Raw genomic sequence first — 57,053 nt, 5'->3', positions numbered from 1 at the left:
CTTCAGCTTGAAGGTGCCGAAGCCGAGCGCGCGGCCCAGGATCTGGTTGCCGAAGCAGATGCCGAACAGCGGGGTGTCGCGCTCCAGGACGCCCTGCATCACGGAGACGGGGTGGTCGGCGGTGGACGGGTCGCCGGGGCCGTTGGAGAAGAACACGCCGTCCGGGTTGACGGCGTAGACGTCCTCGACGGTGGCCGTGGCGGGCAGGACGTGCACCTCGATGCCGCGCTCGGCCATGCGGTGCGGGGTCATGCCCTTGATGCCGAGGTCGACGGCGGCGACGGTGAACTTCTTCTCGCCGATCGCCGGGACCACGTACGCCTCGGTGGTGGCGACCTCGGCGGAGAGGTCGGCGCCGGTCATCTCGGGGGCCTCCTGGACGCGGGCCAGCAGTGCGGCGTCGTCCTGGATCGCGTCACCGCTGAAGATGCCGACGCGCATGGCGCCGCGCTCGCGCAGGTGGCGGGTGAGGGCGCGGGTGTCGATGCCCGAGACGCCGACGACGCCCTGGGCGGCCAGTTCCTCGTCCAGCGTGCGCGTGGAGCGCCAGTTGGAGGGCACACGCGCGGGGTCGCGCACGACGTAGCCGGAGACCCAGATCTTCTTGGACTCCATGTCCTCGTCGTTGACGCCGGTGTTGCCCACGTGCGGCGCGGTCATGACCACGACCTGGCGGTGGTACGACGGGTCGGTGAGGGTTTCCTGGTAGCCGGTCATGCCGGTGGAGAACACGGCTTCGCCGAACGTGGCCCCCACGGCCCCGTAGGCACGGCCGCGGAAGATCCGGCCGTCCTCCAGGACGAGTACGGCGGGAGCCTTGCCGGCTCCCCTGGTGGAGGTCGTCATCGCGCGCCTTCCGTTTCCGTCTTGTTGATCATGTCGTTCAGGGTTTCGACCCACTCGTTGTGCTCGGCCGCGTGGTCCGAGCGGAAGCCGGAGTCGATCATCTTGTCGCCGTGCTCCCAGGTGACGACCAGCAGGCCGCCCTCGGTGAGCACCTTGCCGGCGATGCCCTTGTCGAGCCGGGCCTCGCGCAGTGCGGCGACGGGGACGAAGAAGTCGTTCGCGCCGGGGCGTACGACGTCCAGTCCCGCGTCCGTCAGTGTCAGCTCGACCCGGCTGCGGGTGCCCAGGCCGTGCGCCACGATGCGGTCCAGCCACTGTCCGGCGGTGGTGGAGCCGTGGTAGCGGCCGCTCATCGTCAGTTTCGCCGGACCGGGCTCGTGCGGCGCGGTGGGCAGCTCCGGCAGGTCGCCCTGGAGGGTGCTGCGCCACTTCCAGCCCTCGCGCATCAGCCAGTAGACGAGCGCGACGAACAGGCCCAGGCCGACGACCCAGCCGACGCGGGCGGCCCAGTCGGTCACTTCCGCCGATTCCTTCTCGGCGGCCAGCAGGATTACAGGTGTCACGTGAGCTTCCCGTCGACGAGCGTGGCCTTGCCCCGCAGCCACGTGTGCGTCACACGGCCCGGCAGCTCGCGACCCTCGTACGGGGTGTTGCGGCTGCGCGAGGCGAAGCCCGCGGGGTCCACCTGGCCACGGTATGCCGTGTCGACGAGGGTGAGGTTGGCGGGCTCACCAGCCGAGACGGGACGGCCGTGCCCGGTGGCCTGTCCGATCTGCGCGGGCTTGAAGGACATGCGGTCGGCGACGCCGGCCCAGTCCAGCAGGCCCGTGTCCACCATGGTCTCCTGGACCACCGACAGCGCGGTCTCCAGGCCCACCATGCCCATGGCGGCGGCGGCCCACTCGCAGTCCTTGTCCTCGTGCGGGTGCGGGGCGTGGTCGGTGGCGACGATGTCGATCGTGCCGTCGGCGAGCGCCTCGCGCAGCGCCATCACGTCGCGCTCGGTGCGCAGCGGCGGGTTGACCTTGTAGACCGGGTTGTACGACCGGACCAGCTCGTCGGTGAGGAGCAGGTGGTGCGGGGTGACCTCGGCGGTGACGTCGATGCCGCGGGACTTGGCCCAGCGGACGATCTCGACGCTGCCGGCCGTCGACAGGTGGCAGATGTGGACGCGGGAGCCGACGTGCTCGGCGAGCAGCACGTCCCGGGCGATGACCGACTCCTCGGCGACGGCGGGCCAGCCGCCGAGGCCCAGCTCGGCGGAGACGACGCCCTCGTTCATCTGGGCGCCCTCGGTGAGCCGGGGCTCCTGGGCGTGCTGGGCGACGACGCCGTTGAAGGCCTTCACGTACTCCAGGGCGCGGCGCATGATCACGGCGTCGTGGACGCACTTGCCGTCGTCGGAGAAGACGGTGACACCGGCCGCGGACTCGTGCATGGCGCCCAGCTCGGCGAGCTTGCTGCCCTCCAGGCCGACCGTGACGGCGCCGATGGGCTGCACGTCGCAGTAGCCGGACTCCTTGCCGAGCCGCCAGACCTGCTCGACGACGCCGGCGGTGTCGGCGACCGGGAAGGTGTTGGCCATGGCGAAGACGTTGGTGTAGCCACCGCTCGCCGCGGCGCGGGTGCCGGTGAGGACGGTCTCGGAGTCCTCGCGGCCGGGCTCGCGCAGGTGGGTGTGGAGGTCGACCAGGCCGGGCAGCAGCACCTTGCCGCCGGCCTCGACGACCTCGGCGCCCTCGGCGCTCAGCCCGACGCCCACCTCCGCGACGGTCCCGCCGTCGATCAGCACGTCCTGCGGCTCGCCGCCGAGCACCTTCGCACCGCGGATCAGGGTCTTGCTCATGCTCTTACTTCTCCTCGGTGGTGCGGGCGTGGGTGACGGCGGGTTCGTTGCCGCCGAGCAGCAGGTACAGGACGGCCATCCGGATGGAGACGCCGTTGGTGACCTGCTCGACGACGGTGCAGCGGTCGGAGTCGGCGACCTCGGCGGTGATCTCCATGCCGCGGACCATCGGGCCGGGGTGCATCACGATGGCGTGGTCGGGCATCCGCGCCATGCGATCGCCGTCGAGACCGTAGCGGCGGGAGTACTCGCGCTCGGTCGGGAAGAACGCGGCGTTCATACGCTCGCGCTGGACGCGCAGCAGCATCACCGCGTCGGACTTGGTCAGCGTCGAGTCGAGGTCGTAGGAGACCTCGCAGGGCCAGGTCTCGACGCCGACCGGCAGCAGGGTGGGCGGGGCGACGAGGGTGACCTCGGCGCCCAGGGTGTGCAGCAGGTCGACGTTGGAGCGGGCGACCCGGCTGTGCAGGATGTCGCCGACGAGCGTGATCCGGCGTCCGTCCAGGTCCTTCCCGAGGCCGGCGTCGCGGCCGACCAGGCGGCGGCGCATGGTGAAGGCGTCCAGCAGGGCCTGGGTGGGGTGCTGGTGGGTGCCGTCGCCGGCGTTGACGACGTGCGCGTCGATCCAGCCGGAGGTGGCCAGGCGGTACGGGGCGCCGGAGGCGCTGTGCCGGATGACGACGGCGTCGACGCCCATGGCCTCCAGCGTCTGGGCGGTGTCCTTGAGGGACTCGCCCTTGGAGACGCTGGAGCCCTTGGCGGTGAAGTTGATGACGTCCGCGGACAGGCGCTTCTCGGCGGCCTCGAAGGAGATCCGGGTCCTCGTCGAGTCCTCGAAGAAGAGGTTGACGACGGTACGGCCGCGCAGGGTCGGCAGTTTCTTGATCGGCCGGTCGGCGACCCGGGCCATCTCCTCGGCGGTGTCGAGGATCAGGATGGCGTCGTCGCGGGTGAGGTCGGCGGCCGAGATGAGATGACGCTGCATCTGTGAGGCTCCGTAAGGCGATTCATGCGGAAGAGCGGGATAATTCGGGCGGCCGGGTACGCGTGCGGGCGCGCCGAGCGGGCGTACGGCACGGCTGGACGCGTACGCGAGGTGCTAAGGGTGGGCGCCCGGGGTGGCCGGCTTGGCACCGAGCAGCACGGTGTCGCGACCGTCCTCCTCGGCGAGCTGGACCTTGACCGTCTCCCGCAGCGACGTGGGGAGGTTCTTGCCGACGTAGTCGGCGCGGATGGGCAGTTCGCGGTGGCCGCGGTCGACGAGGACGGCGAGCTGCACCGCGCGCGGGCGGCCGATGTCGTTCAGCGCGTCGAGGGCGGCGCGAATGGTGCGGCCGGAGAAGAGCACGTCGTCGACGAGGACGACCAGGCGGCCGTCGATGCCGTCGCCGGGGATCGCGGTGCGGGCCAGCGCGCGCGGCGGATGCATGCGCAGGTCGTCGCGGTACATGGTGATGTCGAGCGAGCCGACCGGAATCTTGCGCTCGGTGATCTGCTCGAGCTTGTCGGCGAGCCGCCGGGCGAGGAAGACGCCCCGGGTCGGAATGCCGAGGAGCACCACGTCGTCGGCGCCCTTGGCGCGTTCGACGATCTCGTGGGCGATGCGGGTGAGGACCCGCGCGATGTCGGGCCCTTCGAGAACGGGCCGTGCTTCTTGCTGCTTGTCCATAAGAAACGGACCTCCTTCTCCGCCTCACGGGACGGACCTTAAAGGACGTCGGATATGCGCCACCTACGGTATCAGGCTCACAGAGTCGTCCTGCGGACCCCCCTGACACTTCCCCGTCACCCTTTTGCCGCACGCGCGTCACCCGCTCGGCGTAACGGATCGCGGATACCACGGAAGAGTCGGTGCGGACCATTCGGCTTGACGCAGGAGAGTAACGCTGCGTAACCTCACAGTGAGTTACCAGCCGCGCGGCTCGCAACACAGCAGGCCGCGTCGACACCTTGTCCGGGGAGCCATATGTCCAGCGAATACGCCAAACAGCTCGGGGCCAAGCTCCGGGCCATCCGCACCCAGCAGGGCCTTTCCCTCCACGGTGTCGAGGAGAAGTCCCAGGGCCGCTGGAAGGCCGTCGTGGTCGGTTCGTACGAGCGCGGCGACCGCGCCGTGACCGTGCAGCGCCTCGCCGAGCTGGCGGACTTCTACGGCGTTCCCGTACAGGAGCTGCTCCCGGGCACCACCCCGGGCGGTGCCGCCGAGCCGCCGCCGAAGCTGGTCCTGGACCTGGAGCGGCTGGCCACGGTGCCGGCCGAGAAGGCGGGCCCGCTCCAGCGGTACGCGGCCACGATCCAGTCGCAGCGCGGTGACTACAACGGCAAGGTGCTCTCGATCCGCCAGGACGACCTGCGCACACTCGCCGTCATCTACGACCAGTCGCCCTCGGTCCTCACCGAGCAGCTGATCAGCTGGGGTGTGCTGGACGCGGACGCGCGTCGCGCGGTGGCGTCCCACGAGGACCTCTGAGCCGCAGCCGCCTCAGCAGAAACGTGCCGCCGGGGTGGCCGGAACCAAGCGGTTCCGGCCACCCCGGCGGCTTCTTCTGTGCCTCGGGCGTCAGGCGGTACGGGCGACCACGCCGGAGGGCCCGCAGCGCGCCTGCTGCGGGCCCTCCGGCGTGGTTGGGTCTCTCCCCGGGCCTTGGAGCCCCTGTCAGCTCTCGTCGCGACGCAGCGAGGACTTGAGGTCCTTCAACCGGCCGAGCAGGCCGTTGACGAACGCGGGCGACTCGTCCGTGGAGAATTCCTTCGCCAGCTGCACCATCTCGTCCAGGACGACGGCGTCCGGGGTCGCGTCGACCCAGATCAGCTCGTACGCGCCCAGACGCAGGATGTTGCGGTCGACGACCGGCATGCGGTCGAGCGTCCAGCCGACCGAGTACTGGGCGATGAGCTCGTCGATGCGCTTCGCGCGCTCGGCGTAGCCCTCGACCAGCTCCATCGTGTACTCGCTCACCGGCGGCTGCCGGGTGTCGGACCGGGCGTGCCGGACCCAGTCGGCGAGGACCGTCAGGACGTCGGCGCCGCGCTGATCGCCCTCGAAGAGGATCTGGAAGGCGCGCTTGCGGGCCGTGTTGCGGGCAGCCACGGTTAGCTGTTCACCCGGCCGAGGTAGTCGCTGGAGCGGGTGTCGACCTTGATCTTCTCACCGGTGGTGATGAAGAGCGGGACGTTGATCTGGTGACCGGTCTCCAGGATGGCGGGCTTGGTGCCGCCGGTGGAGCGGTCGCCCTGGACGCCCGGCTCGGTCTCCTGGATGGTGAGCTCGACGGCGGCGGGCAGCTCGACGAAGAGCACCTCGCCCTCGTGCTGCGCGACGGTGGCGGTGAAGCCCTCCACCAGGAAGTTGGCGGCGTCGCCGACGGCCTTGCGGTCGACGTGCAGCTGGTCGTAGGTCTCCATGTCCATGAAGACGAAGTAGTCGCCGTCCATGTACGAGAACTGCATGTCACGCTTGTCGACAGTGGCCGTCTCGACCTTGACGCCGGCGTTGAAGGTCTTGTCGACGACCTTGCCGGAAAGCACGTTCTTGAGCTTGGTGCGCACGAAGGCGGGGCCCTTGCCGGGCTTGACGTGCTGGAACTCGACGACGGACCAGAGCTGGCCGCCTTCGAGCTTGAGCACCATGCCGTTCTTGAGGTCGTTCGTGGAAGCCACGGTTGCGGAATCTCCTGGACTGGACTGACGTGGACGACCCCGGCGCAGGCCCGCGCACAGCGCGAAGGCTAGAGCGCGAGCAGCTCCTTGGTCGTGATGGTGAGTAGCTCGGGTCCGCCGTCCGCCTCGGGGCGCACGACGAGCGTGTCATCGATCCGGACCCCGCCCCGGCCCGGGAGGTGAACCCCCGGTTCGACGGTGACCGGCACACAAGCGTCCAGTTTACCCATGGCCGCAGGGGCCAACTGCGGGTCCTCGTCGATTTCGAGTCCGACACCGTGACCGGTGAGCGTCGGAAGGTTCTCCGCGTACCCCGCCGAGTCCAGTGCCTGGCGGGCGGCGCGGTCCACGTCGCGGCAGGCGGCGCCGGGTGCGAGGGCCTCCCGGCCGGCCCGCTGGGCCGCGAAGACGAGGTCGTACAGCTCGATCTGCCAGTCGGCCGGCGAGGTGCCGATGACGAACGTACGGCCGATCTCGCAGCGGTAGCCGCGGTAGGTCGCGCCCAGGCAGACGGAGAGGAAGTCGCCCTCCTCCACGCGCCGGTCGGTGGGCCGGTGGCCGCGGCGTCCCGAGTTCGGGCCGGTGCCGACGGAGGTGGGGAAGGCGGGCCCGTCGGCGCCGTGGTCGACCAGGCGGCGCTCCAGTTCCAGGGCGAGGTGCCGTTCGGTGCGGCCGACCAGGATGGACTCCAGGAGTTCGCCGAGGGCCTGGTCGGCGATCTCGGCGCCGATGCGCAGACAGGAGATCTCCTCCTCGTCCTTGACCACCCGGAGCTGCTCGACCGCCTGGCCGAGGTCGGTCAGGCGCAGCCGGGGCGCGACCGAGCGCATGGCGCGGTGCCGGACCACGGTGAGGTGGTGGTCCTCCGTGGCGAGGGACTCGGTGCCCTGGGCCGCGGCGAGGCCGGTGGCCGCGACGGCCGGGTCGCCGCCGGGTCCGGGCAGCGCGCGCACCGGCAGGGACTCGTCGGGCCGGCCCTGTGCCGACCGGTCGTCCGGCGGGCCGGAGCAGACCAGGAGATCCTCGGTCTGGCCCAGCAGCAGTACGGCACCGTGCGGGGCGGCGCCCGCGAGGTAGCGCACGTTGGCGGGCCGGGAGACGAGCGCCGCCGCGCTGCCGCCCGCGTTGCAGCGTTCTCGTAGGCGCGTCCGGCGGGCCGCGTACACCTCTGACATGAGCCGAGCGTATGGGCTCCGCTGCGGGGGCGCCGCTTGGGAGAGGCCGAGTGGGGAGGTGTGCGGGTGTGCCCTGGGTGCGCCTACGGGGGTGGTTGTTGTGTCGCGGCTGCCGGCCGGTGGGGGCTCGGCGCGCAGTTCCCCGCGCCCCTTTGGGGCGCTGTGCTGGAGCGCGTCTACCAGCTCGGGGGGCTGGCTATCGAGCGGGACAGGACCTCGTCCAGGAGGCGGGCCGTTTCCGGGACGTCGAGCTGGGAGTTGTCGATGATCGGGAGGCCCGAGCCGTACCAGCCGGCCATCCGGCCGTGGATGCGGGCCACCTCCTCGTCGGTGAGGCGCCGGTTGCCGCTGCGTTCGGCATTGCGCTCCAGGACGATGTCCAGGCCCGGCAGGAGGACGACCGGCAGCAGGCCGGGACCGACGTGCCGCTTCCAGCCGCCGAGGCCGACGACCGGGCGGTCCGGGAAGACCGCGTCGTCGAGGATGCACGAGATGCCGTTGGCGAGGAAGTTGCGCGCGGAGAAGCCGCAGGTGCGGCGGGCGAGGCGGTACTGGGCCTCGGAGTGCTCGTTCCACCCGGTCTGGGGGTCGGCGAAGCCGGAGCGGACCCATTCGCGGACGTCGTCGAGGCTGATGTGGGCGGTGGGGACCCGGCGGTGGTCCGCCCAGTACTTGGCGACGCTGGTCTTGCCGGCACCTGCGGGGCCGATGAGCAGTACCGCGAGGGTCGTCGTGGTGGGGTCGGGCGCGGCGGCCGTGGCAGGGGGCACGGTGGGCACGGCCACGGGGCCGCCGGGCGGCAGCGGTACGTGGCCGGTGCCTTCCGCGGAGGGCGGGACGGGGGCAGGCTGATGCGGACCCGGACCGGGAACTGGCCCCGGAGCCAGTTGCGGTCCCGGGGCATGCGGTCCCGGGGCCTGCTGCGGTCCCGGAGCCGGGACCTGATGGGGAGCCACGGGGTGCGGGGCCTGCACGGGATAACCCGGCGCAGGCGGAGGAACGGGGGCGGAACCCTGGTGCGGGCCCGGGTGGTGTGCGGCCGGGGACCAGCCGACGGCCGATCCGTGCCCCGGCTGATGGGGCGGCGGCAGCGGAGAACCCACTGCGTGCTGCATCCGGTGCCACTCCGTCTCGTACAGGCGATGGGCGCTGACAGCGGGACGGGGCCCGCTTGCTACCGAACGGTACCGCCCCCGGCCGTCGTTTGGTGAACGGCCGGGGGCGGTCCGAAGTGCCCGTCCCGCAAGGCGAATCGGACGGAAGGTACGCCGGGGTACTACTCGCCCACCTCGCCGTAGGCGGCGAGGAGGACGGCCGGGTCGGGGCCCTCCAGGACGGTGGGCTTGGCGAGGCCGTCCAGGACGATGAAGCGCAGCAGGTCGCCGCGGGACTTCTTGTCGACCTTCATGTTCTCGACCAGCTTGGGCCACTGGTCGTGGCGGTAGTGCAGCGGGAGGCCGACCGCTTCGAGGATGGTGCGGTGGCGGTCGGCGGTCGCGTCGTCCAGGCGGCCCGCGAGGCGGCCCAGTTCGGCGGCGAAGTGCATGCCGACCGAGACCGCGGCGCCGTGGCGCCACTTGTAGCGCTCGTTCTTCTCGATGGCGTGGCCGAGCGTGTGACCGTAGTTGAGGATCTCCCGCAGGCCCGCCTCCTTGAGGTCGGAGGAGACGACCTCCGCCTTGACCCTGATCGAACGCACGATCAGCTCGGAGGTGTGCGGTCCGGCCGGGGTGCGCGCGGCCTGGGGGTCGGACTCGATCAGGTCCAGGATCACCGGGTCGGCGATGAAGCCGGCCTTGATGACCTCGGCGAGCCCGGAGACGTAGTCGTTGACCGGGAGGGAGTCCAGCGCGGCCAGGTCGCACAGGACACCGGCCGGCGGGTGGAAGGAGCCGACGAGGTTCTTGCCCTCGGCGGTGTTGATGCCGGTCTTGCCGCCGACGGCCGCGTCCACCATGGCCAGCACGGTGGTGGGGACGGCGATCCAGCGCACGCCGCGCAACCAGGTCGCCGCCACGAACCCGGCCAGGTCGGTGCTGGCCCCGCCGCCGACGCCGACGATCACGTCGGTGCGGGTGAAGCCGGACTGGCCGAGCGCCTTCCAGCAGTAGGCGGCGACCTCGGCGGTCTTCGCCTCCTCGGCGTTGGGCACTTGGATGGCGATCGCCTCGTAGCCCTGCCCGGCGAGGTCGGCGCGCAGCGCGTCGCCGGTCTCCGCGAGGGCCTCCGGGTGGATCACGGCGACCTTCTTGGCCCTCGGGCCGATCAGACCACCGAGCTCGCCCAGGAGCTGACGGCCCACCAGGACCTCGTAGGGGTCGGATCCCGCGGTGCCGCCGACCTGGATCCGGGTGACTGCCTCGCTCATGCTTCTTTCAACTCCAGTGCGTCGAGGGCGGCTCGGGTGACTTCTTCCGGCGTACGCCCGTCGGTGGCCACGACGACCGTGGCGACCTCCTCGTACAGGTGGCGGCGGGCCTCCATCAGCTCACGCCACTGTCTGCGCGGGTTGACCGCCAGCAGCGGCCGCGCGGCGTTCAGGCCGGTGCGCTTGACGGCCTCCTCGACGTCCATCGAGAGGTAGACGACGCGCTGCGCGGCGAGCAGGCCGCGCGTGTCCGGGTCCAGGATCGCGCCGCCGCCGAGGGCGAGGACGCCGTCGTGCTCGGCGAGCGCCCGGTGCACGGTCTGCTTCTCCAGGGCCCGGAAGGCCGCCTCGCCCTCGTCGACGAAGATGTCGGCGACGGTGCGCCCCTGCCCGGTGACGATGTCCTCGTCCGTGTCCCGGTAGCCGACGCCGAGCCGCTCGGCGAGGAGCTGTCCGACGGTGGACTTGCCGACGCCCATCGGGCCGACGAGGACGATCAGCGGGGCCGCGGTCACCGGATGGCCAGGTTGTCGAGGTACGAGGTGACGTTGCGGCGGGTCTCGGTGACGCTGTCGCCGCCGAACTTCTCCGCCACCGCGTCCGCCAGCACCAGGGCGACCATCGCCTCGGCGACGATGCCTGCGGCGGGCACCGCGCACACGTCGGAGCGCTGGTGGTGGGCCTGCGCGGCCTCGCCGGTGGCGACGTCCACCGTCTGCAGGGCCCGCGGCACGGTCGCGATCGGCTTCATGGCCGCCTTCACGCGCAGCAGCTCACCGGTGGTGAGACCGCCCTCGGTGCCGCCGGAGCGGCCGGACGCCCGCTTGATGCCGTCGGGGCCGGTGAGGATCTCGTCGTGCGCCTGGGAGCCGGGCACCCGGGCCAGTCCGAAGCCGTCGCCGACCTCGACGCCCTTGATGGCCTGGATGCCCATGAGGGCGGCGGCCAGCCTGGCGTCCAGCCGGCGGTCCCAGTGCACGTGCGAGCCGAGTCCGACCGGGACGTCGTAGGCCAGCACCTCGACCACGCCGCCGAGGGTGTCGCCGTCCTTGTGCGCCTGGTCGATCTCCGCGACCATCGCCTTCGAGGCGTCCGCGTCCAGGCAGCGCACCGGGTCGGCGTCCAGCTTCTCCACGTCCGCCGGCGTCGGGTACACGCCGTAGGGAGCCTTGGCGGCGGCCAGCTCGACGACGTGGCTGACGACCTCGATGCCGGCCGTCTCCTTCAGGTACGACCGGGCCACCGCGCCCAGCGCCACCCGGGCGGCGGTCTCCCGCGCGGAGGCGCGCTCCAGGATCGGCCGGGCCTCGTCGAAGCCGTACTTCTGCATGCCCGCGAGGTCGGCGTGGCCGGGACGGGGGCGGGTCAGCGGGGCGTTGCGCGCCAGACCGGCCAGCACCTCCGGATCCACCGGGTCGGCCGACATGACCTGCTCCCACTTGGGCCACTCGGTGTTGCCCACCATGACCGCGACCGGGGAACCGAGGGTGAGCCCGTGCCGGACGCCACCGAGGAAGGTGACCTCGTCCCGCTCGAACTTCATCCGCGCACCGCGACCGTAGCCGAGCCGCCGCCTCGCCAGGTGGTCCGCGACCATGTCCGTGGTGATCGGCACGCCGGCGGGCAGTCCCTCCAGCGTCGCGACGAGTGCGGGACCGTGGGACTCCCCCGCGGTCAGCCAGCGCAACCTGCTCAACGGTGCTCCTCAGTGCTCGCGCCCCGGTTATGCCCTGCGTACGCGTCTTCTCCGCGTACGGCGACGGCGTGTCCGGGTGCGCGGGCCCCGGTCCGCCACCTCCGATCCTCCCACGTCCGGTCGCCCGGCCCGGCCGCCGGTCCATCTGGCGGACGGGTACGCGGACGCCGGGCGACGCCGCGGGCACGCCTGCGGGCACCCTTGCGGGCGGAGGGACGCTAACGGTCCGCGAGGGCGCGCTCCCCCGCGCGGCGCATGGCGGCGAGCGGGGCCGGGGCGCGGCCCGTCATCTGCTCCACCTGGAGCACCGCCTGGTGGAGCAGCAGGTCGAGTCCGCTGACGACGGCCCCGCCGTACGCCGACCAGCGGGCCGCGAGTGCGGTCGGCCACGGGTCGTAGAGCACGTCGAAGAGGGTGGCGGGCATCTCGGGGACGGCGGCGGCGAGGGCGTCGGTGGCGCCGGCCGGGGTGGTGGCCACCACCAGCGGGGCACGCAGCGCCTCCTCGGCGTCCGCCCAGTCGGCGATGCGCACGGTGACGTCCAGCCGCTCGGCCCAGCCCCGCATCTCGGCGGCGCGCGCCTGGCTGCGGACGTAGACGGCGACCTCGCCGGTGCAGATCCGGGCCAGCGCGGCCAGTGCGGAGGAGGCGGTGGCGCCGGCGCCGAGGACCGCCGCGGTCTCGACCTTCTCGATGCCGTGTTCGCGCAGGGCGGCGACGATGCCGGGGATGTCGGTGTTGTCGCCGGTCTTGCGGCCGTCCTCGGTGAGGACCACGGTGTTCACCGCGTCCACGGAGGCCGCCGTCTCGCTGATCTCGTCGAGCAGCGGGATGACCGCCCGCTTGAGCGGCATGGTCAGCGACAGCCCCGCCCATTCGGGGCCCAGCTGCTCGAAGAAGCCCGGCAGCGCCTCTTCGCCGACGTCGAAACGGTCGTACGTCCAGCCGTCCAGACCCAGCTCCGCGTAGGCGGCGCGGTGCAGCACCGGGGAGAGGGAGTGGGCGATCGGGGAGCCGAGTACGGCTGCTCGGCGACGGTCAGCTGCCGGAGCTGGCATTGTACTTGTCCTTCAGCTTCAGGAACTCGTCGTGCGTCTTGGCGAACTCGGTCTTGCTCACGCCGTCGGTCGCCACGAAGTACATCCAGCCGTCCTTCGTGGGTTCGAGCGCCGCCTGCAGTGCCTCTGCGCCGGGGTTGCCGATGGGTCCGGGCGGCAGGCCCTTGTTGGTGTAGGTGTTGTACGGGTCCGGGTTGCTGTTGATCTCGGACTCGCTGATGCGGATCTTGCTCTGGCCCTTCAGGTAGTTGAAGGTCGAGTCGAACTGGAGCTCCTGGTTGGTCTCCGTGTTGGTGGGCTTGAGCCGGTTGTAGATGACCTCGGACATCCTGCGGAAGTCGTCGTGGGTCTTGCCCTCCGCCTGCACCAGGCTCGCGACGGTGAGCAGCTGCCAGGGCCCGTCGAGGCCGAGGCCCTCCGCCTTCTCCGCGAGTCCGATCTTCTCGTACTGCTCGGTGGCCCGCGCCACCATCTGCTTCAGTACTTCCTCGGGCTTCTGCCCCTTGGCCGCCGAATAGCTGGACGGGTAGAGGAATCCTTCCAGCGGATCCTTCACGTTCTTGTGGTTCATCGCCCAGTCGGGCAGGCCGAGACTCTTCCACTCGGTTTTGGCGACGCCGGCCGTGGTGCCCTCGTCCACCCCGAGCTGCTTGTCGATCATCTTGTAGACGTCGACGTTGCGCTTGCCCTCGGCGATGATCAGGTTGCTGCGGCTCTTGGGGTTGAGCAGGAGTTCGACAGCGCTCTCGGCCGACATCTCCTTCTCCAGCGTGTACGCGCCGTCCTGGATGCTCTTGCCACGGGGATTGCTCTGGTGGGCGGCGATGAAGGCGTCGACGCTCTTCACCACGCCCTTCCGCTTCAGCTCCTGGCCGATGGTCGAGCCGCCCGCGCCCTTGGGGATGGTGACGGTCACCTGCTCGCCGTTGCCGTCGCCCGCGTAGTCCGGGGCCGCGCCGAAACGATCCTGGTAGAACTGGTAGCCGAAATATCCGACTCCCGCCACGCCGCCGCCCAGGACCAGGCAGACCACGAGGCACGCGACTCCGCTGCGGCCCTTCTTGGGCTTGCCGCCCCGGCCGCCCCTGTCCCTGCGGTCACCGCGCCCGCGGCCGCCGAAGTCGTCGTCTTCTCCGTCCGCGTCCCCGCCCGCGAAGAAGGCGTGCTCGCCCTCGTCGGGACCGGGGTCCCAGTCGGTGCGCTCGGGGTCGGGATCGGTGCGTCGGCGGCCGGGCGGTTCCGGCGGCGGGTACGCCTCCGGGGTGCCGTAGAAGTCGGGCTGCTCCGCGCCGTAGGCGGCGGACTGCTGGCCGTAGGGGTCCGACGGGTCGGCGGGGTACTGCGCGTGGGGATGCGCGCCGGTGCCCCAGCCGCCGTTGTCGTAGCCGTGCTGGGGCTGCCCCTGGGAGGCGTACTGCTGGTCGTACTGCTGCCGGTCGTACTGCTGCTGGTCGTACCGCGGCTGACCGTACTGGTCGTACTGCGGCTCGGGGGGCTGCTGCTGACCGTACTGGTCGTACTGCGGCTGCTGACCGTATGCGGACTGGCCGCCATCGCCCCAGTCGCCGTACTGCTGCTGCGACTGCTGCTGCTCCGGATACTGCTGTGGCTGGCCGCCGTAGGGGGACTGCTGACCCGTATGGGCCTGCGGTCCGCCCCATCCGCCGTCCCCGTACAACGGGTCCTCCGGATGCCACGGTTCGGAGCCTGGGCCCCGGCCATACTCAGTCATCGATCCCCTAGAGCCGCGAGGCGACGGGGTGCGCGCGGCCTGTCATGGAGGGCCGGCTTCCGTTCCGCCTCTTGCTGTGCGGTGGCTGTTCGAATGCCTCCGCATCGCGCGGAACGTTACCGTATCGCGATCAGATGACCACTTCGACGCCCTCGCCGGGTGCTCTGCCTGACACCCGTTCGGATTCCAGCGCCTGCTGAAGGATGATCACAGCGGCGGCCTGGTCGATGACGGACCGGCCCTTCTTGGACTTCACTCCGGAGGCGCGCAGTCCCTGACTGGCGGTCACCGTGGTCATCCGCTCGTCGACGAGCCTGACCGGGACCGGCGTGATGCCGCGGGCCAGCTCCTGCGCGAAGCGCCTGACCTTGGCCGCGGCCGGGCCCTCGCCCCCCTTGAGGGAGCGAGGGAGACCGACGACGACCTCGATCGGTTCGTACTCCTCGACCAGTTGCCGCAGGCGGCGGTGGGCCGCGGGGACGTCGCGGCCGGGGACGGTCTCCACCGGCGTGGCGAGGATTCCGTCGGGGTCGCACGAGGCGACCCCGATACGGGCGTCCCCGACGTCGACGGCCAGGCGGCGACCGCGGCGCATGACCGGGCCCGCCGCCGGGGCGTCAGCCGGCTCGTCCATCCGGCCGCCGCTCGGGCCGTTCGCCGAGCCGCTCACTTGGCGCTGTCCGCCACGAGGCGCTCGACGGCGTCGACGGCGTCGCCGATGGCGGCCGGGTTCTGGCCGCCGCCCTGGGCGACGTCCGGCTTGCCGCCACCGCCGCCGCCGAGGGTCTTGGCGGCGGTGCGCACCAGGTCACCGGCCTTGAGACCGCGCTCGCGGGCGGCCTCGTTGGTGGCGATGACCGTCAGGGGCTTGCCGTTGACGGTCGTGAACAGGGCCACGACCGCGGCCCGGCCGCCCTGGATGCGGCCACGCACGTCGAGGACCAGCTTGCGCAGGTCGTCGGCGGTGGTGCCGTCCGGGACCTGCCCGGTCACCAGGGCGACACCGCGCACGTCCTTGGCGGAGTCGGCGAGCGAGCCGGCGGCCTGGAGGACCTTCTCGGCGCGGAACTTCTCGATCTCCTTCTCGGCGTCCTTGAGCTTGCCGAGCATGACGGAGACCTTCTCCGGGAGCTCCTCCGGGCGGCCCTTGATCAGCTCCTGGAGCTGGGCGACGACCGTGTGCTCACGGGCGAGGAAGTTGTAGGCGTCCACGCCGACCAGGGCCTCGATACGGCGCACGCCGGAGCCGATGGAGGACTCGCCGAGCAGCTTGACCAGGCCGAGCTGGGCGGTGTTGTGCACGTGGGTGCCGCCGCACAGCTCCTTGGAGAAGTCGCCGATGGTCACGACGCGCACGCGCTCGCCGTACTTCTCGCCGAACTCGGCGATGGCGCCCTGCTTCTTGGCCTCGTCGATGCCCATGACGTCGGCACGCACGTCGAGGTCGCGGGCGAGCACCTCGTTGATCTTCTGCTCGACGTCGGTCATCACGGCCGTCGGAACTGCGGCTGGCGAGCCGAAGTCGAAGCGGAAGCGGCCGGGCTGGTTCTCGGAACCGGCCTGGGCGGCCGTCGGGCCGAGGGCGTCGCGCAGCGCCTGGTGGGTGAGGTGGGTGGCCGAGTGGGCACGGGCGATGGCCTTGCGGCGGCGGTCGTCGATGGAGGCCTGGGCCTTGGCACCGACGGTGACCTCGCCGACCTGGACGACACCCTTGTGGACGTACACGCCCGGGACCGGCTTCTGGCAGTCGCGGATCTCGATGACGGCGCCGGTGTCGACCTTGATCCGGCCGGTGTCACCGATCTGGCCGCCGCCCTCGGCGTAGAAGGGGGTGCGGTCGAGGACGATCTCGACCTCGTCGCCCTCGGTGGCGGCCGGGGAGGAGGCGCCGTCGACGAGGATGCCGACGATCGTGGACTCGCTCTCGGTGTCGCTGTAGCCGACGAAGTCGGTGGCGCCGGCCTGGTCGGCGATCTCGCGGTAGGCGCCGGTGCCGGCGTGGCCGGTCTTCTTGGCCTGGGCGTCGGCCTTGGCGCGCTCCCGCTGCTCCTTCATGAGGCGGCGGAATCCGTCCTCGTCCACGGAGAGCCCCTGCTCGGCGGCCATCTCCAGGGTGAGGTCGATCGGGAAGCCCCAGGTGTCGTGGAGCAGGAACGCCTTGTCGCCGGCGAGGACGGTGCCGCCGGTGGCCTTGGTGTCGCTGACGGCGGTGTCGAGGATGTTGGTGCCGGCCTTCAGGGTCTTCAGGAAGGCGTTCTCCTCGGCGAGGGCTACCTTCTCGATCCGCTCGCGGTCGGTGATCAGCTCGGGGTACTGCTGCCCCATCATCCCGATGACGACGTCGATCAGGTCCTTGACGACCGGACCGGTGGCGCCGAGCAGGCGCATGTTGCGGATGGCGCGGCGCATGATGCGGCGCAGCACGTAGCCGCGGCCCTCGTTGCCGGGGGTGACGCCGTCGCCGATGAGCATGACGGAGGTGCGCATGTGGTCGGTGACCACGCGCAGGGAGACGTCCGAGGCGTGGGCGTCGCCGTAGGCCACGCCGGTCAGCTCGGTGGCCTTCTTGATGACGGCCATGGAGGTGTCGATCTCGTACATGTTCTGCACGCCCTGCAGAATCATGGCGAGCCGCTCCAGGCCGAGCCCGGTGTCGATGTTCTGGCTCGGCAGGTCCCCGAGGATCTCGAAGTCCTCCTTGCCGATGCCCTCGCCCCGCTCGTACTGCATGAAGACGAGGTTCCAGATCTCCACGTACCGCTCGTCGTTGACGGCGGGGCCGCCCTCGGCGCCGAACTCGGGGCCGCGGTCGTAGTTGATCTCGGAGCAGGGGCCGCAGGGGCCGGGGACGCCCATGGACCAGTAGTTGTCCTTCTTGCCGAGGCGCTGGATGCGCTCGGAGGGGACGCCGACGACGTCGTGCCAGATGCGCTCGGCCTCGTCGTCGTCCTTGTAGACGGTGATCCACAGGCGCTCGGGGTCGAGGCCGTAACCGCCCTTGTCCTGGGCGCTGGTGAGCAGCTCCCAGGCGTACTTGATGGCGCCTTCCTTGAAGTAGTCGCCGAAGGAGAAGTTGCCGCACATCTGGAAGAAGGTGCCGTGGCGGGTGGTCTTGCCGACCTCTTCGATGTCCGGCGTGCGCACGCACTTCTGCACGCTGGTGGCGCGGTCGAAGGGCGGCTTGACCTCACCCAGGAAGTAGGGCTTGAAGGGCACCATGCCGGCCGGGACCAGCAGCAGAGTCGGGTCGTCCGCGATGAGCGACGCCGAAGGGACGACGGTGTGACCGCGCTCCTCGAAGAAGCTCAACCAGCGGCGACGAATCTCGGCCGACTCCATCAGTGGTCCTCATTCCGGTTGTACGAGTACGTCGCCCTGACGTCGACGACGGACTTCGGGTTGTTGCGGTTCTCGATGGCGTTGTAGCGCCGGGGTTCGGGGAGTTCGCGGTCGACGGGGGCGTTCAGCCCGAGCGCGTCGTCCAGTTCGGCCTCCCGCTGGGCCATGTTCTCGCGGACGTCGAGTGCGAAGCCCACCGCGCGGTCCTTGAGCCGGGTGCCCGCGTCGAGCGCCTTGTTCGCCGCGGTCGCGGCGAGGCTTTCGGGGGTCAGCTGCTTGAGCTTCCGGTTGACCTTGGTGGTGGCCCACACGCCGGCGGCGACGCCGGTGCCGAACCAGAACGTACGGCGGAACATCGCTGGATCAGTCCTTCTTCCGCTTCGTCCGCCGCGCCGCCGGGATCGTACGGCCGACGATCACGGTGCGCCGCGGCTCCTTGGCCGGGCCCGCGGGCACGTCCTCCTTGCGACCGCCGAGTGCCCGGCGCACGCCGTACCCGAACGCGGCGACCTTGACCAGGGGGCCGCCGAACGTGGCGGCCACCGTGGTGGACAGCGCGGAGGCGTTCGACGTGACCTCCTGGACGTCGGAGGCGATCGCGTCGACCCGGTCGATCTGGGTCTGCGCGGAGCGCACCGCCGACGAGGCGTCGGACAGCAGCGGGACGGCCTGGTCGGTCACGTCCGCCACGAGCTTGGTGGTCGCCCTGAGCGTCTGGGCCAGCCTCGCCAGTGCGACGGCGAGGAAGGAGACCAGGATCGCCCAGAAGACGGCCACCAGGATCCCGGCCACCTCGCCACCGGACACTGTGTGCACCCGCTCCCTGAAAGACGTGCCTGAACATCGGGAAAGTCGTTCACCGAGCCTATCGCGCCGGGCACGGGGCTCCGTACCGGATTGCCGTCCGCGCGCGGCGCGGGGCGATGGAATCGCGAGAAGCGATTGTACGGAGTGAATTCGGTTCAGTACGCTCCGTGTTTCATGCGAGACCTTCGGCGCGACGGCATCCCGCACGGCAATCTACCGCTGGAACTCGACGCCTTCGTGGGGAGAGCGGCGGAACTCGCGGAGCTGGCCGGGGCGCTGGGCTCCGGGCGGCTGGTGACCGTGACCGGGACCGGCGGGGTCGGGAAGTCGCGGCTGGCGGCGCGGGCGGCCGCGCGGTGCGCACCCCGGGACGGGGTGTGGCGGGTGGAACTGGCGCCGGTGCGCGACGAGGAGTTCGTCGACTACGCGGTCGTGGAGGCGCTGGGCCTGACCGACCACACGACCCGGCTGCCGCGCGAGGCGCTGCTCGCGCACCTCGCCGAGCGGGAGTTGCTCCTGGTCCTCGACGGGGTCGAGCACCTGGTGGACGCCTGTGCCGCGCTGACGACCGACCTGCTGGGCCGCGCTCCGGGGCTGCGGGTCCTGGCGGTGGGGCGCAGGCCGCTGGGCGTGGCCGGGGAACGGCAGGTTCCGCTGGCGCCGTTGAGTCCGGAGGAGGCGGTGGAGCTGCTGACGGTCCGGGCGGGGCAACGGCACCTGGCGTACGGGTACGACGCCGACCGCGAGGACGGCCACGGGGACGTGCGCGAACTGTGCCGGCGCCTGGACGGGATCCCGCTGGCGATCGAACTGGCGGCGGGGCGGCTGGACGCGCTGTCACCGGGACAGGTGCTGCAACGGCTGGACGACCGCTTCCGCCTGCTGACCGGCGGGGACCGCACCTCACTGCCCCGGCACCGCACGCTGCGCACGGCGATCGGCTGGAGCCATGAGCTGTGCACGCCGGCGGAGCGGCTGCTGTGGGCGCGGCTGTCGGTGTTCGCGGGACCGTTCGACCTGGAGGCCGCCGAGTACGTGTGCAGCGGCGAGGGGCTGCCCGCCGACGATGTGCTCGACGTGCTCTCCGCGCTGCTCGCCCAGTCCCTGCTGACCCGCGAGGAGGCCCCGGCCGGGGTGCGCTACCGGATGCTCGACACGGTGCGGGCGTACGGCGCCGACTGGCTGGCGGCGACGGGCGACGCGACGCGGCTGCGGCGGCGGCACCGGGACTGGTACATGGGCCTGGCGACCTGGTGCGAGCTGGAGTGGTTCTCGCCGCGCCAGCGTGAGGTCGCCGCGCGGGTGGACGCGGAGCTGCCCAATCTGCGCAGCGCCCTGGAGTACTGCCTGACCGAGCCGGACGAGGCTCATCTGGGCCAGTATCTGGCGGGCGCGCTGTGGTTCCACTGGGTCGGCTGCGGACGGCTGTCGGAGGGGCGGCGCTGGCTGGAGCAGGCGGTGCGGCTGGACGTGGAGGGGACGGCGGGCGAGCAGTCCCGGCTGAAGGCGCTGTGGGTGCTCGGCTACGTGGCGATCCTGCAGGGCGACACGGTGCCGGCGCTGGCGGCGCTCCAGGAGTGCCGGGAGGAGGCCGAGCGGTCGGCGAATCCCACGGCGGTGGCCTACGCGGAGCACCGCACCGGGTGTCTGGCCCTGGTCACCGACGACATGCCGCGTGCGGAGACGCTGCTGCGCTCCGCGCTGCGGCGGTACCGGGAGATCGGCGAACTCAACAGCAACGTCCTGATGGGTCAGGTGGAGCTGGCGATGACGCGGGCGTTCCAGGGCGATCTGCCGGAAGCGGTGCGATTGTGCGAGGACGTGCGCCAGGTGTGCGAGGACCACGGCGAGCGCTGGGCCCGGGGCTACGCCCTGTACGTGCTGGCCTACGCGGCGTGGAGCGACGGGGAACCGGGGCGTGCCCGCGAGCTGCTGGCCGACTGCCTGGCCGGTGCGCACCGGTTCCGGGACCAGCTCGGCTCGGTGCTGGCGGTGGAACTGCTGGCCCTGGTCACCGTGGCGGACGGTAACGCGGCGGAGGCGGCGGTGCTGCAGGGCGCGGCGGGGCGGATGTGGCCGTCGGTGGGCCTGCCGTTGTTCGGCTCGGCGCACTACAACGCGCCGCACGAGCTGTGCGAGGCGGCGGCGCGGGAGCAGCTGGGCGACGAGCGGTACGAGGAGTGCGTGCGGCACGGGGCGCGGCTCGGCCGCCGGGAGGCGGTGTCGCGGGCGCTGCGGCGGCCCGGGGCGCCGGCCTCGCTTCCGGCGCCGCGCGGGAGCGCGCGGCGTGCCGCGGCGGGCGCGCGGACGGCGAAGCCCGCCGCCTCGCCCACCCGGAAGGGCGGGGAGACGGCGGGCTGAGGTACCGCTGGTGGTACTGCGGCCTGCTCGTTCAGCGATGTCGCTGGATCAGCGGGCGTAGTACTCGACGACGAGCTGCTCGTCGCAGATCACCGGGATCTCCTTGCGGTTCGGCTCGCGGTCCAGGCGGAACGCCAGGGCCTTGAGGTTCACCTGGAGGTAGCGCGGGGTCTCGCCGTCGGGGGCGAAGCCACCTTCACGGGCGATCGTGAAGAGCGTCTTCTCCTTGGAGCGCTCGCGCACCTGCACGACGTCGTCCGGGCGGACGCGGAAGGACGGCTTGTCGACCTTCTGGCCGTTGACCTGGATGTGGCCGTGCACGACCATCTGGCGGGCCTGGTAGATCGTGCGGGCGATGCCCGAACGCAGGACCAGCGCGTCGAGGCGGCGCTCCAGCTCGATGACCAGGGCCTCGCCGGTCTTCATGTTGGTCTTGGAGGCGCGCTCGTAGGCGCGGACGAGCTGACGCTCGCTGAGGTCGTACTGCGCGCGCAGACGCTGCTTCTCGAGCAGACGGACCTTGTAGTCCGAGTTCTGCTTGCGGCCGCGGCCGTGCTCGCCCGGCGGGTAGGGGCGGGCCTCGAAGTACTTGACGGCCTTCGGGGTCAGCGCGATGCCGAGGGCACGCGACTTCTTGACCTTGGGACGGGGCTGGTTCGCCACTGTCTGTGTCTCTTTCCTGGATTCCGGCTTGTCAGGGTTGAGGGAGGTCGCAATCCGCAGCCGGGGAAACCCGCCTGGTCCGCGTGGGACCTGCCGGGCAGCCGCTCCCCTGGTCTGGGCACATACGTGCAGCACGCGAGTGGCCCACCGACCGCTTCCGGAACTCCGGGTGGTGGTGGGCTGCCCGCGACACCTATCGACGGTGCGCGACGCTCCTGGAACCCGCTGGGGGTTCCGGCCGGGTGTTCCGTTCTGACTGCACGGGACTCGGCACTCCGGGTGATTCTACAGGCTGCTCAGGACCGCTTGCGACCGAGGTGCCCGCGGGTCCACTCCACCGCGTCCGCGTACCGGGCCTCGGCGCCGTGCCGGGTCGGGGTGTAGTACGTGCGGTCCTTCAGCTCGTCCGGCGCGTACTGCTGGGCGGCGATGCCCTCCGGCAGGTCGTGCGGGTACACGTACCCCTGCCCGTGTCCGAGCTTGCCCGCGCCCTTGTAGTGGCTGTCGCGCAGGTGCGAGGGGACCGGTCCGGCATGTCCCTTGCGTACGTCGTCCAGGGCGGCGCCGATGGCGGTGGTCGCGGCGTTGGACTTGGGGGCGAGGGCCAGGGCGATGGTGGCGTGGCTGAGGGTGAGGCCGGCCTCGGGGAAGCCGATCATGGCGACGGCCTGGGCGGCGGCGACGGCGATCGGCAGCGCGTTCGGATCGGCCAGGCCGATGTCCTCGCTGGCGGAGATCATCAGACGCCGCGCGATGAAGCGGGGGTCCTCGCCGGCCTCGATCATCCGGGCCAGGTAGTGCAGGGCGGCGTCCACGTCGGAGCCGCGGATGGACTTGATCAGGGCACTGGCGACGTCGTAGTGCTGGTCGCCGTCGCGGTCGTACTTCACCGCGGCCCGGTCGACCGTCTCCTCCAGCGTGGTCAGGCCGATCTCCGTCTCGCCCTTGTCCAGCGCGGCCCCGGCGGCGGCCTCCAGCGCGGTCAGGGCACGGCGGGCGTCGCCGCCGGCGATGCGCAGCAGGTGCTCCTCGGTGTCCTCGGGGAGACCGACGGCCTCCTTCAGGCCGCGCTCGTCGGTCAGGGCCCGGCGGACCAGGTCCCGGACGTCGTCGTCGGTGAGGGGTTCGAGGGTGAGGAGGAGGGAGCGGGAGAGCAGGGGGGAGATCACCGAGAAGTACGGGTTCTCGGTGGTGGCGGCGATCAGGGTGACCCAGCGGTTCTCGACGGCCGGGAGCAGGGAGTCCTGCTGGGCCTTGCTGAAGCGGTGGATCTCGTCGAGGAAGAGGACGGTCTCCTTGCCGTACCCCCCGACCGCGCGGCGGGCGCCGTCGATGACCGCGCGGACCTCCTTGACGCCCGCGGTGATCGCCGACAGCTCCACGAAGCGCTTGTTGGTGGCCTTGGAGACGACGTACGCCAGGGTGGTCTTGCCGGTGCCCGGCGGGCCCCAGAGGATGACCGAGGACGGCCCCGCGGGGCCGGAGCCGCCCTCGCCGACCAGTCGGCGCAGGGGGGATCCGGGCTTGAGCAGGTGCTGCTGGCCGACGACCTCGTCGAGGGTGCGCGGGCGCATCCGCACGGCGAGGGGGCTGCCGGTCGGGTCATTCTCCTGGCGTTCTTCGGCTGCGGCGGTGAACAGGTCGGGCTCCACGTTCTGAACCCTAGATGACGGCGCTGACAATGCGGCGGGCGCGGTGTGCGGAGGGCGACCGCCGGCCCGTCAGCTGGTCCAGAAGTCCCACCAGCGGGTCAGGATCATCATGCCGATGATGCCGGTGTGCAGTACCGGCAGGACCCAGGTGAACTCGCCGAAGAAGCCCCTGAGCCAGTTCGGCGCGGGCAGGAAGCCCTTGCGGACGTTGAAGGACGTCACGTACCAGAACATCACGATCGTCGCGACCCAGGCCAGGCAGCACCACAGGCACAGCGCGTTGATCCGGTACAGCGACTGGAACTGCAGCCAGGTGCAGAACCCGACGCCGAAGAGCGTGCCCGCGTTGAAGGTGAGCCAGTACCAGCGCGGGAAACGCGCTCGCGCCAGCAGGCTCATGCCGACACAGACGACGATGCCGTAGGTGACCAGGCCGAGCATCGGGTTGGGGAAGCCGAAGACGGCCGCCTGGTCGCTCTCCATGACGCTGCCGCAGGAGACGACGGGGTTGAGGCTGCACCCGGGGGTGAACGTCGTGCCCGCGACCTTGGCCTCGAGGAGCTTGAACTTGTCGAGCGTGATGACCCAGGCGGCGAGCACTCCGGCCGCGCCCGTGATCACCAGCAGCAGGGCGAGGGCACGGCTGCCGCCCTCGGCGCGCGGTGCTCCGGCGGTGGGTTCCGGCGCGGGCTCTGCCACGGTGGAGACGTCCTTCACTGTCGTCTTGCTCATCACGCCGATTCCGTCACTTGAGTCGGACCTGCTTCGGGCAGGGCCATTGTGCCGCACGGACCTGTAAGGCCACGGTTCGATGAACATAAGAACGCACCGGTGATCGCCCTGGAGTGGCGTATTCCGGCCGATGTCCGTTCCCCGGGGGCACACGCGAGCGAACGCGCGCGCCCCTGGGGACGACGGGACGTACGGAGCTGCTAGCCGAGCCTCGACTCCAGCTCGGCGACGATCTCGTTCACGCCGATCGCCGCCTGCTCGCCGGACTCCATGTCCTTGAGCTGGACGACGCCCTCGGCGAGGTCGCGCTCGCCCAGGACGAGGGCGTAGCGCGCACCCGAGCGGTTGGCCGCCTTCATCGCGGCCTTCAGGCCCTTGCCGCCGTAGGAGAAGTCGGCGGCGACGCCGTTCTTGCGCAGCTCGGTGACCTTGGCGAAGAGGATCCGGCGGGCCTCCTCGCCGAGCGGTACCGCGAAGACGGAGGTGACCGACGGGATGTCCAGTTCGATGCCCTCCGCCTCCAGGGCGAGGACGGTGCGGTCGACGCCGAGGGCCCAGCCCACGGACGGCAGGGACGGGCCGCCGATCATCTCGGACAGTCCGTCGTAGCGGCCGCCGCCGCCCACCGCGGACTGGGAACCCAGCCCGTCGTGGACGAACTCGAAGGTCGTGCGGGTGTAGTAGTCGAGCCCGCGCACCAGCTTCGGGTCGTCCTCGAAGACCACGCCCGCCGCGGTGATCAGCTCGCGCACCTCCTCGTGGTACGCCTTGCAGGCGTCGCACAGGTAGTCGCGCAGCAGCGGGGCGTCGGTCAGCTGCTTCTGCACGTCCGGGCGCTTGTCGTCCAGGACGCGCAGCGGGTTGATGTCCGCGCGGCGCAGCGTCTCCTCGTCCAGGTCCAGGCCGCGCAGGAAGTCCTGGAGCGCGGCGCGGTAGACCGGGCGGCACTCCTGGTCGCCGAGGGAGTTGAGCAGGATGCGGAAGCCCTGCAGGCCCAGCGAGCGGTACGACTGGTCGGCGAGGATGATCAGTTCGGCGTCCAGCGCCGGGTCCTCGGCGCCGATCGCCTCGGCGCCGACCTGCGAGAAGTGGCGGTAACGGCCCTTCTGCGGACGCTCGTAGCGGTACTGCGAGCCCGAGTACCAGACCTTCACCGGCAGGTTGCCCGCCTTGTGCAGGTTGGCCTCCAGGACCGCGCGCAGCACGGGGGCCGTCGTCTCCGGGCGCAGGGCGAGCCGGTCGCCGCCCTTGGTCTCGAAGACGTACATCTCCTTGGTCACGATGTCGGTGGACTCGCCGACACCGCGCGCGAAGAGCTCGACGTTCTCGAAACCGGGCGTCTCGATGTAGCCGTAGCCGGAGTTGCGCAGCGGGGCGGCGATCGCCTCGCGGACCGCCAGGTACTTGGCGGAGTCCGGCGGCAGCAGGTCGTACGTGCCCCTGGGGGCCTTGAAGGTGCTCACGGGAGGTCTCTCGTCACATTCCTCGTCGGGGAGCCCGGGGAGCTCCCTGGCCCGCCGCCACCTGCCGCAGATACGGGTTGGTGGCGCGCTCCTGGCCGATGGTCGTCTGGGGGCCGTGTCCGGACAGCACCACGGTCGAGTCGTCGAGCGGCAGGCACACGCGTGCCAGCGATTCGAGCATGTCGTCCATGGAGCCACCGGGGAAGTCGGTGCGTCCGATGGAGCCGGCGAACAGCAGGTCGCCCGAGAACATGACCGGCGGGATGTCCGCCGCCTCGGGCAGGCCGAAGGTCACCGACCCCTTGGTATGGCCCGGCGCGTGCGCGACGGTCAGCTCCAGGCCGACCAGCTCCAGCTTCGCGCCGTCGGTCAGTTCCCTGACGTCGTCCGGTTCCCCGACGGTCAGCTCGCCCATGAGCGGCATGCCGATGGTGCGGCCGATCCCCTTCTCGGGGTCGCTCATCATGAAGCGGTCGTCGGGGTGGATCCAGGCCGGCACGTCGTGCGCGCCGCAGACCGGGACGACCGAGGCCACATGGTCGATGTGACCGTGGGTGAGGACGACGGCGACGGGCTTGAGCCGATGCTTCCTGATCGCTTCCTCGACTCCCGGGGCCGCCTGATGGCCAGGGTCGATGATCACGCACTCCTCACCGGCGGCGGGGGCGACGAGATAGCAGTTCGTCCCCCAGGCCCCGGCGGGGAACCCGGCAATGAGCACGATCGTCCTTCGTTTGTGTCGGTACGGGTGGGCTTGCGAACGGACCGCGCCCATGGTCAGAGCCTACCGGCGGTGCCGATTCCTCAGCGAACCCATATACGGTACGGGGCTACACGCCCACGGTCGGCTCATCGCACCCACGCGTACCGGTCGGCACACGAAGACGCATGAGGAGAGAACCCGGTGGTCACCCAGGAGCAGCGGCGGCGTCAGCTCGCCCGGGAGAAGTTCTTGCGGCAGCAGCAGCGACGCACCTCCGCGCGACGCAAGGCCCGCATGCGCAACGCCGCGATCGCGTCGGTGCTCGGCGTGATTCTGATCGGCAGTGTCGCGCTGTACACGACCGGGGTGGTCCTGGACGACGGCGACAGCAAGACGAACGCCAACGCGGAGGTCACCCCGAGCGCCTCGGCGAGCAGTGAGCCGCCGAAGGACCCGTGCGACAAGCCGGCGGAGGGCAAGGTCAAGACGCAGACCTGGAAGAAGGAACCTGCGATGACCATCGACAAGTCCGCGAAGTACACGATGAAGCTGGCGACGACCTGCGGCGACATAGACATCGCGCTGAAGACGTCGGCGGCGCCGCACACCGTCAACTCGTTCAACTTCCTGGCCGGCAAGGGCTTCTTCGACCACACGCCGTGCCACCGGCTGACCACCAACGGGATCTACGTGCTCCAGTGCGGCGACCCGACGGGCCAGGGCAACGGCGGTCCGGGCTACAACATCCCGGACGAGAACCTGAAGGACAAGAGCCTGAAGGAGAACACGTACCCGGCGGGCACGGTGGCGATGGCCAACACCAGTCAGCCGAACACCGGCGGCAGCCAGTTCTTCCTCGTGTACCAGAACAGCCCGCTGCCCCCGAGTTACACGCCGTTCGGCACCATCTCGGACGAGGGAATGACGGTGTTGAAGAAGATCGCCGCCGCGGGCGAGAGCACCGGCGCGGGCGACGGAGCACCCAACGCGACGGTCGTGATCGACAAGGCCACGGTCACGAAATCCTGACCCTCATCAGCGAAAGTTCGGTCGCGCGGGATGCGGACAGGCCACCCGCCGGTCGCCTATGTTGGCCGTGACGAAACTGTGGACGATGCCCGGGGGTAGCGAAGCCCTCCGCAGGCATCATGTGGAGGAGGCGCTGTGAGCAGCGACCCGTGGGGCCGCGTCGATGAGACGGGGACCGTGTACGTGCGTACGGCCGACGGCGAGCAGGTCGTCGGTTCCTGGCAGGCGGGCTCCCCCGAGGAGGCCCTGGCCTACTTTGAACGCAAGTACGAAGGCCTGGTTGTCGAGATCGGCCTCCTCGAGAAGCGAGTGAAGACCACCGACCTGTCGGCGAAGGACGCCCAGACCGCCGTCGACCACCTGCGGGAACAGGTCGACGCGCACCACGCGGTGGGCGACCTGGACGCGCTGCGGGCCCGGCTGGACAAGCTCGTCGCACTGGTGGAGACGCGCCGCGAGGAGCGCAAGGCGCAGCGGGCGAAGCAGTCCGACGAGGCGCGCGGCGCCAAGGAGGCGCTGGTCGCCGAGGCCGAGGAGCTGGCGCAGTCGGACCAGTGGCGGGCGGCCGGTGAGCGGCTGCGGTCCCTGGTGGACACCTGGAAGGGCCTGCCGCGCCTGGACCGCAAGTCCGACGACGAGCTGTGGCACCGCTTCTCGCACGCGCGCTCGGCGTTCTCCAAGCGCCGCAAGCAGCACTTCGCGCAGTTGGACGCGCAGCGCGAGGAGGCCCGGCGGACCAAGGAACGGCTGGTCGGCGAGGCCGAGGCGCTGTCGAACTCGACGGACTGGGGGCCGACGGCCGCGCGCTACCGCGACCTGATGTCCGAGTGGAAGGCCGCGGGCCGTGCCCAGCGCGAGCACGAGGACGACCTGTGGAACCGCTTCCGCGGCGCCCAGGACGTGTTCTTCGCCGCCCGCAGCTCGGTCTTCGCCGAGCGGGACGCCGAGCAGACGGAGAACCTCAAGCTCAAGGAGGAGCTGGCCGGGGAGGCCGAGAAGCTCCTGCCGGTCACTGACCTGAAGGCGGCCCGGGCCGCGTTCCGCGCGGTGAACGAGCGCTGGGAGGCCATCGGTCACGTGCCGCGCGACGCCCGTCCCAAGGTCGAGGGACGGATGCACGCGGTCGAGCGGGCGCTCCAGGAGGCCGAGGAGACCGAGTGGCGCCGGACCAACCCGGAGGCACGCGCGCGTGCCGAGGGTCTGACCGGTCAGCTCCAGGCCGCCGTGGACAAGCTGCGCTCGCAGATCGAGCAGGCCCGTGCCCAGGGCAACAACGCGAAGGCCGACAAGCTGGAGCGCGAGCTGGAGGGCCGGCAGGCGCTGCTGGACCAGGCCCTGAAGGGTCTGCACGAGTTCGGCGGCTGACACCCCGCGCATACACGCGGAGGGGCTCCCGTACACGCCGTACGGGAGCCCCTCCGCCTGTGTGACGGCCGCTACGACGGCCTGCGCGCCGAGGTCACCCGGTACACGTCGTAGACGCCCTCGACGCCCCGTACGGCCTTCAGGACGTGCCCGAGGTGCTTCGGGTCGCCCATCTCGAAGGTGAAGCGGGAGGTGGCGACGCGGTCGCGGGAGGTCTGGACGGCCGCGGAGAGGATGTTGACGTGCTGGTCGGACAGCACGCGCGTGACGTCCGACAGCAGCCGGGAGCGGTCCAGGGCCTCGACCTGGATGGCGACCAGGAAGACGGAGGACTGGCTGGGGGCCCACTCGACCTCGAGGATGCGCTCGGGCTCCCGGGACAGCGAGTCCACGTTCACGCAGTCGCTGCGGTGAACGGATACGCCGCTGCCGCGGGTGACGAAGCCGATGATCGGGTCACCGGGGACGGGTGTGCAGCAGCGTGCCAGCTTGATCCACACGTCCTCGACGCCCTTGACCACGACGCCCGGGTCGGCGTTGGTCCGGCGTTTGCGGCCGCGACCGCGGGCCGGCGGTACCGACTCGTCGATCTCCTCGGTGGCGGCCTCCTCGCCGCCGAGCGCCTGCACCAGTTTCTGCACGATGTTCTGCGCGGAGACATGGCCCTCGCCGATCGCCGCGTAGAGCGCGGAGATGTCCGAGTAGCGCATCTCGTGGGCGAGCGTGACCAGGGAGTCGCCGGTCAGGATGCGCTGGATCGGCAGGTTCTGCTTGCGCATGGCGCGGACGATGGAGTCCTTGCCGTGCTCGATCGCCTCGTCGCGGCGCTCCTTGGAGAACCAGGCGCGGATCTTGTTGCGGGCGCGCGGCGACTTGACGAAGCCGAGCCAGTCGCGGGAGGGGCCCGCGCCGGCCGCCTTGGAGGTGAAGACCTCCACCAGGTCGCCGTTGTCCAGGGTGGACTCCAACGGCACGAGGCGGCCGTTGACCCGTGCCCCTATGGTGCGGTGGCCGACCTCGGTGTGCACCGCGTACGCGAAGTCCACGGGGGTGGCGCTCGCGGGCAGCGCTATGACGTCGCCCTTGGGGGTGAAGACGAAGACCTCGTTGCGGGAGAGGTCGAAGCGCAGGGACTCCAGGAACTCGCCGGGGTCCTCGGTCTCCTTCTGCCAGTCGAGGAGCTGGCGCAGCCACGCCATGTCGTTGAGGTGGTCGTCCTTGCCCTTGCCGGACGACTTCGGCGCGTCGGTGCGGACCTTGGAGGCGCCGGCGACGGCCTCCTGCTTGTACTTCCAGTGCGCGGCGATGCCGTACTCGGCGCGGCGGTGCATGTCGAAAGTGCGGATCTGCAGCTCGACCGGCTTGCCGTTGGGCCCGATGACCGTCGTGTGCAGCGACTGGTACATGTTGAACTTGGGCATCGCGATGTAGTCCTTGAACCGGCCGGGGACCGGGTTCCATCGCGCGTGCACGGTGCCGAGCGCCGCGTAGCAGTCGCGGACGGTGTCCACGAGGACGCGGATGCCCACCAGGTCGTAGATCTCCGCGAAGTCACGGCCGCGGACGATCATCTTCTGGTAGACGCTGTAGTAGTGCTTGGGGCGGCCGGTGACGGTCGCCTTGATGCGGGCCGCGCGCAGGTCCTGCTGGACCTCGTCGGTGACGATGGCGAGGTACTCGTCGCGCTTGGGGGCGCGCTCGGCGACCAGGCGCACGATCTCGTCGTACATCTTGGGGTAGAGGATCGCGAAGGCGAGGTCCTCCAGCTCCCACTTGATGGTGTTCATGCCCAGGCGGTGGGCGAGCGGCGCGTAGATCTCCAGGGTCTCGCGCGCCTTCTTCTCCTGCTTCTCGCGCTTGAGATAGCGCATGGTGCGCATGTTGTGCAGGCGGTCGGCGAGCTTGATGACCAGGACGCGGGGGTCCTTGGCCATGGCGACGACCATCTTGCGCACGGTCTCGGCCTGCGCGGCCTCGCCGAACTTGACCTTGTCGAGCTTGGTGACGCCGTCGACGAGCAGGGTGACCACGTCGCCGAAGTCGCGGCGCAGGTCCTCGAGGCCGTACTCGGTGTCCTCGACGGTGTCGTGCAGGAGACCGGCCATCAGCGTGGCCGGGTCCATGCCCAGCTCGGCGAGGATGGTGGTGACGGCGAGCGGATGCGTGATGTACGGGTCGCCGCTCTTGCGCTTCTGGCCGCGGTGCCAGCGTTCGGCGACCTGGTAGGCGCGCTCGATCTGGCGCAGGGTCGCCGTCTCGATCTTGGGGTCGTTGCTGCGCACTATCCGCAGCAGGGGCTCCAGGACCGGGTTGTACGGGTTGGCGCGCTGCACGCCGAGGCGGGCGAGGCGGGCGCGGACGCGGTTGGAGGAGCCGGAGCGGGCGGGCTGCCCGGAGGGGGCGCGGACCACGGGCGCGTTCCGTTCGCGCTCGGGCGGGATCGGCTTGGGACGCGGCTGCTGATCGGCCGGCTTGTCGACGGGCGCGGCCGGGGCGTGCTGGATCGGCCCGCGGGTGTCGTTCTTCGCCTGTGGCGAACTGGGCGCGGGCTTCGCCGCGGGCGCCGAGGCGGACTCGGGCTTTGCGGCGGTCAGTGGCTGGGCCTCGTCTGGCAAGAGGACTCCTCGTGCGCGATCCGGGTCCCCCGGTCAGGCTCCGGAAACCCCATGGTAGCGATCCTGCACTCCGGGATCGCCTTCCGGCCACTGTGGGGGCCGTCAACCCGAGAAACGCATGAGGCGGGCGCCGGATTTCCTCCGGGCCCGCCTCCGCTGTGCGACTAGGGGGTGTCGTTTGGATCAGGCCGGCTCCAGGCAACGGTGCCTTGCGACTGACCCGAGCGGGGTCTGGTGCGTGCAGCTGCAAGGCGGAGGAGGGCGACAGGGCGGAGCCCTGGCAACCGACGACAACGCCGCAGATGCGCGTGCCAGACCCCGCGACCCCGGCAGGATCCAAACGACACCCCCTAGGGGTGTCAGACCGTGAGCAGCGCCCGCAGGGGTGCCCCGGCGAGGGCCGGCTCCAGGCGGGCCCGCCCGCCGAGGAAGCCCAGCTCCATCAGGACGGCGAGACCCGCGACCCGCGCGCCGGCCCGGCGGATGAGCTCCAGCGAGGCCTCGGCGGTGCCGCCGGTGGCGAGGACGTCGTCGACGACCAGCACCCGGTCACCGGCGGCCAGGTCCTCGGCGTGCACCTCGATCTCGGCCGAGCCGTACTCCAGCTCGTACGCCTGGCTGAGGGTGGCTCCGGGGAGCTTGCCCGCCTTGCGTACGGGGATGAAGCCGAGGCCGGCCCGCAGCGCCACCGGGGCGCCGAGGATGAAGCCGCGGGCCTCCAGGCCGACGACCTTGGTGGCGCCGGTGTGCTCGGCGACCTCCGCGAGCGCGTCGGTCAGTGCGGTGAACGCGGCCGGGTCGGCCAGGAGCGGGGTGATGTCCTTGAACACCACGCCCGGCTCCGGGTAGTCCGCCACATCCCGGATACGGCTGAGCAGCAGCTCCGTGATGTCGGTCGTCCCGGTCATCGGCCCTTCCCCGAGGGTCGGCCACGGCCCCTGTTGCGGGACGCCGGCTGGTTGCGGGGGCCGACGACCGCGGGCGCCGCGTCCTCGGGTTCGTCGACGGCGTCGTCATCGTCGTCGGCGTAGCGCTCCTCGTCGACGGCGTTCTCGGCGGGTTCGCCCTTGGCCGCGGCCTGGGCGCGCTTGGCGAGGACGCGCTTCTTGAGCGCCTTCATCCGCGGCTCGGCCTCCTTGAGGTCGGCGACGAGCGGCGTGGCGATGAAGATCGACGAGTACGCGCCCGCGGCGAGGCCGACGAACAGCGACAGCGAGATGTCGTTGAGCATGCCGGCGCCGAGGACACCGCCACCGATGAACAGCAGACCGCCCACCGGCAGCAGCGCGACCACCGTGGTGTTGATGGAGCGGACCAGGGTGCTGTTGATCGAACGGTTGGCGATCTCGGCGTAGGTCCAGCGGGTCTGCTTGGTGATGTCTCTCGTCTGTTCCTTGAGACTGTCGAAGACCACGACCGTGTCGTAGAGCGAGTAACCGAGGATCGTGAGCAGACCGATCACCGTGCCCGGTGTGACCTCGAACCCGACGAGGGCGTAGATGCCCACCGTGATGGTGATGTCGTGAATCAGCGCGACGAACGCGGCGAGCGCCATGCGCCACTCGAACGCGATCGCCAGATAGATCACCACCAGGACCATGAAGATCCCCAGGCCCTGCCAGGCCTTGTTGGCGATCTGATCACCCCAACTGGGCCCGACCAGGTCGGCGTTGATCTTCTCCGCCGGGACGTCCAGGTCCTTGGACAGCTCTTCCTTGATCTGGTCCGACTTCGCGGTGTCGGTGCCCGCGATCTGGATGCGGAGGCTGCCGTCGCCGAGCTTCTGGACGATCGCGTCGTGGCCGGAGGCCTCTTCCGCGTAGGTCTCGGCCTGGGAGACCGAGGCGCTCATGTTCTTCGGGGTGGTGAAGACCGCGCCGCCCTGGAACTCGATGCCCATGTGCAGGCCGCGCACCGCCAGGCCGACGATGGCCGTGATGGTGATGAGGATGGAGATGCCGTACCAGAGCTTGCGGTTCTTGACGAAGTCGTAACCGATCTCACCGTGGTGCAGTCGGGCGCCGAGGTTGCCGAGCTTTCCCATCTCACGCCTCCTTCGGGTCGACGTGGCCGGCGGGACGGGCGGGGCGGCGGGTGCGGCGCAGCGGCGGCTTGGCACCCAGGCTCTTCGGGTCGAGGCCGGACCACTTGTGACCGCTCGCGAAGAACCTGCGCCGGGCCATCAGCGTCAGCAGCGGCTTGGTGAAGAGGAACACCACCACCACGTCGAGCAGCGTGGTCAGGCCCAGGGTGAACGCGAAGCCCTGCACCTTGCCGACGGTGACGACGAAGAGCACCGCGGCGGCGAGGAACGACACGAAGTCGGAGACCAGGATGGTGCGCCGGGCGCGCGGCCAGGCCCGCTCCACGGCGGGTCGCAGCGAGCGTCCTTCCCGGATCTCGTCGCGGACGCGTTCGAAGTACACGATGAACGAGTCCGCCGTGATGCCGATCGCGACGATGGCACCGCACACGGCCGGCAGGTTCAGCGCGAAGCCGATGGTCGGGCCGAGCAGCGACATGATCACGTACGTGAGGCCCGCGGAGACCAGCAGCGAGGCGATGGCGATGAACGACAGGCCGCGGTAGTAGACGAGCAGGTAGAGGACGACCAGGGCGAGGCCGATCGCGCCGGCGATCAGACCGGCCTTGAGCTGCTCACCGCCGAGCGCGGCGGTGACGGTGGTGACGCTGTCCTCCTTGAAGGTCAGCGGCAGAGCGCCGTAGGACAGCATGTTGGCGAGGCCCTGGGCCTCCTCCTGGTCGAAGCTGCCGGAGATCTCCGCGCTGCCGCCGGTGAGCGCCTGGCTGACGTACGGGTCGGAGACGACCTCGTTGTCCAGGACGATGGCGAACTGGTTCTGCGGGGACTGGTTCTGCGCCAGCTTGCCGGTGATGTCCGCGAACTTCTTGGCGCCACCGTCCGTGAACTTCATCGTCACGGTCCAGCCGGCGGCGGTCTGCGTGTTGAAGACGGCCTCGGAACTGTCGACGTCCGTACCGTCGACCGCGGCGGGGCCCAGGACGTACTTCTGCCACTGGCCTTGCGCGTTCTGGCCGCATGCCACCATCGAGTCGCCCTGCTTGGCGCCGTCGCCCGCCTTGGCCCGGGCTGCCGCGTCGGTGCAGTCCAGTGCGGCGTACTCGGCCTGGAGCTTGGCGTTCGCGTCGTCACCGGGGGCGCTGGCGCTCGGGGACGGAGATGCGCCGTCGGAGGCCCCGCCGGACGGGCTGGGGTCGGCCTTCAGGGCGTCGCTGGCCGCGCGGCCCTGGGGGCTGGAGCTCGCCGAGGGGGAGCCGGAGGGCGAATCGCTCGCCTTGTCCCCGTCGGTGGCCTTGTCCTTGTCGTCCGCGCCGTCCGTGGCCTTGTCGGTCGCCTTGTCCGAGGCGCCGCCGGTCTCGCTCGGCGAGGGGCTGCCGGTCGCGTTCGCGCCGGAGAGTTCGGTGGCGAGGACCGGGCGGAAGTAGAGCTTGGCGGTGGTACCGACCTGCTCCCGGGCTTCCTTGGAGTTCGTCCCCTTGGGGATGTTGACGATGATGTTCCGGTCGCCCTGGGTCTGTACCTCGGCCTCGGAGACACCCAGACCATTGACACGGCGCTCCATGATCTCGACCGCGGTGTCCATGTTGGTCTTGTTGATCGCGGACTCCTGGCCCGCCTCCGGAACAGCGCGGAGCGTGATGCTGGTGCCGCCGGCCAGGTCGATGCCGAGACGCGGAGTCGTGTGTCCGGCGGCGAACATGCCTCCGGTGAGCGCCACGATGGCGATCACGATCAGGGCCAGCGAGCGCCCCGGCCTACTCTGAGCGCTCGCATTCTTTCCCTTTTTAGGTGCTACCACCTTTGCGTACTCCCTCTCGGGCCGCTTCGCGCCGGGTAGGCGTCACCGGCGGCCATCACATGATGTCCGGATCCGTGCGAGCCGCGCGTCACACGGGGCACGCGGGAACGACCCGCGCACCCCGGGGCACGGCTACTTCGCCTCGGAACCGCCGTCGGACTTCTTCGGCTGCTCGTCGGTCTTCGCCTCGGCGGGCGCGGCGTCGACGGTCGGCTCGGCCGGCTCGTCGTCCGCGTCCTTCTTGCCGAGGTCGACGGGCTTGTCGTCGGAGGCGGCGGCAGCGTCGTCGGCGGAGGCGTCGGTCTCGGTGAGGGAGGAGGCGTCGTCCGGCACGACGTCGGCGTCGGACTTCAGGTCGTGCTCGATGCCGTGGACGATGCGGTTGTACTCGTCGTCGGTGAGGACGGCACCGATGGAGTTCTTGGCGAAGAGCAGCTCGACGCCCGGGCCGGCGTCGAGGAGGACCGTGTCCTCGTTGACCTCCTTGACCGTGCCGTACATGCCCCCGATGGTGCGGACTCCGGAACCGGGCTGCATCTGGTTCCGCATGTCGGCGGCCTGCTGCTGCTTCTTCTTCGCCGACCGGGTCATCAGGAACATGGCCCCGATGAGCACGATGAACGGGAGGAGGGTCACGAGACTCACGGGTCGGTACTTCCTTCACACGACCGCGATGGTGAGCGGCCTGATGGTTGGGGGTGTGTGCGCCGCCGACAAGGGCGGCATCGGCGGAGTCTAAGCGAGTCCGCGCGCATGGAACAACGCTCAGCATGGCACCGGGGTTCCTGCTCCGGCGAATGTCCTCTTCGTGACGGTGTCGTCACGCCCCGAACAAGTCCTGTTGTCCGTTTCCCGAACTCTGCGAACGCGGCGGGGTGAGGCCGAGGTGCGCCCATGCGGCCGGGGTCGCCACGCGTCCGCGCGGGGTGCGGGCGAGCAGCCCCTCCCTCACGAGGAAGGGTTCGGCGACCTCTTCCACTGTCTCACGCTCCTCCCCCACGGCGACGGCGAGCGTGGACAGGCCGACGGGACCGCCGCCGAACAGCTTGAGCAGGGCCTCCAGCACACCCCGGTCCAGCCGGTCCAGGCCGCGGGCGTCGACCTCGTAGACCGCGAGGGCGGCCGCGGCGATCTCCTGGGTGATCCGGCCGTCGGCCTTGACCTGGGCGTAGTCCCGGACCCGGCGCAGCAGGCGGTTGGCGATGCGGGGGGTGCCGCGGGAGCGGCCGGCGATCTCCGCGGCGCCGGCGGTGTCGATCTCGACGTCGAGCAGGCCCGCCGAGCGGTGGATGACGCGTTCCAGTTCGGCCGGTCCGTAGAACTCCATGTGCGCGGTGAAGCCGAAGCGGTCGCGCAACGGGGGCGGCAGCAGTCCCGCGCGCGTGGTGGCGCCGACCAGGGTGAAGGGCGGCAGCTCCAGGGGGATGGCGGTGGCGCCCGGGCCCTTGCCGACGATGACGTCGACGCGGAAGTCCTCCATCGCCATGTAGAGCATCTCCTCGGCGGGCCTCGACATGCGGTGGATCTCGTCGAGGAAGAGGACCTCGCCCTCCTGGAGGGAGGAGAGGATCGCCGCGAGGTCACCGGCGTGCTGGATGGCGGGGCCGGAGGTGATGCGGATGGGGGCGCCCATCTCGGCCGCGATGATCATCGAGAGGGTGGTCTTGCCGAGGCCGGGGGCGCCGGAGAGCAGCACGTGGTCGGCGGTCGCCCCGCGCGCGCGTGCGGCGCGCAGCACGAGGTCGAGCTGCTCGCGGACCTTCTCCTGGCCGATGAACTCGCCCAGGTCCTTGGGGCGCAGGGCGGCCTCCACGGCCTGGTCCTCGCCGTCGGCGGACGCACCCACCAGCCGTTCGCCCGCGGCGTCCGTGTCGGTCGTGTCGTCCCAGTTCATGTGGTGTGCCTCGGCTCTCGAATACGGGCTATCGGGCGCGGTTCAGGGTCTGCAGGGCCGCCTTCAGCAGCTGGCCCACCTGAGGCGCTCCCCCGGCGGCCTCGGCCTGGGGGGCCACGGCGGAGACGGCCTCGTCGGCCTCGCGGGTCGCGTACCCGAGGCCGATGAGGGCCGCGTGCAGCTGGTCGCGCCAGCCGGTGCTGACCGGCGCGCCGACGGCGGGGGCCCCGATGGGCTCGCCGAGCCGGTCCTTCAGTTCCAGGAGCAGCTTCTGCGCGCCCTTCTTGCCGATACCGGGGACGGCGGTGAGCGCCTTCTCGTCGCCGGTGGAGACGGCTCTGCGCAGGGCGTCGGGGCTGTGCACGGCGAGCATCGCCTGGGCCAGCCGGGGGCCGACACCGCTGGCCGTCTGGAGCAGCACGAAGACCTGGCGCTCGTCGTCGTCGGCGAAGCCGTAAAGGGTGAGCGAGTCCTCGCGGACGACGAGCGAGGTGGCGAGCTTGGCGGGCTTGCCGAGGCGGAGGGTGGAGAGCGTGTTCGGCGTGCACTGGACGGCCATGCCGACGCCGCCGACCTCGACCACCGCGGCGTCGGGGGCGAGGGCGGCGACCGTGCCGCTGACGAAGGCGATCATGTCGTACGGCCTTTCGGTGCGGTCGGGGCTTTCAAGGTCTTCGGGGCTTTCGAGGCGTGCAGGGCCACGGCCTGCTGGAGCCGGTTCTGTGCGGGAGCGCGCCAGATGTGGCAGATGGCGAGCGCGAGGGCGTCGGCGGCGTCGGCGGGCTTGGGCGGTTCGGCGAGCCGCAGCAGCCGGGTGACCATGGCACCGACCTGCGCCTTGTCGGCGCGTCCGCTGCCGGTGACGGCGGCCTTGACCTCGCTGGGGGTGTGCAGGGCGACGGGGATGCCGCGACGGGAGGCGCACAGGATGGCGACGGCGCTGGCCTGGGCGGTGCCCATGACCGTGCGGACGTTGTGCTGGCTGAAGACGCGCTCCACCGCCACGTACTCGGGCCGGTGCTCGTCCAGCCACTGCTCGATGCCCTGCTCGACGGCGACCAGGCGGTGGCCGAGTTCCGCGTTCGCGGGTGTACGGACCACTCCGACGCCGAGCATGGTGAGCGGCCGCCCCGCGACGCCCTCCACGACACCGATCCCGCAGCGGGTCAGCCCCGGGTCCACCCCCAGTACGCGCAACGCACGGCTCCCCTCACATCGATCGCCTGTTTGTGCAGGCTATCGGGTGCCACCGACAACGGCGGCGGGCCGGGGACGTGTCCCCGGCCCGCCGGAATCGTCGTGCGCGCGGCGGTGCTACGCGTCGACCTTCTCCATGACCTCGTCGCTCACGTCGAAGTTGGCGAAGACGTTCTGCACGTCGTCGCTGTCCTCCAGGGCGTCGATCAGCCTGAAGATCTTCCGGGCGCCCTCCTCGTCCAGCTCGACCTGCATGGTCGGAACGAAGTTGGCGTCGGCGGACTCGTAGTCGATGCCGGCGTCCTGGAGGGCGGTGCGGACCGCGACCAGGTCGGTGGCCTCGCTGAGTACCTCGAAGGTCTCGCCGAGGTCGTTGACCTCCTCGGCGCCCGCGTCCAGGACGGCGGCCAGGACGTCGTCCTCGCCCAGCTCGCCCTTGGGGACGATCACTACGCCCTTGCGGTTGAACAGGTACGACACCGAGCCCGGGTCGGCCATGGAGCCGCCGTTGCGGGTCATGGCGACGCGGACGTCGGAGGCGGCGCGGTTGCGGTTGTCGGTGAGGCACTCGATGAGTACCGCGACACCGTTCGGGCCGTAACCCTCGTACATGATCGTCTCGTAGTCGGCGCCGCCGGCCTCGAGGCCACCGCCGCGCTTGACCGCGGAGTCGATGTTCTTGTTCGGGACCGACTGCTTCTTCGCCTTCTGGATGGCGTCGTAGAGCGTCGGGTTGCCCTCGATGTCGACGCCCCCCATCCGGGCCGCGACCTCGATGTTCTTGATCAGCTTCGCGAAGAGCTTGCCGCGCTTGGCATCGATGACGGCCTTCTTGTGCTTCGTCGTGGCCCATTTAGAGTGGCCGGACATCTGCCTGTCTCCTTCGCGTAACCCGTCTTTGAACGAACGAACGCAGGAATCCTACAAGGACTCCGCCGCCCGGTTCGCGCGCACCATGTCGGCGAAGAGGCGGTGCACCCGGTGGTCGCCGGTCAGCTCCGGGTGGAACGACGTGGCCAGAGCGTTGCCCTGGCGGACCGCGACGATGTGGCCCTCGTGCTCGGCGAGCACCTCGGCCGTGGCGCCCACGGACTCCACCCAGGGGGCGCGGATGAAGACGCCCTCCACAGGATCGCCCTCGACGCCCTTGATGTCGACGGCCGCCTCGAAGGACTCGTTCTGCCGTCCGAAGGCGTTGCGCCGCACGATCATGTCGATGCCGCCGACCGTCTCCTGCCCGGAGCGCGGGTCGAGGATCTTGTCGGCCAGCAGGATCATGCCGGCGCAGGTGCCGTAGACGGGCAGGCCCTCCCGCACGCGCGCGCGGAGGGGCTCCATCACTCCGAAGAGGACGGCCAGTTTGGAGATGGTGGTGGACTCGCCGCCGGGCAGGACCAGGCCGTCGACCTCGGCGAGTTCTTCGGGGCGCCTGACCGGCCTGGCCACGGCGTCGGCCGTGGCCAGGGCGACGAGGTGCTCACGTACGTCGCCCTGGAGGGCCAGGACGCCGATGACGGGGGTGTCGCTCATGGATCCGGTGTCCTCGTCCTACCAGCCGCGGTTCGCGTAGCGCTCGGTCTCGGGGAGGGTGTCGCAGTTGATGCCGACCATGGCCTCGCCGAGGTTGCGGGACGCCTCCGCGATGATCTTCGGGTCGTCGTAGAAGGTGGTCGCCTTCACGATGGCGGCGGCGCGCTTGGCCGGGTCGCCGGACTTGAAGATGCCGGAGCCGACGAAGACGCCCTCGGCGCCGAGCTGGCGCATGAGCGCGGCGTCGGCCGGGGTGGCGACACCGCCGGCGGAGAAGAGGACCACGGGGAGCTTGCCCAGCTCGGCGACCTCCCGGACCAGCTCGTACGGGGCGCGCAGCTCCTTGGCGGCGGCGTACAGCTCGTTGTTGTCGTAGCCGCGCAGCCGGGCGATCTCGTTCTTGATCTGGCGCAGGTGGCGGACGGCCTCGACGACGTTGCCGGTGCCGGCCTCGCCCTTGGAGCGGATCATCGCGGCGCCCTCGGCGATGCGGCGCAGGGCCTCACCGAGGTTGGTGGCGCCGCAGACGAAGGGGGTGGTGAAGGCGAACTTGTCGCTGTGGTTGACCTCGTCGGCCGGGGTGAGGACCTCGGACTCGTCGATGTAGTCGACGCCGAGGGACTGCAGGACCTGGGCCTCGACGAAGTGGCCGATGCGGGACTTGGCCATCACGGGGATGGAGACCGCGCCGATGATGCCCTCGATCATGTCCGGGTCGGACATACGGGCCACGCCGCCGTCCTTGCGGATGTCGGCCGGGACCCGCTCCAGGGCCATGACGGCGACGGCGCCCGCGTCCTCGGCGATCTTCGCCTGCTCCGGCGTGACGACGTCCATGATCACGCCGCCCTTGAGCTGCTCGGCCATACCGCGCTTCACGCGGGCGGTGCCGGTCTCGGGGGTCTGGTTCTCGGAGAGCGTGCTGGACACGGGTACCTCGCTGAAGTGAAGGGGGTTTGTGCAGCTCCGAGGAAACGTGAAGGGAGCAGGCCACAGCAAGGGCCAATGGGTAGCTGGTGGATCCTTTTCGGGTGCGGGCCCGGGCGGGGTCGCTACGCCGCCCTGTCCACCAGGGCCGCCGGCGACTCGTCGTCCATCTCGAAGGCCAGCGGGAAGGGAGCGTGTCCGGCGAGGCGGAACCAGCGGACCTTGCGGTGCTCGCGCAGCCTGCGCGCGGCTCCCACCGCGTCGTTGTGGAACCGCCGGGCCATCGGGACGCGCCGTACGGCCTCGGCCAGCTCGTGGATCGCCTCCTCTCCCCCGGGCGCCTCGCGCAGGACGTCCACCTGCGGCGGGTCGGCGAACACCGCCCGCAGTGCCTGACTCAGCTCGCTCTCGGCGACCTCCCGGTGCTCCTCCTCGGCCTGCCGGGCGGCGTGCGCGGCCTCGTACAGGACGATGGAGGCGGCCGGGTCGAGCACGCCGGAGGTGGCCAGTTCCTGGGCCACGGACGCCCTGCGCAGCAGCTGCGCGTCGAGTGCGGCACGGGCGGCGTCGATCCGGGCGTGCAGCCGGTCCAGCCGCCCCGCCGTCCAGCTCAGGTACAGGCCGATCGCCACGAGGACGACCAGGATCCAGATGAGGGTTGCGGTCACGGGGCGCAACCCTACGGGAGCGCTCCGCTGGGTTGGCGGGGTACCTCACGGTGACCGTCGCTGGGGGCTGCCGCCCCCAGACCCCGCTTCGGCCTGGACGGCCTCGTCCTCAAACGCCGGACGGGCTGAGGATGCCCAACGTCGCTGAGAAGTCCAACCTCAGTCCCGCGCCAGGCCGAAGCGTGCCCTCAGCCCCGTCGCCCGGTCGTCCGTCGCCACCGCTGCCGCGCCCGCCGTGACCGTCTCGTAGACCGACAGGATGTCCGCGCCGACGGTGGACCAGTCGAAGCGCCGTACGTGGGCGCTGCCGCGCTCCCGCAGGGCGGTGCGGCGCTCCGGGTCCGCGAGGAGGCGTACCGCCGCGTCGGCCAGGGCGTCGGCGTCCTCGTTGGGGAACAGCTCACCGGCCGCCCCCTGGTCGAGGACCTGGGCGAAGGCGTCCAGGTCCGAGGCGAGTACGGGGGCGCCGGCCGACATGGCCTCCACCAGGATGATCCCGAAGCTCTCGCCGCCGGTGTTGGGCGCCACGTACAGGTCGACGCTGCGCAGGAACCGGGCCTTGTCCTCGTCGCTGACCATGCCGAGGAACTCCACCCGGGAGCGCAGCTCGGCGGGCAGGGAGGCCACGGCCTCCTTCTCGTCGCCGCGCCCGGCGACCAGCAGCCGGGCCCCGGGGCGGGCGGCGAGGATCTTCGGCAGCGCCCGCATCAGCACCGGCAGGCCCTTGCGGGGTTCGTCGATGCGCCCTATGAAGCCGATCGTGTCGCCCTGCCACTCGGGCTTCGGCTCGGCGCCCGCGAAGAAGTCGACGTCGACGCCGTTGGGGATGACGACCGCGTCCCCGCCGAGGTGCTCGACGAGAGTGCGGCGGGCGTACTCGCTCACCGCGATCCGGGCGCTGATCTTCTCCAGCGCGGCCTGGAGGATCGAGTACGCGGCGATCATCGCGCGGGAGCGCGGGTTGGACGTGTGGAAGGTCGCCACGATCGGGCCCTGCGCCGCCCAGCAGGTCAGCAGGCCGAGCGAGGGCGAGGTCGGTTCGTGGATGTGGATGACGTCGAAGGCGCCGTCGTGCAGCCAGCGCCGCACCCGGGCCGCCGACAGGAAGCCGAAGTTGAGGCGGGCCACCGAGCCGTTGTACGGGACCGGCACCGCGCGGCCGGCCGAGACGACGTACGGCGGCAGCGGGGTGTCGTCGTCGGCGGGGGCGAGGACGGAGACCTCGTGGCCGAGACGGACGAAGTACTCGGCTAGGTCCCGGATGTGGAACTGGACGCCGCCCGGCACGTCCCAGGAGTACGGGCAGACGATGCCGATCCTCACGAGGCGCCCTGCCCGTCGGCCGCGGCGGGGGCCTTGGCCGGGTCGAGGTCCTTCAGCCACAAGCGCTGGAGCATGTGCCAGTCCTCCGGGTGGTCGGCGATCCCCGTGGCGAAGGCATCGGCCAGCGCCTGTGTCATGACAGACGTCTTCTCGGCCCGGGTACCTGACTCGGGGACCTCGACCGGCGGATGCACCCGGCCCTTCATGACGGGCGACTCGTCGTACCAGAGCGTCACCGGCAGCAGCCGTGCGCCGGTCTGCAGCGCCAGCAGGGCCGGCCCCGCGGGCATCCGGGCCGTCTCGCCGAAGAAGTCGACCTCCACGCCGGAGGCGGACAGGTCGCGGTCGGCGACCAGGCAGACCAGGCCGCCGTCGCGCAGCCGCCGGGCCAGCGTGCCGAACGCCGTGCCGCCGCTGTGCGGCAGGACCTCCATGCCGAGGCCCTCGCGGTAGGCGACGAAGCGGTCGTAGAGGGTCTCCGGCTTGAGGCGTTCGGCGACCGTGGTGAAGGGGATGCCCAGCTCGGTGGTGACCCAGGCGCCCGCGAGGTCCCAGTTGGCCAGGTGCGGGAGGGCGAGGACCACGCCCTTGCCGGCGTCCATTCCGTCGGTGAGGTGGTGCAGGTCCTCGGCCGCGAAGCCGGACCTGATCCGCCCGGTGCTCCACGCGGGGAGACGGAAGGACTCCATCCAGTAACGCAGGTACGAGCGCATGCCCGCGCGCGAGAGCGCGGCGAGCCGCTCGGGGCTCGCGTCCGGCACCACGCGCGCGTAGTTGCTCTCCAGGCGCCGTACGCCCGCGCCGCGCTGTTTCCAGGCGACGTCCGCGACGGTGCGGCCGAGCCGCACGGCGACCGGCTCGGGGAGCTTCTTCACGGTGCTCCAGCCGGCGCCGTACAGGCCGTCGGTCAGCCGGTCCCGAGCGCTCACTTGGCCGCCTCGGTGCCCTGGCTCTCCTGGGCGGCGGCGTCCGCCTCGGCGGCCTCCCGGCGGACCGTGACGACGCGCTGGATCAGCGTGACGAGGCTGCCGACGGCGACGATCCACAGGGCGATCGGCAGGAGGTACTGGATGCCCGGCACGCCGAACTTGTGCAGCCCCGCGAGACCGGCCGCGACCAGCGAGACGACGAGTCGCTCGGCGCGCTCGACCAGCCCGTTGACGGCGACCGGCAGGCCGATCGACTCGCCGCGCGCCTTGGTGTACGACACCACCTGACCGCTGGCCAGGCAGAAGATCGACACGGCGCACAGCACGATGTCGTCACCGCCGCCCGCGTACCAGAGGGCGAAGCCGCCGAAGATCGCGCCGTCGGCGACCCGGTCCAGCGTGGAGTCCAGGAAGGCGCCCCAGCGGCTGGAGCGGCCGAGCTGGCGGGCCATGTTGCCGTCGACGAGGTCGGAGAAGACGAAGAGCGTGATCACGACCGTGCCCCAGAAGAACTCACCCATGGGGTAGAAGACCAGCGCACCCGCGACCACACCGGCGGTGCCGATCAGCGTGACCGTGTCCGGGCTGACGCCCCGGCGGATGAGAAACGCGGCGAACGGTGTGAGGACACGCGTAAAAAATGCACGCGCGTACTTGTTCAGCATGGCCTTCCCGACGGTCGGTGTGGCCGCGGCCCCTGCTGGCCACCGGCTGGCCCATCGTAGCCACGCGCGCGCGTGGGCGACGGACGGGCACCCTGAGCCCCTGGTGGGCGGCCGGTGGGCCGCGGGATCGGGTCCGTCGTATGGACGCGGCGTGACGGGAGTGGAAAGCTCGAAGGACCGCGGGCGTCGCCGGAGCCGCCAGTGCACGCGGTCCCGCGTGTCCGCGCCCACAGTGACCTCACCGTGCACGGGAGGCAAGGACATGGGCGACAAGGCACACACCCATCCCGGAGCCGCCGGAAGGGCTACGGCGGCCGACCACCCCACGTCCGTACGGAATGTGGTGCTGGTCGGCCACTCCGGATCGGGCAAGACGACTCTGGTGGAAGCTCTCGCGCTGACGGCGGGAGCACTGAACCGGGCGGGCCGCGTGGAGGACGGCGGCTGCGTCTCGGACTACGACGAGATGGAGCACCGGCAGCAGCGCTCCGTACAGCTCTCCCTGGTGCCGGTCGAATGGGACGGCATCAAGATCAATCTCCTGGACACTCCCGGGTACGCCGACTTCGTCGGTGAGCTGAGGGCCGGTCTGCGGGCGGCGGACGCGGCCCTCTTCGTCGTCTCGGCTTCCGACGGGGTGGACGGCTCGACCCGCATGGTGTGGGAGGAGTGCGCCGCCGTCGGCATGCCCCGCGCCATCGTGATCACGCACCTGGAGGCCGCCCGCGCGGACTTCGAGGAGATGACGCGGATCTGCGCGGAGGCCTTCGGCGGGGACGACCCCGACGCCGTGCTGCCGCTGTACCTGCCGCTGCACGGGCCGCAGGCGCCCGACGGGCACGCACCCGTGACGGGACTCGTCGGGCTGCTGTCGCGGAAGCTGTTCGACTACGCGTCCGGGGAGCGCGAGGAGTCCGAGCCGGGCGAGGAACAGTTGCCGTCGCTCGACGAGGCCCGCTCCATGCTGATCGAGGGGATCATCTCGGAGAGCGAGGACGAGACCCTCATGGAGCGCTATCTCGGCGGCGAGCAGGTGGACGTCAAGACGCTCATCGAGGATCTGGAGCGGGCCGTGGCGCGCGGGGTGTTCTTCCCCGTGCTGGCAGCCGCGCCCGCGGCCGAGGGCGCCCGGCAGGGGCTCGGCACGGTCGAGCTGCTGGAACTGGTCACGCGCGGCTTCCCGACCCCCTTGGAGCGCGCGGCGCCCCGGGTCACCACGCCCGACGGCACTCCGCGCGAGCTGCGGATGTGCGATCCCGACGAGTCGCTGGTCGCGGAGGTCGTCAAGACGTCCTCCGACCCGTACGTCGGCCGGATCTCGCTGGTCCGCGTGTTCTCCGGCACCTTGCGCGCCGACCAGACGGTGCACGTCTCCGGGCACGGGCTGGCCGACCGCGGCCACGAGGACCACGACGTCGACGAACGGATCGGCGCCCTGTCGACCCCCTTCGGCAAGCAGCAGCGGCCGGTCTCGCACGTGATCGCGGGCGACCTGGCGTGCGTGGCCAAGCTGAGCCGCGCGGAGACCGGGGACACGCTCTCGGCCAAGGACGACCCGCTGCTGATGGCCCCGTGGGAGATGCCGGACCCGCTGCTGCCGCTCGCCATCCAGGCGCACAGCAAGCCCGACGAGGACAAGCTCTCCCAGGGGCTCTCGCGGCTGGTCGCCGAGGACCCGACGATGCGCCTGGAGCAGAACCAGGACACGCACCAGGTGGTCCTCTGGTGCCTGGGCGAGGCCCACGCCGACGTCGCGCTGGAGCGGCTGCGCAGCCGCTACGGCGTCCAGGTCGACGTCGTACCCCACCGGGTCTCCCTGCGGGAGACGTTCGGGGACCGGGCCGCCGGGCGGGGGCGGCACGTGAAGCAGTCCGGCGGACACGGTCAGTACGCCATCTGCGAGATCGAGGTGGAGCCGCTGCCGGGCGGTTCGGGCATCGAGTTCGTGGACGAGGTGGTCGGCGGCGCGGTGCCCCGGCAGTTCATCCCGTCCGTCGAGAAGGGCGTCCGCGCGCAGGCCGCCAAGGGCGTCGCCGCGGGGCATCCGCTGATCGACGTGCGGGTCACGCTGCGGGACGGCAAGGCGCACTCGGTGGACTCCTCCGACGCCGCCTTCCAGACGGCCGGCGCGCTGGCGCTGCGGGAGGCCGCGGCCCAGGCGAGGATCCATCTGCTGGAGCCGGTGGCCGAGGTGAGCGTGCTGGTCGGCGACGACTACGTGGGCGCCGTGATGAGCGACCTGTCCGGACGGCGCGGCAAGGTGCTCGGCACCGAGCAGACGAGCGGCGGGCGGACCCTCATCCGGGCCGAGGTACCGGAGATCGAGATCGGCCGGTACGCGGTGGACCTGCGCTCCCTGACGCACGGCACCGCGCGCTTCGGCCGCCGTTACGCGCGGCACGAACCGATGCCGCCGCAGATCGCGGAACGCCTCCGGGAGGAGCTGCGGGCGGCGTCCTAGGGGTGCGCGGCAGAGGGCCGGCGCGGACTTGCTCCGCGCCGGTCGCACGTTCAACTCCCTCCGGGAAGAGTCCCGTTACCGATCTGCCGGGTGCGGGCGCACGACGGCGCAACACCGGGGCGAACCGCGCGCGCGGGGGCGCCTTTCGCCGTCCGGTGCCGCATGTCGGTGTCGGCGGATACGCTGATGACCTGATCAACAGGTGTGCCGGGCACGGAAGTCGGGAAGGCCGCAGGAGCGACAGTGGTGGCGATCGGGGGCGGGAATGACCGTTGACGGCGGTTACGCGGACTTCTTCGGACCGCAGGTGCCGCGTACGGACGACGGAGGCCAGACGGCCACCTTCGCGCTGGCCTCGGCCGCCTACCGGGACAGCGAGTTGAAGGAGATCAAGAAGGCCGACAACGAGTGGCACCAGACGACCCTCAACGCGGGCCGGTCCTGGGCCACCATCTTCCGACCGAACCTCGGCGAGGCCTTCTCCCGCGCGGTGGCCGACCGGATGCTGGGCGGCGACCGCAAGCCCCTCATCCAGTCCTTCGGCGCCGAACCACAGGTGGTCGTCGAGCACTGCCTGGCCGCCAACGGCATCCGCAAGGCGCGCGACGCCCGGCTGTCCACGGTGATCGTGCTGTGCGGTCTGCTGTTCCTGCCCGGCATGCTGGTCTGGCTGCTCGGCTTCCAGATCCGCACCACCGTCGCCAAGGCGGAGAACAAACAGGCCGGGGCGCTGGGCACCGCGGTACTCGTGGCGATCGCCGCGCTGGCCGTGCTGTTCCTCGTCAAGATGCCCTTCTCCGGCTTCTGGGCCTGGTACGCGCGCGCCGCGGTCGTCCTGCCCGTCGTCGGCTGGTTCTGGGCCAAGCGGATCTGCGAGGGCACGGCGAGGGACCTGCGGGAGCGCTGGGACGGCCTCCTGTCGGGCAGCGGCGTCGGCGCCAAGGTCCCCGAGGCGGTGCCCAGCAACCCGGGCGAGACCGCGGCCGAGCAACTGCGCCAGTCCCTGGCCAAGCTCGGCGCCGAGCAGCAGTCCAACTCGGTCTTCTACGCCGGCCCCAAGGGCATACTCGGCATGGGCACCCGCTGGGGCAGCTGGCAGCTCGCCGAGAACCTGGTGCCGGCCGACCCGACCCGGGAGATCCACCCCTTCCGCAGCTGGGACGTCGTCCGGGCCATCCACGACCAGCTGCGCATGCTGGAGCGCGGCCCGCTGAACACCGGCGGCTTCACGAAGCCGTCCATACGGCACTGGGTCGTGACGCCCATCGGGGAGAACGCCAAGGCGGTGTCCCGTCCCGAGGGCACGGACGTCGAGGCGTACCAGGTCAAGTCGCACGCGATACAGGACATCTGCAACAAGCAGCAGTTCGGCGCCGGTGACCGGCACTACCTGGGCGTCCAGTGGACCCTGTGGGACGGCCAGCTGGTCATCACCATGCTGATCGCGGTGACCGTGCTGCACGAGACGCTGCGCATCGAGGTCACCGGTCACGCCCTGGGCCCGGTGAACCCGCTGTTCACCACGAAGCCGGAGGCTCCCTCCAAGGAGGTCGCCAAGTCGTTCAAGCCGTGGGAGACGCGCAAGGTGATGCTCCCGCTGGTCACCGCGAACGAGGTGGTACGGCTCGCCGTCCGCGCCCCGCTCACCTGGTACCCACCGCTGCTGAACTGGCTCGGCGGCACGATCGTCCTGCCGGAGCCGTTCGGGCTGCGGCACGCGTGGGCGGACCAGCCGTGGCGCCACCGCTTCATGGCCGACGACGCGTTGCGGGCGGCGGCGCCGGTGCTGCGGGTGGTGCACTCGTCGGCGATCAGGGTGCTGGAGGAGAACGGCGTGGACACCGAGAAGTTCGGGACACGGTCGGCGTTCCTCAGTACGGCGGTGCAGGATCCGACGCCGGGTAAGGCGGACCTGTACAACGCGTAGGCCTTCGGCGGTCGCGCGGGATTGGCGTGACCGTCGCTGGGGGCTGCGCCCCCAGACCCCGCTTCGGCCTGGACGGCCTCGTCCTCAAACGCCGGACGGGCTGGAGGGCCAGGCTTCCGCCAGCATCTTGCGGGTGTCCCCCAGCAGCTGCGGCAGTACCTTCGTGTGGCCGACGACCGGCATGAAGTTGGTGTCGCCGCCCCAGCGGGGCACGACGTGCTGGTGGAGATGGGCGGCGATGCCCGCGCCGGCCACGGTGCCCTGGTTCATGCCGATGTTGAAGCCGTGGGCGCCCGACGCGGTGCGCAGGGCCGTCATCGCCTGCTTGGTCAGCTCGGCGAGCTCCGCGGTCTCCACGTCGGTCAGCTCGGTGTAGTCGGCGACGTGGCGGTACGGCACGGTCATCAGGTGGCCGCCGTTGTACGGGTACAGGTTGAGCACCGCGTACACGTGTTCGCCGCGCCGGACGACCAGCCCGTCCTCGTCGGACTTGGCCGGGATCGAGCAGAAGGGGCAGCCGTCGTCGGCGCCGGGGCCGCTCGGCTTGTTCTCGCCCTGGATGTAGGCCATCCGGTGGGGCGTCCACAGGCGCTGGAACGCGTCCTGGGTCCCCACGCCCATCTGCTGCTCCGGCTCACTCGTCATGCGTGCAGCATATGGCGTCGTGCGCGGCGACCGGGAAAGGCCCCCGGGATCTCCCGGGGGCCCTGGGAATCCTCGGATCAGACCTGCGCCCGCTCCTCGACGACCTGCGCGATCTTCGCGATGGCCTCGTCGACGGGGATGCCGTTCTCCTGGGAGCCGTCGCGGTAGCGGAAGGAGACGGCGTTGTTCGTCATGTCCTCGTCGCCCGCGATGACCATGAAGGGCACCTTCTGCTTCTGAGCGTTGCGGATCTTCTTCTGCATGCGGTCGGAGGAGGAGTCGACCTCGACGCGCAGCCCCTGCTTGCGGGCCGCCGCGGCGAACTTCTCCAGGTACTCGACGTGCGCGTCCCCGATCGGGATACCGACCGCCTGGACGGGCGCCAGCCACGCCGGGAAGGCGCCCGCGTAGTGCTCCAGCAGCACCGCGAAGAAGCGCTCGATGGAGCCGAACAGCGCGCGGTGGATCATGACCGGGCGCTGCTTGGCACCGTCCGCGCCGGTGTATTCCAGGTCGAAGCGCTCCGGCAGGTTGAAGTCGAGCTGGATGGTCGACATCTGCCAGGTGCGGCCGATGGCGTCCTTGGTCTGGACGGAGATCTTCGGGCCGTAGAAGGCGGCGCCGCCCGGGTCCGGGACCAGGGGCAGGCCCTGCTTCTCGGCGACCTGGCGGAGCGTCTCGGTGGCCTCTTCCCAGGCTTCGTCGGAGCCGACGAACTTCTCCGGGTCCTTGGTGGACAGCTCCAGGTAGAAGTCGGTCAGGCCGTAGTCGCGCAGCAGGTTCAGCACGAAGGTGAGCGTCTTGTCGAGCTCCTCCGACATCTGCTCGCGGGTGCAGTAGATGTGCGCGTCGTCCTGGGTGAAGCCGCGGGCCCGGGTCAGGCCGTGCACGACGCCCGACTTCTCGTACCGGTACACGGTCCCGAACTCGAAGAGGCGCAGCGGCAGTTCACGGTACGAGCGGCCGCGCGCGTCGAAGATCAGGTTGTGCATCGGGCAGTTCATGGGCTTGAGGTAGTAGTCCACTCCCTCGTCGAGCTGCATGGGCGGGTACATGCCGTCGGCGTACCAGTCCAGGTGGCCCGAGGTCTCGAAGAGCTTCCCCTTCGTCGCGTGCGGGGTGTAGACGAACTCGTACCCTTCCTCCTCGTGGCGGCGCCGCGAGTAGTCCTCCATGACCCGGCGGATCACACCGCCCTTGGGGTGGAAGACCGCGAGGCCTGAGCCGATCTGCTCCGGGACGGAGAACAGGTCCAGCTCGCTGCCGAGCTTGCGGTGGTCGCGCTTCTCGGCCTCGGCGAGGAACTCCAGGTGCGCCTTCAGCTCGTCCTTGGACGGCCAGGCGGTGCCGTAGATGCGCTGGAGCATCGGGTTCTTTTCGCTGCCGCGCCAGTAGGCGGCGGCGTTGCGCATCAGCTTGAACGCCGGGATGTTCCGGGTGGTGGGCAGGTGGGGACCGCGGCAGAGGTCCTTCCAGCACAGCTCGCCGGTCTTGGCGTCCAGGTTGTCGTAGATCGTCAGCTCGCCGGCGCCGACCTCGACGTCCGCGCCGTCGTCGTGCGACGCGGAGCCCTTGAGGCCGATCAGCTCCAGCTTGTACGGCTCGTCGGCGAGCTCCTCGCGGGCGGCGTCGTCGGTGACGACGCGGCGCGAGAAGCGCTGGCCGCGCTTCTGGATCTCCTGCATCTTCTTCTCGATGGCCTTGAGGTCATCGGGGTGGAAGGGCTTCTCGACGTCGAAGTCGTAGTAGAAGCCGTCCTTGACGGGCGGGCCGATGCCCAGCTTGGCCTCGGGGAACAGCTCCTGCACGGCCTGCGCCATGACGTGCGCGGTGGAGTGGCGCAGGATGTTCAGACCGTCCTCGGAGGAGATCTCGACACCCTCGACGGTCTCGCCGTCCTGGACCTCGTAGGCGAGGTCCTTCAGCTCACCGGACACGCGGGCGGCGACGATCGAGCGCTCGCCGGCGAAGAGCTCGGCGGCCGTCGTGCCCGTAGTCACCACGCGTTCTTCCCGCTCGGAATCGCGTTGGATGATCACACGGACGTCTGACACCGGTCTCTCCTGACTGAAGTGGGGCTGCGGCGCCATACCAAAGCGCACGCATGAGGGCGATCGTACCGACCCCGGCCCGCTCACCGCGAAATCAGTCCCCGCGGTCGCCGTCGTCCTCGCCGTCCCCTCCGCAGGTCTCCTCGAAGAAGGCCGCCACCTCCACGTGCTCCTGGACCGCCTTCAGCAGCCGGTCCCGCTCCGCGTCGTCGACCTGCACGGGGGCGATCTCGCAGGCGCCGGTCAGCCGGCGGAATCCGCCCCGGCTCTCCAGCCGCCCGAGCACCCGCACCGGCAGCCCGACGAGATGGGCGTGCCCCGCGATCCGGTAGGCCTCCTCGTCCAGGGTGATCCGTACGTGCGGGACGTCCGCCCCGGCCAGCACCCGCAGCCGTACGGTGCCCGCGCCGCGCGGCCCGGGACGGCGCATGCGGACGACGGTGCCGGTGATCCGGACCGGTACGGAGGGCTCGGCGCGCAGGTAGCGGGCGGCGGCCTCGCGCAGGGCGGGCAGGTCGCCGGGCGAGAACTCGACGGGTTCGGCGTAGGCGGCGCAGCCCTCGGGGATCCCGGCGGCCGGCGCCCAGTCGACGGCGATCCGGGCGCCCTCCGTGCCGCGCACGAGGGCTACGAGCGCCTCGGTCAGCTCGTGGCTGACGCCCGCGGCGACGGCCGTGTCGAAGGCCTCCATGCCGCCGGTGGCCCGCCGGTAGTCGACGGCCTCGCGGGCGGCGTAGAGGGCGTGGTGGAGGCGTACGGCGAGGGGGCGGCCGGTGGTGACCGGCACGAACGCGGTGAGCCGGCGGCCGCCGGGGGCGGGACCGACCAGGACGTTCTCCAGGGCCTCGGCGGCGGCGCGCCGGTGCCGTGCACCGTAGTAGCCCGCACGCGCGCGTGTGGCGAGCGCTCCGGCGAGCAGCATCCGGCGGGCGGCGGAGCGCAGCTGTTCCTCCACGGTCCAGGAGGCGGTGTCGCCGGGCCCGGTCGGTACGTCGCGCCCCCAGCGGATCTCGTCGCTGGGCACGGCGAGGGAGAGGAGGATCTCGCGGGCGGCGGGCGTGCCACTGCGGGACAGCGCGAGCAGTGCCTCGCCGAGCAGGTCGTCGCTGTCGGGGAAGGCGCGGCTGACGGGCACCAGCAGGCTGGTGGCACCGGCGGCCGGGCCGGGCGGGGTCCAGCGGCCGTAGCGGCCCGGGGCGCCGCCGCGACGCCGCCACCCGTGCCGGTGGAGCAGGGCGGTCAGCACGGCCGGGTCGACGGTGCCGGACTCGGGCGGGCGGCCGTCGTCCCAGGCCGGGTCACCGGCGGTGTCGGCGGGGTGCGGCCGCACGGCGCGCAGGGGTTCGCCGGTCGGGCGGTGCGTCATGGTTTCCCTCCCGTCCCGACCCGCGTCATGATCTCGCACAGCGCCCGGTCGTCGAAGACCCGCGCGGTCGGTATCCGCACGGTGGTGCGCCGCCGGCCGGTGACCGGGTGTCCGGCGAGGTTGGTCCAGTAGCAGCAGTGCCTGAGATCGAGCCGGTCGTGGCCGGCCCGCAGCCACTGGTCCCGGGACCGGGGGACGATCATCACGACCAGGATCTTGTGCACCGAGACCGGGGTGCGGGCGAGCTTCGCCAGGTGGTCGTTGTCGAGCGTGAAGGAGAAGAAGCGGCCGGGCGGGTTGGGTGGGATCTGGTACGTCGCCTTGAGCTGCACCTTGATGGTGACCTCGTCGTCGACCGTGTGCCCGGGGGCGCTGTGGCTGACGTGCCAGTCGATGCCGTTGTCCGGGAAGGGCTGGGAGAGCGAGCAGCCCGCCGCCGCGGCGACCGCGTGGAGGTAGCCGACCTGCAAGGTCTCCATGCAGGCGGTGGTGGCGAGAGAGCCGCGAGAGGGTGCCGTGCGCTCGGGCAGCAGCCCGCCCCGTTCGGGCTGCGCTATGGCCATGGCCAACAGCCTTCCAGAACTGGTGTGTCCCCACTGCGGGTCGCTGAACTGCGAGGACCCGTACTCCTGTTGTGTCCTTCCGGCGTACGCCGCAAACAGCCCGGGTATCACCGAATCGGGACAGAAGACGGCGCGTCAGCTGCCGTACGCGGACGAGGAGTTGAGTGCCCTATGACGAGCTGGTTCGAGGGGCCGCTGGCCGCCTTCGACACGGAGACGACGGGTGTGGACGTCGAGACCGACCGGATCATGTCGGCGGCCCTCGTCGTGCAGGACGCGCCGGGGCTGAGGCCGCGCGTGACCCGGTGGCTGGTGAACCCGGGCGTGCCGGTGCCCGAGGCGGCGACCGCGGTGCACGGGCTGACGGAGGAGCATGTGCGGCGCCACGGCCGTTGGCCGGCGCCGGTGATGTACGAGATAGCGGAGGCGCTGGCCGAGCAGGCCCGCGCCGGGCGTCCGCTCGTGGTGATGAACGCGCCGTTCGACCTGACGCTGCTGGACCGGGAGTTGCGCAGGCACCGCGCCTCCTCCCTCGGCCGCTGGGTGGAGCGGACGTCGCTGCACGTCCTCGACCCGCGCGTGCTCGACAAACACCTGGACCGGTACCGCAAGGGCCGCCGCACCCTCACCGACCTGTGCGCCCACTACGGCGTGGAGCTGGCGGACGCGCACGACGCGGCGGCCGACGCGCAGGCCGCGCTGGAGGTCGTACGGGCGGTGGGGCGCCGCTTCCCGGGGCGGCTGGAGCGCCTGTCCGCCGCGGAGCTGCACACGCTCCAGGCCGTCTGGCACGCGGGGCAGGCGCGGGGGCTGCAGGCGTGGTTCGCGCTCAACGGGACGGAGGAGGCGGTGGACCCGGCCTGGCCGCTGCGGCCGGACCTGCCGGCGGCGGCGTGAGCGAACCACCCCGGCCGCGAGCGACGCCGGGCACGGGGGTGTGGGTGGCGGAGCCCTCACTTCGCGCGGCGAAGCCGCGCAGAACACGACGAGAGCGACGTGGTCCGCGTTGTCTGCGGACACACGTCGCTCTCGCGAACGTGGGCGATACTGGGTTCGAACCAGTGACCTCTTCGGTGTGAACGAAGCGCTCTCCCACTGAGCTAATCGCCCGGGAACGCACTGAACAATACAGGGCCCGGCGCGTTTCCTTCAAACCGCTTGGCGACCGCCTTCCAGGTGGGCGGCCAGTCCGCGCCGTCCCGCCCGCATCATCAGGCGGTGGTTGGCCCGGAACAGGGGTCGTCCCGGCACGGCGAGGCGGCGCAGCAGCGGCTTGCGTACGTCGACCTCCTGGTCGTAGCGGACGAGGGCGCCGGTGCCGCGCGGGGCGACCATCCAGCGCGCCCAGCCCTCCATGTCGCCGGTCATGGCGACCTCCAGCACCCCCGCGCCCGCATCGCGCCGGCCTTCGCGCAGGGTCGCGGTCAGGTCGTACGGGAGGAGTGAGCGGAACCGGACGACCCCGCTGGTGCCGTCGAGCCGGGTGACCTGGCGCACCTGGGGCCACCAGCGGGGATAGTCCTCGATCCGGTCCAGCGCGCGGAAGACGGCCGGGACGGGCCCGGGCAGGGCCCACAGGCTGCGGAATCGGTAATGGTTCCAGTCCACCTGTGGAGTGTGCCCGGGCCCGCGCCCCTCACGGGCCGGTTACGGCATCCTGTCGCCCAGAAGTGCCAGGTTCTCGATGGCGGCGAGGCCGTAGAGCGCGGTGTCGTTGGTGGACACCCAGGTCGCCTCGCTGCCCGGCACCAGCGTGGTCGGGCCGCTCAGCTTCTCCGTCTTCCAGGGTGCCGACTCCTTGTAGCCGTCTGAGTTGTAGAACTTCTGCCACGCGCGCGTGGCGAGCTTCTCGTCCCCGGTCTGTACGGCCGCGTAGGCGTCGAGGCGCGAGTGGCCCTGGAAGAGGATCAGGCTGCCGAAGTTGCTGCCGTACCGTGCCGCCTGTTCGGCCTTGGAGGCGTTGAAGTAGCGGCAGTAGTCGTAGTACGCCTCGTTGAACTCCGGCATGTCGACCAGGTCGATCAGCTCGGCGCACAGTTCGTTCAGGCCGAAGACCGCCGACAGGTGGGACACCTCGACCTTCGGGGTGTCGGCGACGGCGAACTTCCCGGTGTCCAGGTCGTACAGGCCGCTGCCCTGGACGAAGCCGTTGGGCTGGGCGGCGATGGTCTCCATGGTGGACAGGACGCGGGCCTTGGCCTTCTCCCACTTGGGGCCCTTGCGTTCCCACTCGGTCAGCCACGCCGAGACCAGGCCGCTCCAGTCGGTGCCGAAGCCGACCGACAGGGCGTGGCGGTCGGGGGTGTACGGCTCGGTGCGGATCTTGCGGAGCGGGTCGAGGGCGAGGAAGGTCTCGTCGGAGTCGACGTTGGCGTGCATGAGGTCGCCGACGCGTTCGTCGGCGGTGAGGAAGTAGTAGTAGCGCCGGTAGGTGGTGTTGGCGATGCGCTGTTGCTTGGCGCTGTCGGCGTAGTGCTGGACTCCGTGCCGGGTGCCGAGGCCGGCCCATTCGCCGAGGTGGTAGACGTCGACCTCGCCGGTGTGCCGGGTCATGGCCTCGGCGAAGCGGAAGATGTCGGCGCGGCCGGAGCGCAGGTAGGCGTACCAGAGCCACAGGTCCGGGGAGAGTTCGGAATTGTCCCAGGCGTAGCCGCCGACGTCGTAGCGCCACTGGTGCCGGGCGGTGTCGTAGGAGTGCATGACGTCGCCGTAGTCCCAGAAGCCGTACCAGCGGCGCTGCTCCACCTGGTCCTTGTAGTAGGTGAAGAGGAAGTCGAGGTGGTCCTCGATCTTCGCCTTGGCGGGTGTGGAGCGGTCGGGCTCGGAGTAGAGGCCGGGGCCGAAGACCTTGGACTTGATGAGTTGCGCCGGCGGGGCGGCCAGCTGGGGCAGCACGCGCACTGCCTCCACCTGTTCGGCGAGTGTCTCGGCGCTCGGGGTGGCGGCGTTGGCCCAGAACAGCAGTTCCGAGGTGCGGGCGATGCCGTAGGGGGTGCCGAAGCCGGGCTCGTAGTCCTCGTAGGTGATGTTGAGGCCTTCGAGCTGCTCGGGGAAGGTGTCCTGGCCCATGCCGTCGTGGTAGAAGCGCAGGTCCATGGGCTGGGCCTCGGGCGACCAGAGCCAGAGGGTGACCTCGGCCTCGTCGGTCTGGGCGTCGCGGATGTCGAGCTGGGCGGGGTGCTTCTCCCAGAAGTCGCGCAGGCCGAAGGAGAGTCCGCCGCTCGTCCCGCCGACGTAGCCGAAGCCGGAGGCGCGCCGGCCACCGCCCGCGCCGATCCAGCCGTGGCCCTTCTTGGTGCGCTTGCGCAGGGAGAAGCCGTCGGCGGAGAGCTGGGAGAGGGTGTAGTCGCCCCACTCGGGGATGTACTTCAGGCGGGTGGTGACGCGCTGGTCCCAGGTGGCGGGGTCGGGCAGTTTCTCCCCCGCGAACTGCGCCGCCTGCACGGCCGCGCCGGGGTCGCGGCGCAGGCCGGTGATGCCCTTGACCGCCTCGCGCAGCAGGCCGGTGCCCTCGCCGCCGATGCGGATGTGCCGGTCGTAGGACTCGTCGCGCATCGGGACGGTGAAGCGGACACCGAGGCCGCGGATGAAGTCGCCGCTCGCCTTGCCGGGCTCCTGCTTCCCGTCGAACGTGATGGTGTGCACCATGCGGAAGGAGTCGGCGCCCGCGTAGAAGTACAGGCGGATGGAGAAGGGCAGCCAGCCGCGGTGGCCCTTGCGGTGCTTGCCGTCGATGCGGACGACGGCGCGGACCGGGCCGTCCTGCTCGACCTTCACCTCGTCGATGGCGCCGTCGAAGCGCTCGTACTTCACGGTGCCCTGGTCGCCGTCCTCGATCTCGGGCTGGCGCAGCAGGACGAGGCGGCCGTTCTTCGCGATCTCGGTGGAGCCTCTGGTGACCGACTTGATCAGGGTCGATCCGGATTTGCCGATTCTCGCGGTGATGACACCGGTC

At 71.0% G+C, this 57,053-nt stretch carries 51 protein-coding genes and 1 tRNA gene (2 of these 52 only partly in view); 7 read left to right on the top strand and 45 right to left on the bottom strand.

Annotated features, from left to right (window positions below):
• The 5 genes from carA to pyrR all read right to left on the bottom strand — a co-directional run.
• Positions 1 to 846, bottom strand: partial view of a glutamine-hydrolyzing carbamoyl-phosphate synthase small subunit gene (gene carA, locus RI578_RS32130; protein ID WP_310874321.1) — the 5' portion only. 297 nt of this gene lie to the left of the window's left edge; 846 of the gene's 1,143 nt are visible here — the first part of the coding sequence; it begins with the start codon at positions 844 to 846; the stop codon falls past the left edge of the window.
• Positions 843 to 1,409, bottom strand: a complete 567-nt coding sequence (locus RI578_RS32125) for a hypothetical protein (protein WP_310874320.1) — start codon at positions 1,407 to 1,409, stop codon at positions 843 to 845. Before RI578_RS32125 ends, carA begins: the two co-directional genes overlap by 4 nt.
• Positions 1,406 to 2,692: a dihydroorotase gene (locus RI578_RS32120; RefSeq protein ID WP_310874319.1), complete on the bottom strand. Its 1,287-nt coding sequence runs from the start codon at positions 2,690 to 2,692 to the stop codon at positions 1,406 to 1,408. Before RI578_RS32120 ends, RI578_RS32125 begins: the two co-directional genes overlap by 4 nt.
• Before the next feature lie 4 nt (positions 2,693 to 2,696).
• Complete coding sequence (locus RI578_RS32115) at positions 2,697 to 3,677, bottom strand: aspartate carbamoyltransferase catalytic subunit (RefSeq protein ID WP_310874318.1); 981 nt, start codon at positions 3,675 to 3,677, stop codon at positions 2,697 to 2,699.
• 114 nt (positions 3,678 to 3,791) lie between these two features.
• Entirely contained in the window at positions 3,792 to 4,361 is a 570-nt protein-coding gene (pyrR, locus tag RI578_RS32110) for a bifunctional pyr operon transcriptional regulator/uracil phosphoribosyltransferase PyrR (RefSeq protein WP_310874317.1), read from the bottom strand.
• Between the two features lie 297 nt (positions 4,362 to 4,658).
• On the opposite strand from pyrR, the gene bldD reads away from it, so the two are divergent.
• Positions 4,659 to 5,162, top strand: coding sequence for a transcriptional regulator BldD (gene bldD / locus RI578_RS32105; protein ID WP_055415924.1), 504 nt, complete (start codon positions 4,659 to 4,661; stop codon positions 5,160 to 5,162).
• A 186-nt stretch (positions 5,163 to 5,348) separates the two neighbouring features.
• Here the strand turns inward: bldD and nusB are convergent, their stop codons facing one another.
• From nusB to RI578_RS32040, 13 genes are all read right to left on the bottom strand, one after another.
• The gene (gene nusB, locus RI578_RS32100; RefSeq protein WP_210961454.1) at positions 5,349 to 5,783 is read right to left on the bottom strand and encodes a transcription antitermination factor NusB; all 435 of its coding nucleotides are present in this window, start codon (positions 5,781 to 5,783) and stop codon (positions 5,349 to 5,351) included.
• Positions 5,784 to 5,785: 2 nt separating this feature from the next.
• Positions 5,786 to 6,352 (bottom strand): elongation factor P, encoded by a 567-nt coding sequence (gene efp / locus RI578_RS32095; protein WP_055415926.1) that lies wholly within the window; start codon positions 6,350 to 6,352, stop codon positions 5,786 to 5,788.
• Positions 6,353 to 6,420: 68 nt separating this feature from the next.
• A complete protein-coding gene (locus RI578_RS32090) occupies positions 6,421 to 7,527 on the bottom strand; it encodes an aminopeptidase P family protein (protein WP_310874316.1) in 1,107 nt (368 codons plus the stop codon).
• 176 nt (positions 7,528 to 7,703) lie between these two features.
• Positions 7,704 to 8,642, bottom strand: a complete 939-nt coding sequence (locus tag RI578_RS32085; RefSeq protein WP_310874315.1) for a Pro-rich N-terminal domain-containing protein — start codon at positions 8,640 to 8,642, stop codon at positions 7,704 to 7,706.
• 161 nt (positions 8,643 to 8,803) lie between these two features.
• The gene (aroB, locus tag RI578_RS32080) at positions 8,804 to 9,895 is read right to left on the bottom strand and encodes a 3-dehydroquinate synthase (protein ID WP_310874314.1); all 1,092 of its coding nucleotides are present in this window, start codon (positions 9,893 to 9,895) and stop codon (positions 8,804 to 8,806) included.
• Positions 9,892 to 10,374, bottom strand: a complete 483-nt coding sequence (locus RI578_RS32075; protein WP_310875912.1) for a shikimate kinase — start codon at positions 10,372 to 10,374, stop codon at positions 9,892 to 9,894. The genes aroB and RI578_RS32075 overlap by 4 nt, the downstream gene beginning before the upstream one ends.
• Before the next feature lie 32 nt (positions 10,375 to 10,406).
• Positions 10,407 to 11,591 (bottom strand): chorismate synthase, encoded by a 1,185-nt coding sequence (gene aroC, locus RI578_RS32070; protein ID WP_121745907.1) that lies wholly within the window; start codon positions 11,589 to 11,591, stop codon positions 10,407 to 10,409.
• Between the two features lie 218 nt (positions 11,592 to 11,809).
• Entirely contained in the window at positions 11,810 to 12,649 is an 840-nt protein-coding gene (locus tag RI578_RS32065) for a shikimate dehydrogenase (protein ID WP_310874313.1), read from the bottom strand.
• Positions 12,630 to 14,381 (bottom strand): endolytic transglycosylase MltG, encoded by a 1,752-nt coding sequence (gene mltG, locus RI578_RS32060; RefSeq protein ID WP_310874312.1) that lies wholly within the window; start codon positions 14,379 to 14,381, stop codon positions 12,630 to 12,632. The genes RI578_RS32065 and mltG overlap by 20 nt, the downstream gene beginning before the upstream one ends.
• Before the next feature lie 130 nt (positions 14,382 to 14,511).
• Entirely contained in the window at positions 14,512 to 15,015 is a 504-nt protein-coding gene (gene ruvX / locus RI578_RS32055; protein ID WP_310874311.1) for a Holliday junction resolvase RuvX, read from the bottom strand.
• A gap of 32 nt (positions 15,016 to 15,047) precedes the next feature.
• Positions 15,048 to 17,720: an alanine--tRNA ligase gene (gene alaS, locus RI578_RS32050; protein WP_310874310.1), complete on the bottom strand. Its 2,673-nt coding sequence runs from the start codon at positions 17,718 to 17,720 to the stop codon at positions 15,048 to 15,050.
• Positions 17,720 to 18,076, bottom strand: coding sequence for a hypothetical protein (locus RI578_RS32045; RefSeq protein WP_210961462.1), 357 nt, complete (start codon positions 18,074 to 18,076; stop codon positions 17,720 to 17,722). The genes alaS and RI578_RS32045 overlap by 1 nt, the downstream gene beginning before the upstream one ends.
• 7 nt (positions 18,077 to 18,083) lie before the next feature.
• The gene (locus tag RI578_RS32040) at positions 18,084 to 18,536 is read right to left on the bottom strand and encodes a DUF948 domain-containing protein (protein WP_310874309.1); all 453 of its coding nucleotides are present in this window, start codon (positions 18,534 to 18,536) and stop codon (positions 18,084 to 18,086) included.
• A 165-nt stretch (positions 18,537 to 18,701) separates the two neighbouring features.
• Between RI578_RS32040 and RI578_RS32035 the strand changes: the two genes are divergently transcribed.
• Positions 18,702 to 20,888: a regulator gene (locus RI578_RS32035; RefSeq protein ID WP_310874308.1), complete on the top strand. Its 2,187-nt coding sequence runs from the start codon at positions 18,702 to 18,704 to the stop codon at positions 20,886 to 20,888.
• 48 nt (positions 20,889 to 20,936) lie between these two features.
• Here RI578_RS32035 and rpsD read toward each other — a convergent pair whose 3' ends face one another.
• From rpsD to RI578_RS32010, 5 genes are all read right to left on the bottom strand, one after another.
• Positions 20,937 to 21,551 carry a 30S ribosomal protein S4 gene (gene rpsD, locus RI578_RS32030; RefSeq protein ID WP_003977321.1) on the bottom strand — a complete coding sequence of 205 codons (615 nt, stop codon included), beginning with the start codon at positions 21,549 to 21,551 and terminating at the stop codon, positions 20,937 to 20,939.
• Between the two features lie 296 nt (positions 21,552 to 21,847).
• Positions 21,848 to 23,203 carry a replication-associated recombination protein A gene (locus RI578_RS32025; RefSeq protein ID WP_310874307.1) on the bottom strand — a complete coding sequence of 452 codons (1,356 nt, stop codon included), beginning with the start codon at positions 23,201 to 23,203 and terminating at the stop codon, positions 21,848 to 21,850.
• Positions 23,204 to 23,272: 69 nt separating this feature from the next.
• The gene (locus RI578_RS32020; protein ID WP_310874306.1) at positions 23,273 to 23,935 is read right to left on the bottom strand and encodes a vitamin K epoxide reductase family protein; all 663 of its coding nucleotides are present in this window, start codon (positions 23,933 to 23,935) and stop codon (positions 23,273 to 23,275) included.
• 200 nt (positions 23,936 to 24,135) lie between these two features.
• The gene (gene hisS / locus RI578_RS32015) at positions 24,136 to 25,398 is read right to left on the bottom strand and encodes a histidine--tRNA ligase (protein WP_310874305.1); all 1,263 of its coding nucleotides are present in this window, start codon (positions 25,396 to 25,398) and stop codon (positions 24,136 to 24,138) included.
• Positions 25,399 to 25,411: 13 nt separating this feature from the next.
• Entirely contained in the window at positions 25,412 to 26,119 is a 708-nt protein-coding gene (locus RI578_RS32010) for an MBL fold metallo-hydrolase (RefSeq protein ID WP_310874304.1), read from the bottom strand.
• Positions 26,120 to 26,302: 183 nt separating this feature from the next.
• Between RI578_RS32010 and RI578_RS32005 the strand changes: the two genes are divergently transcribed.
• Entirely contained in the window at positions 26,303 to 27,130 is an 828-nt protein-coding gene (locus RI578_RS32005; protein WP_310874303.1) for a peptidylprolyl isomerase, read from the top strand.
• 135 nt (positions 27,131 to 27,265) lie between these two features.
• Positions 27,266 to 28,495, top strand: coding sequence for a DUF349 domain-containing protein (locus tag RI578_RS32000; protein WP_310874302.1), 1,230 nt, complete (start codon positions 27,266 to 27,268; stop codon positions 28,493 to 28,495).
• 71 nt (positions 28,496 to 28,566) lie between these two features.
• Here the strand turns inward: RI578_RS32000 and relA are convergent, their stop codons facing one another.
• The 15 genes from relA to pgsA all read right to left on the bottom strand — a co-directional run bounded on the left by relA (position 28,567) and on the right by pgsA (position 44,085).
• Positions 28,567 to 31,110, bottom strand: a complete 2,544-nt coding sequence (gene relA / locus RI578_RS31995) for a GTP pyrophosphokinase (protein WP_310874301.1) — start codon at positions 31,108 to 31,110, stop codon at positions 28,567 to 28,569.
• Positions 31,111 to 31,469: 359 nt separating this feature from the next.
• Positions 31,470 to 32,018, bottom strand: coding sequence for an adenine phosphoribosyltransferase (locus RI578_RS31990; RefSeq protein WP_310874300.1), 549 nt, complete (start codon positions 32,016 to 32,018; stop codon positions 31,470 to 31,472).
• A complete protein-coding gene (gene secF, locus RI578_RS31985; RefSeq protein ID WP_310874299.1) occupies positions 32,015 to 33,154 on the bottom strand; it encodes a protein translocase subunit SecF in 1,140 nt (379 codons plus the stop codon). The genes RI578_RS31990 and secF overlap by 4 nt, the downstream gene beginning before the upstream one ends.
• Position 33,155: 1 nt before the next feature.
• Positions 33,156 to 34,952 carry a protein translocase subunit SecD gene (gene secD / locus RI578_RS31980; RefSeq protein ID WP_310874298.1) on the bottom strand — a complete coding sequence of 599 codons (1,797 nt, stop codon included), beginning with the start codon at positions 34,950 to 34,952 and terminating at the stop codon, positions 33,156 to 33,158.
• Positions 34,953 to 35,084: 132 nt separating this feature from the next.
• Complete coding sequence (yajC, locus tag RI578_RS31975) at positions 35,085 to 35,597, bottom strand: preprotein translocase subunit YajC (RefSeq protein ID WP_310874297.1); 513 nt, start codon at positions 35,595 to 35,597, stop codon at positions 35,085 to 35,087.
• 175 nt (positions 35,598 to 35,772) lie between these two features.
• The gene (ruvB, locus tag RI578_RS31970; protein WP_310874296.1) at positions 35,773 to 36,846 is read right to left on the bottom strand and encodes a Holliday junction branch migration DNA helicase RuvB; all 1,074 of its coding nucleotides are present in this window, start codon (positions 36,844 to 36,846) and stop codon (positions 35,773 to 35,775) included.
• A gap of 28 nt (positions 36,847 to 36,874) precedes the next feature.
• Positions 36,875 to 37,480 carry a Holliday junction branch migration protein RuvA gene (ruvA, locus tag RI578_RS31965; RefSeq protein ID WP_310874295.1) on the bottom strand — a complete coding sequence of 202 codons (606 nt, stop codon included), beginning with the start codon at positions 37,478 to 37,480 and terminating at the stop codon, positions 36,875 to 36,877.
• Positions 37,477 to 38,043 carry a crossover junction endodeoxyribonuclease RuvC gene (gene ruvC / locus RI578_RS31960; protein WP_310874294.1) on the bottom strand — a complete coding sequence of 189 codons (567 nt, stop codon included), beginning with the start codon at positions 38,041 to 38,043 and terminating at the stop codon, positions 37,477 to 37,479. Before ruvC ends, ruvA begins: the two co-directional genes overlap by 4 nt.
• Positions 38,044 to 38,160: 117 nt before the next feature.
• Positions 38,161 to 38,913 (bottom strand): YebC/PmpR family DNA-binding transcriptional regulator, encoded by a 753-nt coding sequence (locus RI578_RS31955; RefSeq protein WP_121745926.1) that lies wholly within the window; start codon positions 38,911 to 38,913, stop codon positions 38,161 to 38,163.
• A gap of 51 nt (positions 38,914 to 38,964) precedes the next feature.
• Positions 38,965 to 39,573, bottom strand: a complete 609-nt coding sequence (gene pdxT / locus RI578_RS31950; RefSeq protein ID WP_310874293.1) for a pyridoxal 5'-phosphate synthase glutaminase subunit PdxT — start codon at positions 39,571 to 39,573, stop codon at positions 38,965 to 38,967.
• A gap of 18 nt (positions 39,574 to 39,591) precedes the next feature.
• Entirely contained in the window at positions 39,592 to 40,503 is a 912-nt protein-coding gene (pdxS, locus tag RI578_RS31945) for a pyridoxal 5'-phosphate synthase lyase subunit PdxS (protein ID WP_121745928.1), read from the bottom strand.
• Between the two features lie 122 nt (positions 40,504 to 40,625).
• Positions 40,626 to 41,168 (bottom strand): hypothetical protein, encoded by a 543-nt coding sequence (locus RI578_RS31940; protein WP_310874292.1) that lies wholly within the window; start codon positions 41,166 to 41,168, stop codon positions 40,626 to 40,628.
• 159 nt (positions 41,169 to 41,327) lie between these two features.
• Positions 41,328 to 42,491 carry a glycosyltransferase family 4 protein gene (locus tag RI578_RS31935; protein ID WP_310874291.1) on the bottom strand — a complete coding sequence of 388 codons (1,164 nt, stop codon included), beginning with the start codon at positions 42,489 to 42,491 and terminating at the stop codon, positions 41,328 to 41,330.
• Entirely contained in the window at positions 42,488 to 43,420 is a 933-nt protein-coding gene (locus RI578_RS31930) for a phosphatidylinositol mannoside acyltransferase (protein ID WP_310874290.1), read from the bottom strand. The genes RI578_RS31935 and RI578_RS31930 overlap by 4 nt, the downstream gene beginning before the upstream one ends.
• On the bottom strand, positions 43,417 to 44,085 hold the full coding sequence (gene pgsA, locus RI578_RS31925; protein ID WP_310874289.1) for a phosphatidylinositol phosphate synthase: 669 nt from the start codon (positions 44,083 to 44,085) through the stop codon (positions 43,417 to 43,419). The genes RI578_RS31930 and pgsA overlap by 4 nt, the downstream gene beginning before the upstream one ends.
• A gap of 262 nt (positions 44,086 to 44,347) precedes the next feature.
• Between pgsA and RI578_RS31920 the strand changes: the two genes are divergently transcribed.
• Together RI578_RS31920 and RI578_RS31915 are read left to right on the top strand one after the other, a co-directional pair.
• On the top strand, positions 44,348 to 46,546 hold the full coding sequence (locus tag RI578_RS31920) for an elongation factor G-like protein EF-G2 (RefSeq protein WP_310874288.1): 2,199 nt from the start codon (positions 44,348 to 44,350) through the stop codon (positions 46,544 to 46,546).
• 265 nt (positions 46,547 to 46,811) lie between these two features.
• Entirely contained in the window at positions 46,812 to 48,473 is a 1,662-nt protein-coding gene (locus RI578_RS31915; protein ID WP_310874287.1) for a hypothetical protein, read from the top strand.
• Positions 48,474 to 48,557: 84 nt separating this feature from the next.
• On the opposite strand, the gene RI578_RS31910 is transcribed toward RI578_RS31915, so the two are convergent.
• The 4 genes from RI578_RS31910 to RI578_RS31895 form a co-directional block, all read right to left on the bottom strand.
• Positions 48,558 to 49,118, bottom strand: coding sequence for an HIT domain-containing protein (locus RI578_RS31910; protein WP_310874286.1), 561 nt, complete (start codon positions 49,116 to 49,118; stop codon positions 48,558 to 48,560).
• Between the two features lie 77 nt (positions 49,119 to 49,195).
• Positions 49,196 to 51,172 carry a threonine--tRNA ligase gene (gene thrS / locus RI578_RS31905; RefSeq protein WP_310874285.1) on the bottom strand — a complete coding sequence of 659 codons (1,977 nt, stop codon included), beginning with the start codon at positions 51,170 to 51,172 and terminating at the stop codon, positions 49,196 to 49,198.
• A gap of 91 nt (positions 51,173 to 51,263) precedes the next feature.
• A complete protein-coding gene (locus tag RI578_RS31900; protein ID WP_310874284.1) occupies positions 51,264 to 52,535 on the bottom strand; it encodes a hypothetical protein in 1,272 nt (423 codons plus the stop codon).
• Positions 52,532 to 53,098 carry a DUF4365 domain-containing protein gene (locus RI578_RS31895; RefSeq protein ID WP_310874283.1) on the bottom strand — a complete coding sequence of 189 codons (567 nt, stop codon included), beginning with the start codon at positions 53,096 to 53,098 and terminating at the stop codon, positions 52,532 to 52,534. The genes RI578_RS31900 and RI578_RS31895 overlap by 4 nt, the downstream gene beginning before the upstream one ends.
• Before the next feature lie 171 nt (positions 53,099 to 53,269).
• Between RI578_RS31895 and RI578_RS31890 the strand changes: the two genes are divergently transcribed.
• Entirely contained in the window at positions 53,270 to 53,995 is a 726-nt protein-coding gene (locus tag RI578_RS31890) for a 3'-5' exonuclease (protein WP_310874282.1), read from the top strand.
• Positions 53,996 to 54,136: 141 nt separating this feature from the next.
• On the opposite strand, the gene RI578_RS31885 is transcribed toward RI578_RS31890, so the two are convergent.
• The 3 genes from RI578_RS31885 to RI578_RS31875 form a co-directional block, all read right to left on the bottom strand.
• Positions 54,137 to 54,208 (bottom strand) — tRNA-Val (locus RI578_RS31885).
• A gap of 39 nt (positions 54,209 to 54,247) precedes the next feature.
• The gene (locus tag RI578_RS31880; protein ID WP_310874281.1) at positions 54,248 to 54,706 is read right to left on the bottom strand and encodes an SRPBCC family protein; all 459 of its coding nucleotides are present in this window, start codon (positions 54,704 to 54,706) and stop codon (positions 54,248 to 54,250) included.
• 39 nt (positions 54,707 to 54,745) lie between these two features.
• On the bottom strand, positions 54,746 to 57,053 hold the 3' portion of the coding sequence (locus RI578_RS31875) for a Tat pathway signal sequence domain protein (RefSeq protein ID WP_310874280.1). 428 nt of this gene lie beyond the right edge of the window; the window shows 2,308 of its 2,736 coding nt (coding positions 429-2,736); its start codon lies off the right edge, out of view — the gene reads right to left on this strand; it ends in the stop codon at positions 54,746 to 54,748.

The organism is Streptomyces sp. BB1-1-1 (assembly GCF_031597775.1).
Taxonomy (GTDB): Bacteria; Actinomycetota; Actinomycetes; order Streptomycetales; family Streptomycetaceae; genus Streptomyces; species Streptomyces thinghirensis.
The sequence above is the reverse complement of the archived record's forward strand: the minus strand, read 5'-3'. Positions and strand labels throughout refer to the sequence as shown.

Excerpts from the sequence above, each read along its gene's own strand:
- RI578_RS31915 (WP_310874287.1), top strand. The coding sequence starts at position 46,812 with ATGACCGTTGACGGCGGTTACGCGGACTTCTTCGGACCGCAGGTGCCG.
- RI578_RS31990 (WP_310874300.1), bottom strand. The coding sequence starts at position 32,018 with ATGACCGGGACGACCGACATCACGGAGCTGCTGCTCAGCCGTATCCGG.
- RI578_RS31895 (WP_310874283.1), bottom strand. The coding sequence starts at position 53,098 with ATGGCCATAGCGCAGCCCGAACGGGGCGGGCTGCTGCCCGAGCGCACG.
- ruvB (WP_310874296.1), bottom strand. The coding sequence starts at position 36,846 with ATGAACTGGGACGACACGACCGACACGGACGCCGCGGGCGAACGGCTG.
- RI578_RS32085 (WP_310874315.1), bottom strand. The coding sequence starts at position 8,642 with ATGCAGCACGCAGTGGGTTCTCCGCTGCCGCCGCCCCATCAGCCGGGG.
- bldD (WP_055415924.1), top strand. The coding sequence starts at position 4,659 with ATGTCCAGCGAATACGCCAAACAGCTCGGGGCCAAGCTCCGGGCCATC.
- RI578_RS32045 (WP_210961462.1), bottom strand. The coding sequence starts at position 18,076 with ATGTTCCGCCGTACGTTCTGGTTCGGCACCGGCGTCGCCGCCGGCGTG.
- pdxT (WP_310874293.1), bottom strand. The coding sequence starts at position 39,573 with ATGAGCGACACCCCCGTCATCGGCGTCCTGGCCCTCCAGGGCGACGTA.
- RI578_RS31900 (WP_310874284.1), bottom strand. The coding sequence starts at position 52,535 with ATGACGCACCGCCCGACCGGCGAACCCCTGCGCGCCGTGCGGCCGCAC.
- RI578_RS31920 (WP_310874288.1), top strand. The coding sequence starts at position 44,348 with ATGGGCGACAAGGCACACACCCATCCCGGAGCCGCCGGAAGGGCTACG.
- RI578_RS32020 (WP_310874306.1), bottom strand. The coding sequence starts at position 23,935 with ATGAGCAAGACGACAGTGAAGGACGTCTCCACCGTGGCAGAGCCCGCG.
- RI578_RS31955 (WP_121745926.1), bottom strand. The coding sequence starts at position 38,913 with ATGTCCGGCCACTCTAAATGGGCCACGACGAAGCACAAGAAGGCCGTC.
- RI578_RS32065 (WP_310874313.1), bottom strand. The coding sequence starts at position 12,649 with ATGCCAGCTCCGGCAGCTGACCGTCGCCGAGCAGCCGTACTCGGCTCC.
- pyrR (WP_310874317.1), bottom strand. The coding sequence starts at position 4,361 with ATGGACAAGCAGCAAGAAGCACGGCCCGTTCTCGAAGGGCCCGACATC.
- RI578_RS31910 (WP_310874286.1), bottom strand. The coding sequence starts at position 49,118 with ATGACGAGTGAGCCGGAGCAGCAGATGGGCGTGGGGACCCAGGACGCG.
- RI578_RS32120 (WP_310874319.1), bottom strand. The coding sequence starts at position 2,692 with ATGAGCAAGACCCTGATCCGCGGTGCGAAGGTGCTCGGCGGCGAGCCG.
- RI578_RS32090 (WP_310874316.1), bottom strand. The coding sequence starts at position 7,527 with ATGTCAGAGGTGTACGCGGCCCGCCGGACGCGCCTACGAGAACGCTGC.
- ruvA (WP_310874295.1), bottom strand. The coding sequence starts at position 37,480 with ATGATCGCCTTCGTCAGCGGCACGGTCGCCGCCCTCGCCCCCGACGCC.
- RI578_RS32115 (WP_310874318.1), bottom strand. The coding sequence starts at position 3,677 with ATGCAGCGTCATCTCATCTCGGCCGCCGACCTCACCCGCGACGACGCC.
- RI578_RS31890 (WP_310874282.1), top strand. The coding sequence starts at position 53,270 with ATGACGAGCTGGTTCGAGGGGCCGCTGGCCGCCTTCGACACGGAGACG.
- aroB (WP_310874314.1), bottom strand. The coding sequence starts at position 9,895 with ATGAGCGAGGCAGTCACCCGGATCCAGGTCGGCGGCACCGCGGGATCC.
- RI578_RS32075 (WP_310875912.1), bottom strand. The coding sequence starts at position 10,374 with ATGGGCGTCGGCAAGTCCACCGTCGGACAGCTCCTCGCCGAGCGGCTC.
- pgsA (WP_310874289.1), bottom strand. The coding sequence starts at position 44,085 with ATGCTGAACAAGTACGCGCGTGCATTTTTTACGCGTGTCCTCACACCG.
- ruvX (WP_310874311.1), bottom strand. The coding sequence starts at position 15,015 with ATGGACGAGCCGGCTGACGCCCCGGCGGCGGGCCCGGTCATGCGCCGC.
- alaS (WP_310874310.1), bottom strand. The coding sequence starts at position 17,720 with ATGGAGTCGGCCGAGATTCGTCGCCGCTGGTTGAGCTTCTTCGAGGAG.
- RI578_RS32035 (WP_310874308.1), top strand. The coding sequence starts at position 18,702 with ATGCGAGACCTTCGGCGCGACGGCATCCCGCACGGCAATCTACCGCTG.
- mltG (WP_310874312.1), bottom strand. The coding sequence starts at position 14,381 with ATGACTGAGTATGGCCGGGGCCCAGGCTCCGAACCGTGGCATCCGGAG.
- secF (WP_310874299.1), bottom strand. The coding sequence starts at position 33,154 with ATGGGAAAGCTCGGCAACCTCGGCGCCCGACTGCACCACGGTGAGATC.